Here is a 57671-nt window from a genome sequence, read left to right as displayed (position 1 = left end):
TCTTAAGCCTGGGGATTGATATACTATGGAGAAAAAAGGCGGTTAAACAGTTAAAGCCCTATCAGCCTGAAGTAATTCTGGATATTGCTACAGGAACCGGCGACTTTGCAATTGAGGCAGCAAAGGGTCTACCTGCTAAAGAAATAATCGGAGTAGATATATCTGAGGGTATGCTGGAAGTAGGTAAAGATAAGATGAAAGAAAAAGGTCTTAATGATCTTATCACAATGGAGCTTGGCGATAGTGAGAACCTTCGATTTGAAGACAATAAATTTGATGCTGTTATCGTTGCATTTGGAGTAAGGAACTTCGAAAATCTCGAAGCAGGCTTGAGCGAGATGTATCGTGTTTTAAAACCAGGAGGACGATTATCTATTATTGAATTTTCTCAACCGGAGAAATTTCCTTTCAAGCAGTCTTATAATTTTTATTTTAAATATATTTTACCTTCAATTGGAAAAATAGTATCAAAAGACAATGCTGCATACACATATTTACCAGAATCTGTTGAAGTTTTTCCATATGGTAAAAAATTTGTTAATATATTAGAGCAGTTAAACTATAAACAAGCTAAATGTCAACCGCTTACTTTCGGAATAAGTTCAATATATACAGCAACAAAATAGTAATTATTTTTTTCCTGGTACTGATATCAGGAATGACATCTGTAAAAGGACAAAACCGGTCTGATATAAATCTACCAAATTATGATGACCGGTGGTTACATTATGGTTTTCAACTTGGTGTACATTCCTCTATGTACAAATTGAAATACAGTAATGCTTTTACATCACCCGATCTGGCTTCACTCCAGGCTATCTATACAAAACCTAGTATCGGCTTTTCGGTAGGGTTTATCGCCAATTTCCGTATTAGTGAATTCTGGAATTTCAGGGTTCAACCAAAGATCGGTTTTTACGATTTCAGGTTAGAGTATGTTTATAATGATCCTCAGCAACCCGTTCTTGATGAATTAGTTGAGTCTACTTTTATTGAGATACCTTTATTGTTAAAGGTGAAGTCATCCCGAATGAAAAATTCCAGGGTATATCTTATAGGGGGTATTACACCTATGTTTGAGGCAAATGGGAAGAAAAAAAGACAAAATGATGACAGACTTCATACTGAAAGTTTTAATCTGGCAGTAGAATTCGGCCTGGGCCTTGATAAATACAATGAGTTTTATAAATTCTCACCAGAATTAAGGTATTCATTAGGCCTGTTAAATATGCTTGGCAATGTTGATAATGAGTTTAGCGAAGGTATTAAATATATAAACACCCATACTATCACTTTATATTTCTTATTTGAAGGTGGAAAATAAAATTGTATTAATAACCGGTGCGACATCTGGAATAGGCCTTGCTACAGCTAGGCTTTTAGGATCTAAGGGATTTAACATTATAGCTTGTGGAAGAAGAGAAGAAAGGCTTGAAGATCTTAAAAAAGAGCTCGAAAAAAATACAGGTATCCATACTTTGAATTTTGATGTCCGTGATAAAAATGCTGTCAAAGAAGTTATAAATTCTTTGCCTGAGGAGTGGAAGCATATTGATGTACTTATAAATAATGCCGGAAATGCTCATGGCCTGGATACAATCGATCAGGCTAATCTGGATGACTGGGACTTAATGATTGATATAAATGTTAAAGGTCTATTGTATGTCAGTCGGGCTATAATTCCTGGAATGGTTTCCAGGAAAGCTGGGCATATTATTAATATTGGATCTCTGGCTGGAAAAGAAACCTATGCTAAAGGAAATGTCTATTGCGGTACAAAACATGCTGTTGATGCCATATCATCCGGAATGAGGAAAGACCTTCTTGAACACGGTATTAAGGTGAGTCAGGTATGTCCTGGTTTGGTTAATACAGAATTCAGCGAAGTGAGATTTAAGGGCGATGAGAAAAAGGCAGAAAGCGTCTACAAAGGAATGGAACCTTTATATGCCGAAGATATTGCAGAAATCATTGAATTTGTAATAACACGACCTAAGCATGTGAATATAGCAGATTCATTAATTCTCCCACTAGATCAGGCCTCTTCGACCGAAGTAAAAAGAACGTAAAGAGAATTCGGATTTAATAAAAATAAGAAAGGGTAGGACCAGTGGTCTTACCCTTTATATTTTTTATGCTTTATTGGATGGCTTATCTCTTAAATCCAAGTACTGCTCCTCCGCAATTGTTATTGGAATTATTAAAAGTAAAAGTAATGTAATAGATTCCAGTTGCATTGCAAGGGTAGGCTATTGTGCTGTATAACTTACCGTTGGCGTTATTAGTACTTACAAGCTGCCTGTTTGAGTCGTATAAAGAAACCACAATGCCATCAGCATCATTTGTTCCTGTGCACATATTAATCATGTACTGAGTCCCTTTAGCAAATACGTAAGAGTATTCTATCTTTTTCTTGCTGCCACCTTCTCCATCGATCTTATAGCTTTTTACAAAGTTGAAGCCTTGCTTAAGCTTAGGTATGCAAGCTTCTGCATAAGATCCTGCCTCACATTGAGCAACAGCATCTGAAGGGTTTAGCACAAATAGAAGGCCAAAAAATAAAGCTAGGTGAAGTATCCTTTTCATATATTTTAAAGGTTAATTAGCTAATAATATTTTTTCTGATTTCTGAAGTTATATCAATTATCTTTTTAAGCTGTTCGTCAGACATCAAGATTTCTGATGTTGTTTCCTGAACAATGGTCAATACACCGTCAACTTCTTTAAACGATGATTCACCATGAGTATATTTTATCTCAACTTCTGCATAAATATCTGCCAGTTTTTTCATCTCAGTTTCAAGCTTGGCAATATCCGGATCGTCATTATAAAATGACAGCAGAAGCATTATATTTTCCAGAATGATTTTTTGCTCACCGATCTTCTCTCTTAAAGCTTCACTTTCGGGGTTCTCCTGATAAACCTGTTCAGCTATATGCAATGCCTCAAGCCATCCGCCAGTCAATAATAATATGCTAAGATTTGCTCTTTTTTGCTCTTGAAGATAGCTATTGATATCATTGAAGTTTTTTGTTGTTATCAACAGCAAAGAATCAAGGTTGCTCGAATTAGTAGCAAGTCTTTTTATCGTATTAAAATCAAAAAATTGTCCAATATTAAGTTCATCTGCCAATTCTTTTATTGACGATAAATAAACAACTCCATCCTGGTTTTGCTCATATATATTGGTGTATCCAAGATCCGTGCCATAAATCCCCAGGTTTAATGCTTTTTCGAAATTAGTATTGTATTTCGAAACATTGTCTGAAGAATTTAGATAGGACTTATTGTATTTATGCCCCGATTCTTTTAAAAGAACTGAGATTTCCAGAGGGGAAGGAATCTGCTGAATAATGGCAGATAATGTCTCCTGAGAAATTTCAGGTTTTAATGAATCACCTTCGTTAATATCTTCTAGAAGGTTGTCGTCTTGCGCTGTTTCCTTACTGTCTCCGCAAGAAGCCAGAAAAAATACAGTCAGGAAGAGAACTAAAAATTTCTGTGTCAATGAGATTTGGTTTAGTTTCATTTTTCTAATATAAAAAATGGAGTTCAAATATAAAACTTTACTGATCTACCTGTGTTTAAATAAGCATATAATTATAAATATATGTAATATTTAGAAGCTATTTGTCTGAATCCTTACTAAAAGAAATATTACTCAACTTATCAATTAGCTTTTTTAATAATTCAAAATATAAAATAATATATAGCACGAAAGTCATAAACCAAATGACCAGCGTATTGAAAACAAAGGTAGGAAATTTAATTCCCAAAAAGTGTTTCTCAGGAGCGTAAAAATGTGCCCTGTAATCAAGTTTATTCTTTGGATATGTTTCGGTATTATAAACTGGGTTTATTTGTTGTAAAAGGCCTCCTTTATATTCCAAAATTCTATCCTCTGTCGAAATATTTCTAACAAGATCACTCAGGCTTTCATTAAAATATTCATTTTTTAATTCAGCAAGGTACTCTTCACCATATTTATCTTCAGCTTCATGAACAGTCTTTGCCAGCTTTTTATTCATAAAGTTGAATATTTCGTAGTATCCTTCTTCAATCTGATCAAGGTACTGATTAACCTTTTCAGCTTTTTCTTCATCAAATTGTTTATAGTCATCTGCTTTTAATTCAGGCTCATTGGCATTCTTGAATTGCTCAATGTTGGATTCATGTACGGAATAGCCTGCCTTTAGCTTTTCGAGTTCTTTCAGAATGAGTGCGTAATCTTTTTTAGCAATTTCTAAGGTGGAATCTGTCCCTGCATTAACATTCTTAACTACTGCATCAATTTTCTCTTTTAATTTAGGAATATGATAAGCAGTAGCATAATCAGCCTTCATTTGTAATTGCTCGAAAGGATATATTTCACTTTCGTATTTATTATCCTTAAACTGTTTTACAGCCATTGCTTCAAATGCCCATCTTGATGCCATCATATCAGCAACTATCGGAACTTCCCCTTTACTGCTAATAGTCGTATTCAGTTTATCAAAAGGGAATAATAGACCGCTAAGGATCATTTGAGGTATTAATAATATAGGAATTAAAATATATACGGTTACAGCTGAATTGAATGCTGAACTGATATTGAGTCCTAATATATTGGCAAAGCAGCTAAGACTGAATAAAATGATCCAGTAGGGCAGGGTCATTCCCTGGATTTCAAGAATAAAATTACCTATCAATACAAACAATAATGTCTGAATTGCTGAAATCAAAAACAGGTTAGTGATCTTGGAGAGCAAATAAGAATTCCAGCTCAGATTCAAAAATGCTTCCCTCTTTAAAATTTTTCTATCTTTAATTATCTCCTCAGCACTAACTGACAGTCCCATGAACAGTGCTACCACAATTGCCATCATCATAAATGCAGGAATGTTCTCATTGAATCTAAAGAAGTAACTACCTGCATCAGGAGAATTTTTATACCTGATAATAAATGCCAGAATAATAGCAAGCAAAGGTGCTTCAAGAAGATTAATTGTCAGGTATTGCTTATTACTGATCTTTGATAAAAAGTCCCTCTTCACAAATACCATCATCTGTTTGAGTTTGGAAGGTATGTTTAGTGATTTAGGAGGTTCTTCTTTAACAGGTTCAACCTTTTTAAGGGAGAATTTTTCTTTAAATAAACTATACCAATCTTTCGGATTCATTTTCCGTTTATTGGTAAATTCTCCATATTCATCAACAACCTTGGCCTCGATGATATTAAATATCTGTTCCGGATTAACGTTGCCACAGGATGCACATTGTCCTCGCTCGCTATCCACCTGGTTTGATGCACTTTTAAAATAAGTTACTGCTCCAACCGGGTTTCCATAATAAGCAGGATATCCTCCTGTATCGAGGATGTACATTTTATCAAACATTTTATATATGTCTGATGATGGTTGATGGATTACTACAAAGATTAACTTCCCTTTAAGAGAAAGTTCTTTTAAAAGGTCAATTACATTTTCAGAGTCTCGGGATGAAAGTCCTGAAGTTGGCTCATCCACAAACATTACCGAAGGTTCCCTTATTAGTTCCAGTGCGATATTAAGTCTCTTTCGCTGCCCTCCGGAAATTGTTTTATCCAATACCGATCCAACTCGAAGATCCTTACGTTGTTCTAACCCCAGACTCTGGAGAACGTCCATTACCCTCTCGTCAATTTCTTTATCAGATAAGTCAGCAAAGCATAACTTAGCGTTGTAGTAGAGGTTTTCATAAACTGTCAGTTCTTCGATCAAAAGGTCATCCTGAGCAACATATCCTATCACACCATGTATATTTTCTTTTTCTTCGAAAATATCAAAGCCGTTAATCGTGATTTTTCCTGAGGATGGTTTGTTAATCCCTGCGAGGACATTAAGCAAGGTAGTTTTACCTGCACCGCTGGCACCCATGATCCCTATGAGTTTCCCTGGTCCTTCGGAAATATTGATATCTCTCAGACCCACATCACCGTTAGGGAACTTATATTCAACATCGATGGCGTTGAAACTAAGTTTAACGTCTTCTGCATCGGACCTGAAGTTTCTTATTAGCTCCGAGTAATATAATGCAGCTCCTGCAGGGGTTTTGATCGTTGACCCATGACCAAATAGATAGACACGCCCTGGTTTCATAATAAAACCATTAAGGACGATCTCATCGTTACCAATGTACTTCACAAAGTAAAGATCAACGCTTGAAACAACGAGGAAAATAATCTCCCCGTTTATATCTGTTTGGACATGTTTGAATGGAACATCCTCTTCTGGTATTTGATCGCTCAAACAGAGGATGTTTTCAAAGTTGATCTTGTCACAGCTTTCTTCAGATACAAAACTTCTGATCAATTCGTATTCTTCGTTAGAGAATTTAAACACCTCGGAAACAGTGTTTATAATCTCCATACGCTGTGGGGTGAACTTTTTATCTGAAGCTACAAGTTCAAATAGCTTTATTAAAACAACAACCTTCTGTTTTTGAGTAAGAGTTTTGTTAATCTTTTTGCATATAGCAAGCGTCTTAACAGAATCTCTAACAGAGGTTAATTTTCGTTCTTTTTTAGGCTTGTCGTCAGAAGATTTTCTCTTTCTTTCCTTTTTCTCTTCCTGAGAATATTTATCGTAAAGATCGAGATACTCGTTTACCGAGTCCTGATCAAGTTCTTGTTTGAAATAATCTATTACAAACTTCCGCTCATTATCAGTTACCCCTCCATCCTGTTTAGTAATAATGGCAAACAGTTGAGTTAAGGCTTTTAATATTTCTTCACTCATATCCTGATCTAAAAAATCTTACCTAAAAGAAAAAAATGTATTTAAATATTAATAGGTTTTGAATTCGAACGGTAATTCAACCAATTCAGAAAATTCTTCTCCAGCTTCTTCCATATCTTCATCATCTTCGTGGAAGTACCAGTGAATTGTCGTATTGTCGATATCTTCCAAAGCAGACAACACATCAAGGATCAATTTTGATGACGCTGTATTAAAATACTCTAATTTGAATACAAAGTCAGTTTTCTCATTTGGATCCTCGCTATAAGACTCAAGCCACTCTAGAACCGGACTATAAAATTCAGCTGAATCTTCAGGTAATGACCTACCTGATATCTCAAATATCCCGTTTGATTTATCAAGGATAATTTTAGGAGTATCTTCTGTACCTTCGAGGTTTATAATTTCCATTTTCTTAATCGTTTTTTATTTTTTTAAACTCTTGAAATTAAAGTTTGAAGAGAGAAAAATGAATGACTATTGTCTATCTCTATAAAGTCAAAGTTAAGCGGTTTTCCTGATTTTCTTGCCATATCAACGAAACCTAATCCTGCGCCACCTTTATCTGAAAGGCTTCCACTCTTTATAGTTTCTTTATACAGCTGTTTCAGGCCATCTTTATCTAAAGAATTAATCTTTTCCAGCTTTACTTTGATTTCACTTACATCAGCACTTTTACATGCATTTCCTGATGTGATCAAATACTCGCTGTCGCTTTTTCCAAGCATAAAAATGGCATTTTGCCTTCCTTTGCCACTGTTTTCAGTGTTTTCACTGTGCTTAACGATGTTTTGAAGTGCTTCCACCATCACATTAAAAACTTTTCTTTTAATGCTGGAATCTTCCCCAATCGCGTCCATGTTTCTTTCTGCCATGGATAAAACCGATTTTGTGATTTCCTGAGTGAACTCACCTTCGTAAACTAGGATCAAATGATGATCCAGCATCGTTTTATGCAGGTCATATACATATTTCATTGGAACAGATTTATTAAAAATTGTGTTTAAAAAATTACTTTTTCGTTATTATTTATACTTTTCAGTTTAAAAAGACAAATATGAAGATTCCAAGATAACTATTTTATTTTGGAATCTTTCTTTGTTAGAATCAAAACTTGATTCCGATCATCAGAACATCATCAGTTTGCTTTTCGTCACTTTTCCAATCTTCCCAAGTATTCTTAAATATACCGTAAACATCTTTCATAGACTTAGTATGATTGTCCATAATTAATTTCCGTGTACGTTTTGGACCAAATTTACGGTTTTGTGGACCACCAAACTGGTCAGGGAATCCGTCAGAACAGAAATAGGCTGAATCTCCGGCCTTAAATTCTATTACTGTATTGGTAAATTCTGTCTGGTTTTTAAATAATCCACCACCTATTGGGAATTTGTTACCTTTCACTTCCAGCATTTCACCATCTTTAACCATATAAAGAGGTCTGTGAGCTCCGGCGTACTCAAGTTTTTGCTCTTTCAGATTGATCTTGCAAAGCGCAATGTCCATACCATCTTTGGTCTTTGAATCATCACTATCCTGACGTAGAGTAGATGTTACACCCTCATCCAGGAGATCAAGAATTTTACCAGGTTCAGTAATCTTTCTTGATCTTACAATATCATTTAATAAGAAGTATCCTATCAATGAAAGAAGAGCTCCTGGTACTCCATGGCCTGTACAATCTACTGCAGCGATAAAGATATCATCACCTGATTGCAAATACCATGGAAAGTCTCCACTTACAACATCTTTTGGTCTGTAAAAGATGAAAGATTCCGGAAGTGTTTTGTTGATTACTTTATTATTTGGAAGAATCGCTCCCTGGATACGTTTAGCATAATTTATTGAGTCATTGATCTTTTTGTTTTTATTCTGGATCTCCAACTCAATAGCTTTTCGTGCTGTAATATCATGAGATACAACAAGAACTGATTCTATATTTTCTGCTTCGTTATATTCAGGAATAGCATTCACCTGCATCACTAATTGCCCATTATCAGTAGGGAAATCAATCTCATTTGTGATTTTTTGCTTGTGTTCTTTTACCTGATTAAGTACTTCCAACCAATAATCTGTAATACCTGAATTAAGATCGAGGTCTGCTACTTGTTTATGCAGATAGTTTTCAGGGCGTTGTCCCGTGAATGTTTCAATTGTCGGGTTGATGTAACTTACTTCGCCATCAGATTCGATCCTTGTAATAAGGTCAGGTGAGTTCTCAGAAAGTGACTGCATCTTACTTCGCATTCTTTGCTCTTGTTCTGCACGTCTTCTTTCTGTTATATCCCTTGAATTAACGATGATTCCCTGGATTGCCTTGTCATGGAGAAGGTTGTTTCCTGTCGATTCGATCCAGATAAGGTTACCTTCAGATGTTTGATATTCGTACTGAATGGTAACTTGTTCATCAGGATTTTCAAGGAGCTTCTGGAACATGTCGTTGAAGTGATTTTTGTATTCATCGTCAACGAACTTAATGTCCTTAATACCAATCATCTCTTCAGTTTTATGTCCGAAAATTCGTTCAACTGAAGGAGAAATATACCTGATCGTTTGATCGTCTTCGTAAATTGTAATAACCTCTGATGCATTTTCCAGAAGAAGCTGCATTCTTTTTTGAGTTCTGTTTACTTCTTCTATTTGCTCTTCGAGCTGGTTGTTAGTTCTTTTTAATTCTTCCTGAGTAGCCTCCATTTCTTCAGCATTTTGTCGCAAGACTTCCTGCTTCTCCTGGAGTTCGTTACTCATTGCCTGAGATTCTTCTAAAAGCTTTCTGGTTCGGTCGTTTACCTGAATATTAAAAATCGTCTGCGCAATAATAGTAGACAATTCTTCAACGAATTTAACGTGAGTAGGGCTGAATTTTTTAAATCCGGCAATTTCAACAACACCATAAACAATTTCATTAGCGATCAGAGGAACAATTAACAATGATGTAGGCCTCTGTTCACCAAGCAGACCGCTGGTCAGTGTTACATAGTCATAAGGGATTTCCGTTCTGAAAATCGTATCTCGTTCTGCCCATGCCTGTCCTACAAGTCCTTCAGCAAATTTGAATCTAGCTTTTAGTTGCTTTTGTTTATTGTAGGCGTAAACTGCTCTGGCTTCAGCAAAATCTTCTTCTTCTTTCTGATTCTGTACAACATAAAAAGCACCCTGAATAGCTTCGGTCTTTTTAGTTATATATTTTATCAGTTCATACCCTAGTGTATCAAGATCATTGTGTGCACGCAGAATTTCTCCAATCTCAGCCACACCTACAACGATCCAGTTTCTTTCCTGGTCACGTTTTTCAGCTTCCTGGATACTATCACGCATGTTGATCAGAGAAGTACCGATGGTATCTTCTGTAGAAAGAGGCTCGAATTCTGCATCGTAATCTCCCTCTCCAATTTTTTTCGCAAAGTTGGCTGTTCTTTTCAGGCCTGAAACAAGGTTTCGGGTTGCTGAAGCTATCTGACCAATTTCATCTTTTCCTTTTATACGGATTTTTTCAGGAAGAACTCCCTTGGATAATTTCTTAACAATCTCTTGAAGTTCTTTTAAAGGTCTGGTCAGAGATCTGGTAACTAAAAGGCTAATTACAACAGTAAATAGAAGTGCAGCAATTCCACCTATGATCAATTTTCTTAGTAGATCATAGGAAGTAGAATATATTTCCTGCTGATCTATTTTTGAAATTATACCCCAGTTGGTTCCTTCAACTGGCCTCCATACTGAAAGCACAGGTGTTCCGGAATAATCAATGTCTTGCATGCTTCCAAGAGTATCTGTCTTGATGACTCTTCTTATGGCATTTTGTTGATTATTCTGTTCTTCAATATCAACACTTCTTTTTACCAGGTTATTACCAATTTCTCTGGAAGGGCTTACATAAATTCCCCGATCAAGGATATTGGTAACCAAAAGATTTTCTCCGGTTTTCCCCATAAAAGAAGTATCGGAAAGAATAGAATAGATTTCTTCGATGCCATGCCCAGAGACAACATACCCAACATTAGTACCATTAAATTTAACTGGAGCTGCAGTATAATATTTAAAGCCACCTTCAGTTTCCTGAAGATTTCCTACAGCAGGACCATCCGTTGCTTTAATTAGAATATTTTCGGCTTTATCCTCAATATTTGTCCCTGATATTCCTTCTGTAGAAGAAAGGATTGTTCCGGTGATATCTGTGAAATACAGATCCTGTTCAGTAAAAGAGTATATTTTTGAATTAAGTACAGGAGTTATTAGACTGTCAACACTATCGGCATTGATGTAACTATAATTGTTGTACAAAGCCATAGCCTCACTTAAAGCAAGGTCTTCAGTAATGATCTCGACTTTGTTTTTATTTAAGTTAAGTCTGTTAATAACGTCTTTTTCGATCGACCTGTTTACAACAGAAAGCTGGGTTAGATATTCTGATTCTAATTTATCTCTATTAAGGTTGTATGCTACCGTGATAGACATAGCTACACCGATCAGAACAATTAACGCCGTTAAAGTCGTTATTTTTCCCCCGATATTGATGTTTTTAAACATAGGTGAAAAAATTAAATTTGTTAATCATTATTTTCTTTTGATTGTTTCTCCGTCCTTGCTGCTTTAGCTTCGTTTTTTAGCTTTTTCGCAATATAATTCGAGCACTCAGCGATATATTTTTTCTGAGCTTCAGAAAACTGCTTGAAAGACGCTATTTCCACAACCCCGTACAGCATTGATGAATCCACTAAAGGAGCAACAAGCAATGTAGAAGGAGTTGATTTGCCCAATCCAGAAACAATATTTATATAGCCTTCCGGAACATCGTTGATTTCGATAAGTTTCTTTTCTTTTCCAACTGTACCAACAATACCTTCACCTACTTCGAAAGAAATTTTTCTACTTTCGCCAATGCTTAATGCATACCCAGATATCAAATTAAGAGTTGATTTGCCATTAACCCTTTCTTTGACATACACAGCTGCCTGCCCGGCTTCAACCACGTTGCTTATTTTATTAACCGCTTTTTCAAGAACATTTTTAAGTTCTCCTTCCGAGTTAATAATCCTGGCAACTTCTTTGAGGTCAGAATCTTCTATCTCATCATCATTGACGATTCTTTCATCTGCATCTTCTAAATTTTCTTTGGTCTTATCAGCTGCAGACTTTTTACCTGAAGCACTGTCGGATTTTTTGTCTTTGCCATCATAAATAAAAAGAAAAACGATAGTAATGAGAGCAATTGAGTAAACCCCAATAACTGTATAAAACAATTCATTGAATTGCTTCTGGGCCATCTGGATGTTAGTCAGATTTAATTCAGGTATATTTTGGATCAATGCACCTTTAAAATTCTGCATCAAATAAGCCAACAACAAACCACCGACTAAAAAAATAACGAATAGCAGGCCAGCAATTTTTTTTAGGCTATTTTTCATTTAATTATAAGTTTATATCTAAAAATACAGTAGTTAAATAATCAGATTATTTATACTGACTGTCCAATTGTTTCAAAAAATTAATGATCTCATCAACATCTAATGAGTAATCAATTTCCGTCAGATTTTTTGCCGCTGTAGGCATTGTATCTATCATACATGTTGACGGATCTTGTATGATTGTCATGCCACCTCTGTCTTTGATTCGTTTCATTCCCTTTGCTCCGTCTCTGTTTGCTCCGGAGAGCAGGATACCAATCAACTTTTCTTTATAGACATAAGCAGCTGTTTCTAAAGTGATATCTATAGCCGGTCTGGAATTGTTTTCCAGTCTGTCTGTAGATAAAGCAAATGTATGGCCGAGCTCTATGTGAAGATGATAATTGGCCGGAGCCAGGTAAACCCTTCCTCTCTTTATACTTTCTTTATCAAACGGTTCATGTACCGGTTTTACACTTTTAATACTCAATGCTTCCACAAAACCATTTCTCACATGTTTGAGTCTATGCAAACACATGATAATCGGCAACTTAAAATTTTCCGGGATGTTAGATAAAATCTTTACTACTCCCTGAAAACTTCCGGCAGATCCTCCGATAACTATGGCTTTATATTTATCGCTTAAATCGTACTTTTTCATCGTATTTGATTCAAGATCTGCCGATTATTCTTTTATCTTTTTATAGATTTTCTCTTCATTGTTAACAACAATAAATTTGTTAGCTATCTCGCACCAGATCAGTGATTCTTTACTGCCTATAGCCAGGTAACCATACTTGAACATTGATTCATGTATTTTTTTAAGTACCTCGTTTTGTAAATTCTGATTAAAATAAATCATAACATTTCGACACAAAACAAGATCAAATTTATTGAAGACTGGTCCGTTGACCAGGTCATGTTCTCTCCAGCTAACATTTCTAACCAGTTCAGGATTCATTTGAATCTCATCACCTTTGATTGTATAGTAATCTTTGATAGAATGAGTTCCCTGAAACCTTATGTAGTTCTTTTCGTGAAGCTCCATGTTTTTGAGCTTGTATCTGCCAGAACGAGCTTTCTCTAGAATTCCTTTATCAAGGTCAGTAGCAATGATCTTTGATTTATCAAGAATACCCATCTCATTAAGTAGCATGCACATCGAATATACTTCTTCTCCTGAAGAACATCCTGCATGCCATATATTAATGCTTGAGTGATTTAGAAGTAAATTAGGTACAATATCTTCCCGTAGTAACCTCCAGAAAGAAGGGTCTCTAAACATCTCAGTAACATTAACTGTGATTTCCTGAACGAAAGTCTCAAAAAACTTAGGGTCTGATTCCACTTTAGCTATTAATGCATCAACAGATTGAAAATTGAATAAATCCAATACCCTGCTGATTCTTCTTTTAAAGGAAGACATTGCATAATTCGTGAAATCATAATTATAGGTAGCTTTAACAACTTCCGTTAGCTTTCTTAAATTAGCTATTTCTATTTCTTGCATTCCAATCACTTAACAGACTTCAGGTGTTTATATCAGAATTACCTAAAAAGTAAACACTCATTCCTTGAATAACCGTAAAAATTTTACTGAAAACTAGGAATAAAATTGGAATTAACCGTTTCGATGTAAGTTATTTTTTGAAAAAGACAGCTATGATAAATACAATCCATCCAATTATAAGTGAAACGCCACCTATTGGAGTAATCATAGCAAAAGTTTTGATACCGTTGAGGGAGTAAATATACAGGGAACCTGAAAAAATTATCATTCCTATTAAGGTAAATAGAAAAGTGGTTTTAATGTATTTTTTTGGGATTCGCCTGCTTAAGAGTCCTATTACTAATAATAAAAAAGTATGATAAAAATGATAGTCTGACGCAGTCTGGTATGTGTCAAGGGTTTCATTAGCAATCAGGATAGGTTCAAGTTTGTGAGCTCCAAACGCTCCCAGTCCTACGGCCAACATTCCTGAAAGGCCAGCGATGGATAATATTATTTTTTGCATATCAGGTATTTCTTTCTCCGAAAATTTTACTTCCTACCCTGATCATGTTAGATCCCTCTTCGATAGCAATGTTAAAATCATTGCTCATTCCCATAGAAAGATATTTCATTTCAATATTATCATTAGAATCAATTGAAGAGATTCTATCAAATATTTCCTTAAGAGATTTAAATTCTTTTCTAATCTGATCAGAATCATCAGTGAAAGTAGCCATTCCCATTAATCCAACGATTCTAATATTATTATACTCATCAAATTCGCCGCTATTAATAATCTCTACTATTTCGTTTTCGTCGAAACCAAATTTTGATTCTTCTTCTGCTATGTGAACCTGGAGAAGGCAATCTATTATTCTCTCATTTTTTCTGCCTTGCTTATTGATCTCTTTAGCTAGTCTTTTACTGTCAACTGAATGGATAAGATTAACAAAAGGGGCTATATATTTTACTTTGTTCCTTTGCAAATGGCCGATCATGTGCCATTGAATATCTTTTGGAAGTTCTTCGTGCTTTTCTTTTAATTCCTGAGCTTTATTTTCTCCAAAAACCCGGTGTCCGTCGTCATATAAAGATTTGATATCTTCTTTCGGCTTTGTTTTACTCACAGCAACCAGAATGGTTTCTTTGCCTATTTCCTCTTTTATTTTTTTGTAATTATCTAAAAGTACTGCCATAAAATATCAATCCACTAAGATGTTTGAAAAGATAGTTATTTTAGTTAATAACCAACAAAGGAACAAAGCTAAGGCCCAATAAAGATATACGAAATAATAGTCGAAGGTATTTTTGTATCGATTTTCGTAGATTTTGGCTTTTTCCAGTTCATCAATAGTATTAAACACCTCCTGGAGAGCCTGATTGTTTTCAACACGGAAAAATTTGCCATTTCCAATTTCTGCAATCATTCTTAATGTGGTCTCGTCAATACTGTTTTCCACATAATACGGTTGTCCAAAATTATCTGTACCATATCTGACCCTCCCTTCACGACCAATTGCTATGGTATACATTTTTATATCATAACCCGCAGCAAATTGAGCAGCCGTTTTAGGGTCGATATTTCCTGCAGTATTATCTCCGTCACTTAACAGAATAAACACCTTGGATTTGGCTTCAGATTCTTTCATTCTGTTAATTCCCATTCCAAGAGCCAGCCCAATAGCTGTGCCACTTTTTCTGATTTTGCTAAAAGTTATATCCTTTATTTCAGATCTTAACAGATCGTAGTCTGATGTCATGGGAGCAAGAGTAAATGCCTCACCCGCAAAAATAACAATTCCAATTCTGTCCTGATTTCTTCCATCGATAAAATCCAGTGCCGTTTGCTTGGCAGCTTCCAGCCTGTTAGGTTTCAGGTCTTGAATTTTCATTGATTCAGAAATATCCAGAAGAAGCATAATGTCAATTCCTTCTGACCATTGCTCCACTCTTTCGTTAGTTTTTTGGGGCCTTGCCAGAGCGATAACCATACATAGAAATGACAGGATAAGCAGAATAGTTGGTATAAACCTCAAATAAGAAGTGAAATCAGTTCCAACATCTTTTTTTGGCAATGCAACTTCCAGAGTTTGGATTTTTTTTCTGATTAGTGGAATAACAGCAAGAATGACAGGTATCAGAAGTAAAAAATAGAATACCCATTCATTTTTCCAGTCAAAATATTCACCAGACCCTATTAGAGGGAATTTTTGTGGATCAAACCACTCAAGCGAATACCATGGTATATCTGTTAATTTATCTCCTTCTTTCATTACCTAATCGCTGTAACTTTTGTTCTAAAATTTGATCTGACAGTTCAGCCAGAGTCAGAAAATCATTATTTAGATTAGAATCCTGCTTTTTATTGCTGTAAATGTATCTGTCAATAGATCTCAGTTCGTTTTCCACTTTTGACGTTTCAGAAAACTTAATTATTTCATCAGTGGTGAAAGCAGGAACAGGCAGATCAGTAGATACACCAAGCATACTTTTCCAAACAGCAAGCTTTTTAGAAGCTTCATGTTTATCACTGAATTCTGTTTTGAGAAATTTACTTTTTAGTTTATTATATTTTCTTTTTAGCAACCATCTCTTTATAGCAATTCTTATCGGTCTAGCTAATACGATGATTAAAGTAATGATAATAACAACAACCAGAACTGCAATAAGTGTTATGATGGGGTAGTTGACAAGTTCTTTTAACGGTTGAAAAGCCGTATTTTCTTTAACCTTTAACGTATCGGAAACCACGGGGATATATTCTACAAAATAAAGTGTGTCATTTTCTGTTTTGATCACACCACTATCTCTTTCCGCAAAATATTTTATGGGAACACTTAAGGTTTGAATGTTTTCTATACTAAAACTAGTAAGTTCATAGACAACACTATCATAACTATAGATTGAGTCAGACACTGTTGGGTTAAAGTCCCTGCCCGTTAAAATGAAGTCCCCAAAATTATGTGTCGTATCAGGTAAAAGGACATCATAATTTTTAGGATACTTGATGTTTAAAACATATTCCAGGGGCATGCCAGCTTTTACGCTATCACTACGAAAATATCCTTCGTAAGTAATATCCTGAGCCATGGCATTAGAGCCTAGTATAAGAAATAATAAGATGTACCTAAAAAAATTAGCCACGCTTAAAAGTTTGATTTCTGATATTAAACAATTGAATAAGTTTGGGTACGTAGTTTTCTTTTGTATCTATATGCACGTAATTAATCTGATGCTTATTAGAGAAATCCTGTAATTCTTCAGATTGTCTTTCAAATCTTTTTGCAATATGAGTTCTGAAAAATGAAGAAGAAGAATTTATCCATTTAGTTTTGCCTGTTTCTTTATCATGAACTGGAACTATGCCTAGTTTAGGCATTTTTCGTTCTCTTTTATCAGAAACATGAACCGCAATTACATCGTGTTTTCTTGCCAGACCCTTTAAAGTGTGTTGATAGTTTTCATCGATAAAATCTGAAATTAAAAATACCACACTTTTCTTTTTCAAATGATTTAAAGTGTATTTAAATGCACCATCAAGATCTGTTTGAGAGGATTTTGGTTGTAAAGAAAATAAGCTTTTAATGAGTTGGTAAATATGATTTTGACCTCTTAAAGGCTTAAAATATAATTCTTTTCTATCTGAAAATGCTATAAGACCTACCTTACTTGCTTCCCTCGAAGCTGCCATTGCCAGAACACCAGTGATTTCTTTACAGATCTCTAGTTTTGTCTGGTCTCTTGATCCGATGTCTTGAGAACCACTGACATCGATAATAAAGTAAACTATCTGTTCTTTGTCTTCAACATAAGTTTTTACAAACGTACCATGACCTTTGGCACTGACTCTCCAGTCGATAGTACGAACATCATCGCCGTACTGATATTGTCTGACGTCATCGTATTCCAATCCGGAACCTTTAAACACAGACTTAAAGTCACCCTGAAGCTGGGTGTTTATAGCCTTTCTTATTTGTATCTCGTATTTACGTAGCTTTTTTATTAATTCACGCATACGTTATTTGATTTTCCAGATGATCGACAATACGAATGTATTCATTATAAATGGATAATTGGGGTTAAAGTTACTATTTTATTGATTTTAGCAACGTTAAAAAATGTAAAATGAAAATAGAAATATGGGGATTTGCAATATAAAAAAAGGAAATTTGAAGCATATGAAGTTACAATATTTAATTCTGACATTAATTTTCCTTTCATTAGGCTCTTGTTCTGAAGATAAATCAAAAGACAAGCCCGATAATTTTATTGATAAGGAAAAAATGATCTCGATTCAAAAAGAGTTATACATTCTTGATAGCGAGGTCAATTACGTTACTGGTTCGGTAGATTCACAAAGGACTGTATTCAAAATATATGAGGACTCTATTTTTGAACGTTTTGGAGTTGATTCAACTACTTATTTTGAATCCTATCAGTGGTATCTGAATAACCCAGAAGAATTTAAAGACGTAACTAATGCGGTAATAGATAGTTTGACTCTTGAAGAACAAAAATTAGAATAATATTTAATGCTATATCCCCAAAATCTAGAAGAGAAATTAGGATTTCAATATATCCGTACAACATTATCAGAAGGGTGTAAAACCAAAGCAGGGAAGGAGTTTGTAGATAAGATCAGATTTTCCCATCACAAAAATGATGTTTCTAAAATGCTAGCTCAGACTAATGAGTTTAAGATGCTTTTAGAAGAAGGAGTAGTAATTGATCTTGCAGATGGGATAGAAATTTCTCCATTTATAAATAAGATAAAATTGTCCGGGGCATGGCTCGAAGCAACTGAATTATTGCAACTTGTCCAATATTTATCCAAGTCTTTATCATTACTTACTTTCTTTGAATCACAAAGTGAAGAATATCCACTGTTAAAAAGAATAGGGGAAAACTTAAATATCCCTGGTCACCTTTTTAAAGATGTTGAAAGAGCTATCGATGAAAAAGGAACGGTAAGAAATACTGCCAGCAAAGAATTAAATCTGATAAGAAAAGACCTTATTGATGCTGAGGTAAAAGCAAGAAAGGTGTTGAATAGAGTAATGTCCGATGCTGATAAACAGGGTTTCATACCTGAAGGAATGACCCTGACAGTAAGAGGTGGAAGAATGGTAATACCAGTTCAGGCAGAGTATAAAAGAGTTTTGAAGGGTTTTGTCCATGATGAATCATCCACAGGACAAACCGTTTTCATGGAGCCGACAGAAGTACTTGAGATCAATAATGACATCAGAGATCTGCAGTTGCGAGAAAGAAGAGAGGTTATAAGGATATTAACTTCTTTAACGGAGCAATTCAGTCCTTTTTTCGAAGATCTGGGCGAAACTATAAAGTATATTGGGTTATTGGATTTTATACGATCTAAAGCCAAGTTGGCTCAAACACTGGAAGCAGTCTATCCCGGAATAAATAAGGATGGGAAACTGGAGATCGTAGATGGATTTAACCCAGTTTTGTTATTAACTCACCAGAGGTCAGAAAAGCCTGTTCGTCAATTGACAGTTCATCTTGAAAGAGAACAGAGAATTTTAATTATCAGTGGACCCAACGCCGGAGGTAAATCAGTTGCTCTTAAAACCATGGGTATTATCCAATACATGTTGCAATGTGGTTTGTTAGTTCCAGTAGGAGAAGGTAGTACATTCCCCTTATTCAGAGATATATTCGCAGATATTGGCGATGAGCAATCGATTGAAAATGATTTGAGTACTTATAGTTCTCATCTTAAAAATATGTCTCATTTCATTAAGTTTTGTGGAAAGAGAACTTTATTTCTAATTGATGAATTTGGTACAGGTACTGAGCCAAAATTTGGGGGGACAATTGCTGAATCCATCCTGGAAGAGTTGTTGAAATCGCTGGCGTATGGAGTGATAACTACTCACTATGGAAACCTTAAAGCGAGAGCTGAATCCACAGATGGGTTGATCAATGGAAGTATGTTGTTTGATCAGCAAAAGCTCGAACCTCTTTATATGCTCGAGCAAGGAAAGCCCGGAAGTTCTTTTGCTTTCGAAATCGCGTCTAAAACAGGAATTCCTGAATCAGTTATAGAAAAAGCAAAGTCACTGCTGGGAGAAGAAACTGTAAATATGGAGGAATTACTTCATCAGCTTGAGAAGGAAAGACTTTCTTATTCACAATTAGTTACAGAAAATAAAAAACTTAAAAAAGACCTTTCCAGTCAGCTGCAAAGTTTTCGTGATAAGGAATCAAATCTTGAGGCCAACCGAAAAAAGTATATAAACGAAGCAAAAGAGGAAGCAAAAAGACTGATAAAAGAAGCGAATAAAGAAATTGAAAATACAATCCGGAAGATTAAAGAAGCCAATGCTGAGAAGGAGGCTACAAAAGAGGCCAGGCAAAAATTATCAGAAAAGGAGAGTAAACTAAAAGTGAAAGAGCAGCCCAAAGAAACTGAGGATGAGGGATATGACGTTGAGGAAGGGCCTATTAATGTAGGAGATTCCGTGAGAATTAAAGGACAGGAGGCAACTGGAGAGGTGATGTCAATTAAAGGGAAGGATGCTACCGTTGCAATAGGTCAGTTGCAGACCATTGTTAAAATGAACCGACTTGAAAAAGTATCGAAGCGAAGTGCCCGAAAGCAGGAAAGAGAAAAGAAGTTTAGTGGAGGAGGTGTGTATCAATCTTTAAATATGAACCAGCGGTTAGCCGAATTTAATTCAGAACTTGATATTCGAGGAAAAAGGGTAGAGGAGGCTTTTAATATCGTAGAGAGTTTTATGGATGATGCTCATATGTTTGGAATTAAGGAGGTGAGAATTCTACATGGAAAAGGTAATGGGGTTCTTAAGGACTTCGTGAGAAATCAACTGGGAAACATGAATTTTGTCAAGTCATTCAGAGATGAACACGCTGACAGGGGCGGGGCAGGAATTACTATTGTGAAATTAAACTAGGCTTATAATTAAATTATATAAAAAAAGGGAGCTATTGATCAATAGCTCCCTTTTACTTATATAAGTATTTTACTGTTATCTCGTAAATTCAAATACAAAGTTTCCTGAAATACCCATCATTCTTGCTCCAGAAGGAGGTTCAGAAATTGTAAATGATACTGTTAGTGTGCTTTCAGTAACATCTGAAAGATTCATTTCAACACCACCACTTACATCAGGATTTCTGATTATAGTATTGATGTCAGGAGTGTTGTTATTACTAGCATATTCCCAGTTACCATTTTTTGGCCAAACCTCAGAAAATGCATCTGGAGTGGTAGCAACGTAGGTTCCGTTTTCATTAAATGTAACAGTCATTCCTGTATAAGAAGAAGTTACATTCTCACTACTGTTTCTTGTAACAGCTTGTACATTCCAGGTGCCATTAGATAATAATTCAGTTCTTACCTCATCTTCTGGTTTGTTGTCTTCGCCTTTATCTTTACAGCCTGAAAAAACTAAAGTGAGAGTTAAAAATAGTCCTAATAAAGTGGTTAAATTCTTTTTCATATAATGCTTAGTTAAAAAATATTTCTTTAAATATAGTGTCTTCGATTTAAAATTCAATAGAGTCTAAACCTAAAATTATTTATAATCCATCACATTTAAAACAAAATCAACAAATTCATATTCAAATTTTTGATTGGACGATACTATGATAAGTCTTTGATTGTGGATTTTCAATATTTCATTTTTGTACCAATTGATACCAGTTTCATCCAGATTAGAACAAGGTTCATCCAAAAACATAACAGGAACGTCACTATAAAATGCTAAACCGAGCTTTAAACGTTGTTTCATTCCTGAGGAGAAATGTTTTATGGCTTTATTCTGGGCTCCGTCAAGAAGCATTTTTTCTGGAAGTTCTTTTAAATTGATATTTTCAACAACTGGTTTAAAAGAAAAGTGAAATTCTAATGCCTCTAAAAGTGTAAATTCCTCAATCAGATCAAAATAAGGTGCAGCATAGACGATTTGTTCGTAGACTTTATCTTCGTGAATTGAATCCCCATCCTCTTTCAGGTAGCTAATCTTACCATTTGTTGGAAGGATTGCTCCGGATAATATCTTTATGAGGGTACTTTTTCCCGAACCATTATTACCAGTAATAGCATATGATTTTCCCGACTCAAATGTATAGCTGAGGTCACGAAAGATCCATTGTCTCAAATATTTTTTGCTAATATTTTCGCAGGAAATTCTTGGAGTCGTCATAGGAATTAGACGCCATATCCTTTCATTATTCCTCGGTCAGAACCGGATATGAAATTAATGATGTAATCTCTTTCTTTACTTGCTGGAATCTCCAGCCTTATTTGATCAATTGATCTTGATCTATTAAGCCCTTTTTGATATATGATTCTATAGATTTCCTGAATCTCATTGATTTTTTCATTATCAAAACCTCGTCTTCTCAGGCCTACCGAATTCACACCACAATAGCTAATTGGTTCTCTTCCGGCAGTAACGTAAGGGGGGATATCTTTTCTTACCAAAGAACCACCAGATACCATAACGTGAGCTCCGACTTTGGCAAATTGATGAATGGCGCTTGCGCCACCGATAATTGCAAAGTCATCTACTTCTACATGGCCTGCTACCTGAACAGCATTAGCTATAATGCAATTGTCTCCGACAAGGCAGTCATGAGCCAGATGGACATAAGCCATTAGCAGGCAATTAGAGCCTACTTTTGTTTCTCCTCTGTCGACTGTACCTCTGTTGATAGTTACGCATTCTCTAACTACAGTATTGTCACCTACAATTGCCAGAGTATTCTCGCCTTTAAACTTTAAATCCTGGGGGACAGCACCAATAACTGCTCCCGGAAAAATCTTACAGTTTTTTCCTATTCTTGAACCGGACATTATAGTTGCGTTGGAACCAATCCAGGTTCCATCGCCAATTTCTACGTCGTCTTCAATTGTTACAAAAGGGGAAATAGTTACATTATCTCCAACTTTTGCATTAGGATGAATATAGGCTAGGTTTTTACTCATGAATCTTTTTTAACAATACTTGCGGTCATTGTAGCTTCACAAACCAGGTTATTTCCTACGTAGGCTTTACCTGACATTTTTGCGATACCTCTTCTTATTTGACCAATTAATTTACACTCAATAATAATAGTATCCCCTGGAAGAACCATTTTTCTAAATTTGCAATTTTCAACTCCAAGGAAATAAGTCCAGTAGTTCTCCGGATCAGGAACAGTATTGAGTACGAGAATTCCTCCCACTTGTGCCATAGCTTCAATTTGTAATACCCCAGGAAAGACAGGGTTATTAGGGAAGTGGCCCTGGAAAAACGGTTCGTTTATAGTAACATTCTTAATACCGGCTACACTTGATTCGTCCAAATGATAGATTTTATCCACCAGTAAGAACGGGAATCTGTGAGGTAAAGTATTAGATATTTGATTTATATCAAGAACAGGAGGTAATTTCGGATTGTATTTTGGAATATTATTATTTGTAGTTGACTCCATCAGTCGCTTCAATTTTTTTGCAAAAGCAACATTTGAAGCATGACCTGGTCTTGCTGCAAGTATCTGAGCTTTGATCGGTTTGCCTACCAGGGCAAGATCACCAACTACATCAAGTAATTTATGTCTTGCTGGTTCATTTTTATATCTCAGGTCGACATTGTTGAGAATACCTTCTTCTTTAACAGCAACTTTATCCTTATTAAACAGTCCTGCTAAATGATCCAGTTCATTGTCGTCAACAACTTTATCGACAATAACTATTGCATTACTAAGATCGCCGCCTCTTATCAGGTTCTGGCTGTGCAACATTTCAAGCTCATGCAAGAAGCAAAATGTTCTGCAAGAAGCGATTTCTTCAGCAAATTGACTTATATCATTTAAAGAAGCATGCTGACTTCCGAGCACCGGAGAATTATAATCGACCATTACAGTTACTCTGTAATCATCGAGCGGAAGGGCAGCCATTTCGACATTTTTTTCGTGGTCTCTGTAGAAAATTCCTTCAGGGACCTCGAAAAAATCTCTTAAAGCACTCTGCTCTTCGAGTTCAGCATTTCTGAGAATTTCGATAAATGGCTGGGCTGATCCGTCCATTATAGGAATTTCAGGTCCATCTAATTGAATAAGGATATTATCTATCTGCTCACCGACCAGAGCGGAAAGTACATGTTCGATAGTATGAACTCTTGCGCCATCCTTTTCAAGAGTAGTTCCTCTGGATACATCCACTACGAGGTCACAATCTGCCTCAATAATAGTTTGTTCTTCCAGGTCTACACGTTGAAACTTAATGCCATGATCCGGCGGGGCCGGGCAAAAAGTCATGTTAGTCATAGCACCGGTATGTAAACCGACGCCTTTAACTGTTACTTTGTTTTTAATTGTATGTTGTCTCGTGTACATGCTCCCAATTTTCTACGAGGGCGTAAAGTTAATCTTTTTTTTCAAGTTTCGTAATTCTCTCTGCTAATTCAGGTAATTTCTTAAAATATATGAATGATTGCCTGAAATTACGAATGTCTATTGCCGGGCTCCCCAGCATGGTAGTACCTTTTTCTTTAATTGATTTTGTAATACCTGACTGAGCAGCAATTGTTGTTTTGTCAGCGATCTTTAAATGGCCGATGATGCCTGCCTGGCCTGCTATAACACAGTTTTCTCCAACTTTTGTTGACCCACTAATTCCGGCCTGAGATGCGACAACAGTATTTTTACCAACAACAACATTATGGGCTATCTGTATTAGATTATCAAGTTTTACTCCGGATTTAACAATTGTTGAATCAAATGTAGCTCGATCGATAACCGTGTTAGCTCCTATATCAACATTGTCTTCAATAATAACATTACCCAGTTGAGGAATAGTTTTATAAGTGCCATCCTCCTGTGGTGCAAATCCAAATCCGTCACTTCCTATTACTGCTCCCGAGTGAATAGTGCATTGGCTCCCTATCTGACATCTTGAATAAACTTTAACTCCACTGTAAACTATAGTGTTGTCGCCGATTACACAGTCGTCACCTATATAACTGTTGGGGTAAATTTTAACATTGTTCCCAATTTTACATCGTTCACCAATGTAACTAAAAGCGCCACGGTATATGTTTTCACCAACTTGTGATGAATCGCATTTATATGAGGGAGACTCCACCCCGCTTTTAACCGGATGGATCATTTTTTGTATTTGCTCTAATAATGTTGTAAACCTTGTATATGGGTCATCAACAAATATAAGTGTTGTTTTAACCTCTTTTTTTGGTTTGAAATCGTCTTTTACAATTACTGCAGACGAATCTGTATCGTAAATAAACGGCTCATATTTTGGGTTGGAGAGAAAAGAAATACTTCCTTTAGTTCCCTCTTCAATACCCTTTATTGTATAGACTTTTTCTTCACCATTCCCCTCAACTCTACCCTCAAGTAATTCTGCGACCTGATTTATAGTGAATTCCATTTAATTTTACTTTTTAATCCTTACAAAGATAAAGATTTGGGCCAGCATAGGTAATATTTTTTCACGATTTTGGACATAGCCTTAATATTCGGCAAATCTGACGCCTGAGCGACATCTTTTATATCTCCATTTTTTAATTGAATATAAATCGGTTGATTTGTCGGCATGTAAGCTGAATTAGTCATGCTTCCATTATCAATAAGGTATTCTGCTTCATGTTGAGCAATATCAAAGTGTTTTTGAATCTTATCAGTAATCTCTTTTATCTTGCTCTCCTGAATTGGTTCCGGGCTTAACTGAATCTTAAAGAGTTTTCTGTCAATAATCATTCGGCATAATGAAGAAAGTACTTTGTCTTCGTGTCTGGACCATGATTTTACTGCATTCCAAATATCAGCATCGTCCAGTTCACAGTAATTATTTAGTATTTCCGGGTTATTTTTAATTTGATCTATTGTATAATTATTTTCTAAAAAAGGCTTAAGAAAAGGGGAACAATGAACTTCCACACCCGTTCTGGCAAGAAATTTTGCTCTTTTGATAGTTTGAATCAGCATTTTTTCTGCTGCCACAGCAGTTTTGTGCAGGTATACCTGCCAGTACATTAGTCTTCGACTATTAAGGAAGTTTTCGATTGAATAGATACCTTTTTCTTCTACAACCAGTCTGTCGTTTTCTATTTCCAGCATTTTAATAATACGTGAAGAACCAACAGTTCCTTCACTAACCCCGGTAAAAAAGCTATCCCTCATTAAATAGTCCAGGCGGTCAATATCAAGCTGGCTACTTACTAATTCATGGAAAAAGTGCCTTTCATATTGGTTATTGAAAATCCGAAGAGTAAGGTCCAGGGCTCCTTCAAATTGTTCATTAAGTCGTTTCATAATCTGAATAGACATTTCTTCATGTCTTATTCCCGGCATTAATGAATATTCCAGTGCATGACTAAAAGGACCATGGCCTATATCGTGAAGTAAAATAGCCATTTGACTTGCCTCAAATTCTTCATCTGAAATATCGTGACCTTTATATCTGAGTTGCTGGAGAGCAAGCCCCATAAGATGGTAAGCCCCTAATGCATGATGGAATCTGGTATGTAGTGCTCCAGGATAAACCAATTCTGCCAGGCCAAGCTGCTTAATTCTTCTTAATCGCTGAAAATAAGGGTGGTCAACGGTGTTCAGAGGTAAGCCATAGGGAACGGAAATAAATCCGTAAACAGGGTCATTGAATATTTTGGTTTTATGCTTCAATCTTCTTTCGGTTCCTTAATTAAATTATTTAGCGCAAAAATGTTAAATTATGCTTAGTATTATGTTCTGTTGAAACAAAATCTTTATTTAAATAAAGTCTTTTCCAATGCAAAAGTATAATATTTTATGGGCGGATGATGAAATTGACCTTTTAAAGCCGCATGTGCTATTTTTAGAAAGTAAGGGGTACGATGTCACAGGTGTGAATAGTGGATTTGACGCATTGGACGAAGTAGGTAAAAGTATTTTTGATATTGTCTTTCTCGATGAAAACATGCCTGGGATGAGCGGACTTGAAACGCTTCAGAAAATAAAGATTAAACATCCCTCTCTTCCGGTTATAATGATTACAAAGTCTGAGGAAGAACACATAATGGAAGAGGCAATAGGTTCAAAAATTGCTGATTACCTGATCAAGCCTTTAAATCCTAATCAGATATTGCTCTCTGTAAAAAAGATACTCGACAATAAAAGACTGGTAACAGAAAAGACCAATATGGGGTATCAGCAGGATTTCAGGAACATAAGTATGGCTTTTGGCGATAATCTTGATTTTGAAGAATGGTCGGATATTTACAAGAAGCTTGTTTATTGGGAGATGCAAATTGACGAGACTGAAAGCAGGAGCATGGCCGAGGTGTTGGAATCTCAAAAGACTGATGCCAACCATAATTTTGCAGCATTTATAGAAGATAATTATGAAGACTGGTTAAATAATCCCGCAGTTGAACGCCCAGTTCTTAGCCATCGGTTGATGGAGAATTTTGTATTTCCTGAATTGAAAAATGATAGTCCCTTATTCTTTATTATTATTGATAATTTAAGGTATGATCAATGGAAGACTATTGAGCCCATGGTCAATGAAAATTTTTCAATCGTATCCGAGGATACATACTATAGCATTTTACCAACTACAACTCAATATTCAAGGAATTCCATTTTTAGTGGTTTATTACCTCTTGAAATGTCAAAAAGATATCCTGATCTATGGGTAGGTGAGGATGAACCGGAAGGGAAGAATAATAATGAAGATAAATTCCTTGAAGAACACCTTAAAAGAAAAAGGATAGATGCGAAATTCTCATATCATAAAATTAAAAATATCCTTGAGGGAAAAAGTCTGATCAAAGACCTCCCTAATTTAATGAATAACCAGTTGAATGTATTGGTGTATAATTTCGTTGACCTATTATCACACTCCAGAACTGAGTCGCACATGATCAAGGAATTAGCGCCTGATGAATCAGCATACAGATCACTTACTCAATCCTGGTTTTCTCATTCTCCTTTATTAGAAGCGCTGGAGAGAATTGCTGCAGCTGGAGGGAGAGTCATTTTAAGTACTGATCATGGGACAATCAGGGTGAAAAGGCCGTTTAAAATAATCGGAGACAGAAATACTAATACTAACCTCAGGTATAAAACAGGTAAAAATCTTAACTATGAGCAAAAAAATGTTTTCAGTGTAAAACATCCTGAGAAGTTTTATTTGCCAAAAGTAAATGTTACATCTACCTTTGCTTTCGCAATTGAGGATTACTTTTTTGCTTATCCTAATAATTTCAATTACTACGTTAATTATTATGATGATACCTTTCAACATGGAGGTGTATCTTTGGAAGAGATGATAATTCCGATTATTAAATTAAAACCTAAGTAAGAATACCTGATGACAAAAGAATTGTCCGGATTAGAATTTAAAATAACAGATATAAAAAAAGTTTCTGCTGATCTGCTGCAGGAATATGGTGATTTTAAAATATGGCTTTTTGAGGGTGACCTTGGGGCAGGGAAAACCACATTGATTAAAGCAATATGTGAGGAGCTGGAGGTCGAGGATCAGGTAAGTAGTCCGACGTTTGCTCTGGTGAATGAATATGCTTCAAAAAAAGAGGACACTGTTTACCATTTTGACTTTTATCGGATCGAACATGAAAGTGAAGCATTTGACATTGGGTTAGAAGAATACTTATATTCAGGCTACAGGTGTTTGATCGAATGGCCGGAGCAAGTGTCATCTTTCTGGCCTGAAAAATATTTACACATCAAAATTATTACTAATTTAGATGATAGCAGAACTATAGAAATAGCTAAGCATGACGAAACAGCTTAAAACGGGACTCGAAGCACTTTCGAGGGAGCATGGTCTGATGACTCAGGAAAAACCAGAACCAACCAAAAAGGAGCATAAATCTTTATTTATTGGTATTCCAAAAGAAACTGCCTATCAGGAAAACAGAGTTTCTCTAACTCCTGAAGCAGTGGGCTTACTGGTTAATAATGGTCATGAAATAATGATAGAGGCCGGTGCTGGTGAAAGGTCTAATTTTGGCGATAATGAATACAGCGAAGCAGGAGCTAGGATTTGCTATGATCCAAAACAGATATTTAAAGCGGATATTATTTTAAAAGTTGAGCCATTGACAAATGAGGAAATGGAATGGCTTGAGCCTGGGAAAACGTTGTTTTCTGCAATGCAAGTAGGTAATCAGACACCTGAATACCTGAAGGCATTGATAAATAAAAAGATCACTGCAATCGGCTTTGAATACATTGAAGACAAAGTTGGCGGAATGCCTGTAGTGAGAGCTATGTCTGAAATTGCTGGTAGCACAGTTATGCTTATCGCTGCAGAATATTTAAGTAGTGTAAACCGGGGAATGGGAATCATCTTAGGTGGTATTACCGGTGTTCCTCCAACTAAAGTAGTTATCATAGGAGCAGGAACAGTAGGTGAATATGCCGCCAGAACCGCAATTGGACTCGGGGCTGAAATTGAAGTTTATGATAATCAAATTTATAAATTAAGAAGGATCAAGCATGCTTTGGGTCAACAAGTATTTACATCAGCAATTGATACAGTAAGACTTGGGCGTTCATTAGAATCTGCGGATGTGGTAATCGGTGCTGTTAGAGCTGAAAAAGGTAGAAATAAGATTGTTGTGACTGATGATATGGTAAGCAGAATGAAACAGGATTCAGTAATTGTAGATGTTAGTATTGATCAGGGAGGTTGTTTTGAGACAAGCAGAATAACTACCCACGACGATCCGATATATAGAAAACATGGTGTTTTGCATTACTGCGTACCCAATATTGCTTCACGAGTTGCCAGAACCGCTACCGAGGCATTTTCGAATATTTTTACTCCAATTTTACTCAGAATGGGCGATCTCGGAGGAGTAGATGATATGATTTTTACTAACCCATGGTTTATGAAAGGTGTTTATGCGTATCGGGGTAGCCTGACAAATAAACATCTTGCCCAGCGTTTTAACTTACGATACAGGGATCTGGAGTTGCTTATCACTGCCAGATTTTAAATGTTAATTATTTTGATAATTGTAAGAATAGCTCTTTAAAATTGGTGAAATTCTGATCTGCAAATGCTACCGGTGCTAATTCTTCCTTTGAATGAGTTGTTGTGATTCCAGCTGTGGGCATGCCTGCTCTTCTTCCTGCTTCAACACCTGCAAGAGAATCTTCGATCACCAGACATTCAGCTGATGAATACCCAAGCATTTCTGCTGCTTTCAGAAAAATTTCCGGATTAGGCTTACCACTTTTAACCATATTCCCGTCTACAATAACCTTAAATGCTGATCTGATATTAAAACTGTCCAGGATAAAGTCTATGTTGCTTCTGGGGGCCGAACTCGCAACAGCCATTTTTATGTCCTTTTCTTTAAGGAATTTTATGAAATCGATCAGGCCGTCAACAGGTTTTAAATCGGCTTTAATTAAGTCTCGATAAATAGCTTCTTTTTCTTCTCCTAATTTATTTGTAAGCGTTTTATCAAGCTTTTTATTAAACAGGTTTTCAAGAGCATCGTGATTAGTATGACCATAAACATGTTTTTCCATGAGTTCTTCATTAATCTCCAAACCAATTTTTTTACCATAGATCGGCCATGCTCTTCTATGATAAGGATTGGAGTCAACCATGACTCCATCCATATCAAATAATACCGCTTTAATATCGTACATTTATTTCTGTAATAGTGTTTTCCAGGCTTCTTGCACTTCGTTAGATCCCAGATATTTTTGGGCTAGTAAATGAAGAAATTTCCTATATTCGTCGGGCTGGTCAGCGTGCTGTTCCCTTAATGATATAATTTCAGTATCATATTTACCAAACTCTTCCACAATTTCCCGGGCAGGTAATTTTTCTACATTACCAAGCTTTCCAAGATCGTTTCCAGTAAGGATTGTTGAGTTTTTTACATGGTCAGGAAGGCTGTCCACCCCGATACCTTTTTTAGCGAGAGGTTTTGCAATCTCAAATAATGCATCGCCATTGGCACGGCAATACCAGTTACCTCCCATTCTAGCAACTAGATCAATTTTGAAGGGGTCGATTGTTTCATTTTCATCAAGTACAGATTTTTTGATGTGCATTTTTAGTACTTCGCAGATAATTAAGTTACCTGCACCACCTTCAGAACCTGTTTCTACAATTTCATTCACTTTACATTCAAAAGCAACGGGTGATTCTCCAACTCGTGGAGGCTTAACAACATCAGATTTGACAGGAGTCAATCCAGATTTGATGAATTCATTAATTCCTTTATCATATTCCGTACTAGAAAGAGACATTTGCTCTGCAATAGCGTAATTGACAATGTTTATTACGACTTCCTTTACTTCCTTAACATTTTCAAAAGTGTGTTTGGTCGTGTTATCTCGTCCTCTTCTGGCAGGAGAAAATATCATGATCGGAGGATTAGCTCCAAAGACATTAAAGAAACTGAAAGGACTTAAATTAACATCATCATTTTTGTCAATCGTCGAAGCAAACGCAATTGGTCTGGGTGCTACAGATCCTAATAAGTAATGGTGAAATTTAGGAACCGGTATATCACCTGGTTTAATTGTCAGATATTCTTCCTGGGTCATTTTGATTATTTTTAGTTAAAAAGTAAAACGGGAAGTAAACCTTCCCGCTAAACATTTGTTTTTAATCTTCTTCTCTTGCAGGCAAGATCTTTGAAGTAACTTCTCCAAATCCTATTCTTACCCCGTCTTTTTCAGACCACCCTCTCATTGTTACGGTATCTCCATCTAACAGGAACACTCTTTCTGAACCATCATCAAGTTTTACAGGTTTTGTTCCTTTCCATGCAAGTTCCAACATAGATCCGTAAGAATCTTCAGTAGGTCCGGAGATCGTACCTGAGGCATACATGTCACCGACATTGATGCTACAGCCATTTACAGTTTGGTGTGCTAACTGCTGATTGACACTCCAGTACATGTACTTGAAATTAGAATTACATACGGTTTTAGGGTTTCCGTTTTCAGGAGTGATATCAACTTCCAGATTAATATCAAAGTTGTGATTGCCGTTATATTTTAGATAAGGAAGAACTTCAGGTTCTTGCTTAGGTTGAGCTACTCTGAATGGTTCTAACGCTTCTATCGTAACTACCCATGGGCTTATTGAAGAAGCGAAGCTTTTAGCAAGGAATGGTCCCAATGGCTGGTATTCCCATACCTGAATGTCTCTTGCTGACCAGTCATTAAAAACGACCATACCGAAAATATAATCATTGGCTTCATTGACGTTCACAGAATCTCCCATTTTCGTAGGTTTTCCTGTAATAAATGCCATTTCAAGCTCAAAATCCATTCTTTTACTAGGGCCAAAAGAAGGTTTGTCAGCATCAGGAGCTTTTGTCTGACCTAAAGGCCTTTGAACAGGGATGCCTGATGGAATAATCGTTGAAGCTCTGCCATGATACCCGACAGGTAAATGACGCCAGTTAGGTAATAAAGCATTGTTAGGATCTCTGAACATGGTGCCAACGTTGGTAGCGTGTTCAATACTACTGTAGAAGTCAGTGTAATCACCAACTTTAACAGGCATATGCATAGTAGCATCTTCCATAGGAATCAATGCTCTTTCCCTCATTTCCTCGCTGTCTCTTAAGACCTCGTTATCCTCTTGCAGAATTTCAGAAAGTCTTTCTCTTACGGCATTTGTGGTGGATTTGCCAAGGGCTATAAAGTCGTTGAGATATGAATTAGTGAAAACATCGTTTGGAAGCTCGATATCCTTAAAGAAGTCATTTACCAAAAGGTAATCCAGATCTATGATATATTCACCAATTGCAACACCCACTCTTTTATTAAGGTAAGAAGTTTCGAAAATTCCGAAAGGAAGATTTTGAATCGGAAAGTCTGAGTCTTTAGAAACAGAAACCCACGATTTGAGTTTCGGATCGTTTGCTTTGCTCATGGTTTTTTATTTAATGTTGTTTATTTTTTTAATCTCGTAAAATTAAGAGATATCCATCAAACAAAAAACCGGATATTAATACGCGCTTTTCCCGATCGAAAATTACTCAAACGACCTAAATTTGCTATTTTTGCCAATCAAAATGAAATTAAACTAATACAATGAGTATATCGGCTAAATATAACCCCGCTGAAATCGAAGATAAATGGTATCAGTACTGGATGGATAAAAAATTTTTTCATTCAACTCCAAACCCGGCTAAAGAACCATATACAGTGGTAATACCACCACCAAATGTTACCGGTGTCTTGCATATGGGCCATATGCTCAACAATACTATTCAGGATGTTCTTGTAAGAAAAGCAAGGATGGAGGGTAAGGAAGCCTGCTGGGTGCCTGGTACGGACCATGCCTCAATTGCAACTGAAGCCAAAGTTGTTGCGATGCTCAAGGAAAGGGGTATTGATAAAAAAAGTATTTCGCGTGATGAGTTTCTGAAATATGCATGGGAGTGGAAAGAGAAATATGGCGGAATAATTCTTGAACAGTTAAAGAAATTAGGTGCTAGTTGTGACTGGGATCGAACCAGGTTTACCATGGAGGAAGATCTTTCGGATGCCGTAATCAAGGTTTTCGTAGATCTCTATAAAAAAGGTAAGATTTATCGTGGAGTCAGAATGGTTAACTGGGATCCTCAGGGTAAAACAGCTCTTAGTGATGATGAGGTTATCCATAAAGAAGTAAATTCAAAACTTTATTATGTAAACTATCAGATAGAGGGTAGTGACGAATATGTTACTATTGCAACTACACGTCCGGAAACAATTTTAGGTGATACCGCAGTATGTGTTAACCCGAATGATGAGAGATATGCTCATTTAAAAGGTAAAAAAGTGATCGTTCCAGTTGTGAACCGATCAGTACCAATTATTCAGGATGAATATGTTTCAATGGAATTTGGTACTGGAGCCTTGAAGATCACCCCTGCTCACGATGTGAATGACTATGAATTGGGTATTAAACACAATCTTGAAAGCATCGACGTGATCGCAGATGACGGAACGATGTCAGAAGCTGCGGAACACTTCGTTGGTGAGGATAGATTTATAGTAAGAAAGAAGATTGCCAAAAAAATCGAAGAGCTTGGTCAGTTAGATAAGGTAGAAGATTATAAAAACAGTATTGGTTTTTCTGAGCGAACAGATGCAGTGATCGAACCAAAACTTTCTATGCAGTGGTTTCTTAAAATGGAAGAAATCACAAAACCTGCTCTCGAAAATGTAATGAACGATGAGATCCAGTTACATCCGCCAAAATTCAAAAATATGTACAGGAGCTGGATGGAGAATGTTCGTGACTGGTGTGTCAGCCGTCAATTATGGTGGGGACACCGTATTCCTGCTTATTATTTACCAAACGGGGAATTTGTGGTTGCTGAGACAGAGGAAGAAGCTTTAAAGTTAGCTCAGGAAAAGGATAGTTCATTAACGGCTTCTGATCTAAGACAGGATGAAGACGTTTTAGATACCTGGTTCAGTAGCTGGTTATGGCCGATTTCAGTTTTTGATGGGTTTAAAGATCCTGAAAATGAAGATATAAAGTATTATTATCCAACCAATGACCTGGTGACTGCTCCTGAGATCTTATTTTTCTGGGTTGCAAGAATGATCATTGCAGGATATGAATACATGGATGAAAAACCATTCAAAAATGTTTATTTAACAGGTATTGTAAGAGACAAGCAAAGACGAAAAATGTCCAAGTCTCTTGGTAATAGTCCGGATCCATTAGATCTGATCAAGCAATATGGAGCTGATGGTGTTCGTACAGGAATGTTATTCAGTTCACCTGCAGGAAATGACTTGCTATTTGATGAAAAACTTGTCGAGCAGGGACGTAATTTCAGTAATAAAATCTGGAATGCTTTCAGACTTGTGAAAGGGTGGGAGATTGATGAGAATCTTGAGAATCTTTCAAATCAAGTGGCGATAGACTGGTTTGAATCCCGATATAACAAAGCGTTGGCAGAGCTTACTGATCATTTTGAAAAATTCAGAATCTCTGATGCTCTGATGGTTGTTTATAAATTAACATGGGATGATTTCTGCAGCTGGTATCTTGAGATGATCAAACCAGAATTTGGTAAGCCAATAGACAAAGCTACATTAGAAGCTACAATTGGTTTCTTCGAGAAAGTGATCAAGTTGCTTCATCCATTCATGCCTTTCATAACAGAAGAGATCTGGCATCAGATCAAAGAAAGAGGTGAGGATGAGAGTTTGATCGTTGCTGACTGGCCTAAACCTGGGAAAACAGATGAAGATCTTCTCGAGATCACTGAAAGGGTTTTTGAAATTGTTACTCAGATTAGAAATTTCAGAAATAATAAGCAAATCTCTCCAAAGGAAGGGTTGACCTTATCAATTAAGACATCGGATTATGGTGTTTATACGCCATTTGAAGAAATTCTTAAGAAAATGGCAAATCTTAATGCGATAGAAAATGTTGAAGAACAACCTGAAAATGCTACCGGATTTGTAGTTAAGGGAGATGAATTCTTTATTCCACTTGAAGGATTAATCGACACTGAAAAAGAGATCGAGGAAATCAAAAAGGAATTGGAATATACCAAAGGCTTTCTAAATACAGTGATGAAGAAATTGAGCAATGATCGATTTGTAAACAATGCTCCAGAAAAGGTAGTTTCGATGGAAAAGCAAAAGCAAGCTGATGCGGAAGCAAAGATCAAAGCCCTTGAAGATCAGTTAGCCTCACTAAAATAAAATGTATAAACAAACTTAAGTAAAAGCGCCCTTATTCAGGGGCGCTTTTTTGTTGATTGATAAACGACTGTGTGATTGATATTCTTTGGGAATAAAATATGGTGGGATTGAATATTATCAATCCCACCAACTGAATGAACTATTCAACAGACCATTCCTTTAATAGTTCACCATTACTGTTGTATTTTAATGCTTTTATTCCTTCCTCAAGCTCAACATGAATTTCATAAGTTTGATCATCATGCTTTATTACTTTGGCTACACTTTCTTTAGAATAGGTATCAGTGAAAGCGTCTTGAACGGCAGCAGGCAACTCCTGGAATGTGATTTCATCAACTAAAGTGTTTAGTTCAGAAATAACATTTTCTTTCTCGATTGTGTTGGCTTCTATAGATACAAAACCAAATGTACCTATTAAGGCAACCATTAAAATTAACTTTTTCATAATGTTGGTATTTGTTGGTCTTGTTTAAATATCTCTGGTTTATATAATTAAATAACCATGCCAAAAGGGAAAATGGCGTTATTGGCATTGCTAAGCCCTTTTTTTGGATAAGAAGTGTGGATTTTTTTTTGAATTTTTATACAAACCGTGGATTAATTGCACAATTAATAGTAATCTATGGTTTGGAATTTTTTAGATTTATCTAAATGAAGCAACATAAAAATAAAACTGTATTAATTACAGGAAGCAGTTCCGGAATCGGAAAAGCCGCTGTGAATTTTTTTGCCACAAAGGAATGGTGTGTTGCAGCTACTATGCGCAATCCTGAAAAGGAACCTGATTTTAAAAAAAGTGATAATGTCAAAATTTTCAAACTGGATGTTACTAATCGAGATGAAGTAAAAAACTGTATAAAAGATGTTATAAATGAATTTGGCAAAATCGATGTGTTGGTAAACAATGCTGGCTACGGATTGATAGGCCCTCTTGAATTAGGAGCTCCAAAACAAGTTAAAAAACAGATTGAAACCAATATTATTGGAGTTATTAATGTCACCCAGGTCATTATTCCGTATTTCCGAAAACAGAAAAGCGGAAGGATAATCAATGTTTCGAGTGTAGCCGGAAAGGTAGCTTTGCCTTTTCACAGTTTTTATAATGCTACCAAATTTGCAGTAGAAGGACTATCCGAAAGCTTAATGTACGAGCTAAAGCCATTTAATATAAAAGTAAAATTAATAGAGCCTGGAGCGATCAAGACAAGATTTTATGATGAGTCTATGGATTCCGTAGAAGCAGGTGATTTGAAAGATTATGATCAGCACATGGCAGATTCTTTAACAAAGATCAATGAATTTGGTCGTAATGGGTCAGATCCCGAAGAAGTAGCTAAAGCTATTTTTACTGCAGCAGTAGATCAGGGAGACAAACTACGCTACCCTGTAGGAGGAGGGGCTCCCTTTCTGTTATTTTTAAAAAGAATATTACCAGCGCCATTATTCAGATCACTGATCAGGAAGTTTCTCTGAGGTATTTGGCTTGAGACATTATAATTCCCAGGTGAAGTGCTTCGTGGGTATTGTTAAAGTTTATTGCTTCTATAATAGAATTTAATTTCACCCCGTAACTGGTTTGATATTCATTAAAACCTTTAACAAATAACGTTGGATAATCTTTGGCTAATTGTTCAGCCTGAGAAAGAATGTTGTCGTTAATGATTTTCACATCTTCATCATTTATTTCATTATCTGTTGGAGTTGTACCTTTTCTGTATTTCTCAATAAATTCTAATGGGAGATTCATTTTTAAATTACTCAACCCATAGATCAAAAGTTGATGAGTAACTAAACAATGCGCTACATTCCATAAAATATTGTTTTTATAACCCTTTGGTATAGTAGCCAATTGATGAGGGCTTAATGAGTTCCATAATTTATGTATGTGGTTTCTGGTGGATTTATGGATTACTATTGTGTGATTAATCGAATTATCTTGCATATACTTGACGGTTTGGGAAATATAATTAAAAATTGCAGTTAAAATTTTTTGGTATGAATTTCTTCAATACACTTTTTGATCTTGGAGTATCCGATGATATGGATAACTCATTGAAATATAAAGTTAAGTTAACCAATATTGTTGCTGTAACATTATTAGTTTTAATTGTTGTTTATACAATTATTTCAGCAATTATTTATACTCCTTTAGTCCCATATTGTATTGGAGGTCTTATAGGATATGCTTCTGTTTTAATTTTTAATCAGTATGGATTTCAAAGCATTTCCAGGTTTTTTGTTTCCATTCTACCTACAATAGTAGTAGCACTTCTTCATGCAGTTATAGTAAGTGAAGGCGAGCAGGTTAATATCCAGGTTTATCTATTTAATTTTGCCGTTTTAGTATTACCCTGGGCTGTTTTTTCTCTTAAAGAATATAAAAGTATAATTCTGACTTTCGGATTTAACCTTTTAATATTCTTCAGTATGGATGAAATCAATTCATTTATTGAACCCGAGGAAACAACTGATGTATTTAATGAGGGGTGGGTAAAATTGTCAGTTCTAATCGGAGCAATTTCTTTTTCATCATTTATCGTGATATTTCTTCAGTACTTAAACTCTCAATTTAGTAATGAGATGAGATCATTATTAAAAAAGTATGATGAAGAATCTAGATTGGCGAAGGAAAAGGAAAAAGAAACTACAAAGTATTTAAAAGAACTTGAGAGGTCACAAGAAGAAGAAAAGAAAAGAAACTGGGCTACACAGGGACTTGCTGAAATAGGAGCATTATTAAGAAAGAGTGATGATTTACAAGAGCTTTGCGATGAAATAATTTCTTTTACTGTGAATTATTTAAAAGCAAATCAGGGTGCTCTTTTCTTAGTTAACAGTGAAGATAATGATGTGAAGCTGGAGCTTAAAGCTACTTATGCATATAGCCGAAAAAAGTTTGAGGAAAAAACTATTAGACCTGGTCAAGGACTAGTAGGACAGGTTTATTTAGAGAAATCCTCTTTATTACTGAAAGAGATTCCAGGAAATTATGTGAGAATTACCTCCGGGCTAGGCGATGCAACACCTGGTAGTCTTATCATTGTTCCGATGATTGTTAATGAGGAGGTACATGGAATTTTCGAAATAGCTTCTTTTAAGGAATTTGAAGAGTACCAAATCTCATTTTTAGAAGGTATAGGTGAAAATATAGCAACCTCGCTTAATAGTATTCAGGTTAATGATAAAACAAAGAGGTTACTTGAAGAATCACAGGAATACACCGAACAACTTCAGGCTTCTGAAGAAGAAATGAGGCAGAACCTCGAAGAAATGCAGGCTATTCAGGAAAACCAAACCAGGTTGCAGAACGAAGTGGCTGAAAAACAAGCCCAATTATCTGAGAAAATCGAGAAGATCGACAAATTTAATTTTGTTTTAGATAGCTTGAGAACAACGGCAGAGGTTTCAAATGGTGACCCTGATGGTTTAAAATTGATTCTTGAGGAGATCGCTAAAGTTATGAAGGTAAGTATGGCTTCGTATTGGTCTTATTCACCTTCAGCTTCGAATATAGTTTGCGAGAATAACTACGAATTATTTGCGGATGAACATCAGTCTGGCCAAAAATGGTCAAGACAGGAAATTCCTAATTTTTTCAAAGGACTTGATGCTGATAAGGTGATCAAGGCAGGCGATATCTCTAATCACGAAAATACATTTGAATTAAAGGAAAAGTATTTATCAGAGACTGATGTTGTTTCTATGTTAAGCGTTCCTGTGTATATCGGGGGAAAAAATTCCGGGATTTTGAAGGTTGATCATGAAGATAGCTACAGAGAATGGAGTCAGGAAGAGCTTACGTTTATGAAATCAGCTGCCGATCTTATAACTATCCTGTATCAGAATAGTAAGGAAGTCTCATAAAAAGATCTATTTTTTTTCATTTAAGAAAAGGAAGGCTTAATTTAAGGCTTCCTTTTTTTATAGGCTTTCAACTATGAAACACTTTTTTTTATTATTGATCATTTCATCTGTAGCCGGGTATTCGCAGAATTCTGATAAACAATTTGATAAAGATGAGTTGATCCGTCAGGATAGTTTATTTTGGGTCGCATTTAATCGGTGTGATGTTGATGAAATGATGACTTTTTTTACTGATGATATGGAGTTTTACCATGACAATGGTGGATTTACAAAAGGATTAAGGAAGTTTGAAGAAGAAACAAGAGCAGGAATGTGTAAAGATCCGGCAAATTGGAGCCTGAGGAGGGTAGAAATAAAAGAGAGCACAGAAATTTATGAAATAAACCAATATGGAGCCATCATATCTGGAGAACATTTATTCTATATTAATGAAACGGATAAAGATGAATATCTCGATGGTTATGGCAAATACCAAAATATCTGGAAATACGATGATGGAGAGTGGAAAATGTCCCGAATATTGAGCTACGACCATAAAGCTCCTCCGGAAAAATATAAAGCTGAATAATTGCCTGGGTTTATGAAATTTAGAATATTTTTTTTATTACTGAACGTTCAATTTTTTATTGGTAGTGCTCAGGTTGTAACTGATGGTTTAATCGCATATTATCCTTTTTCGGGTCAGGCCAATGATATTGTAGGGTCAAATCATGGTAATGCTAACAACGTATTGCTTGTAAAGGACCGTTTTGGCAGACAGGAAAATGCATACTTTTTTAATGGAACCGAGAGTTGGATTGAAATCGAAAACAATGAAATATTCAATTTTAATAATTCCGGAGATTTTTCAATTAGTTTCTGGATAAATGTTGAATATAGACAGAAGGATCAATCAACGCATTATAATGATTTAATAAGTAAATGGGATGGAAGTAATAATGAGGCATATCCTTATTTAATTTCATATTTAAATAGTTCATATATGAATATTGATGAGCCTTACCGGGTAACCCAATCTAGATTTAATTCTTCAAACTGTGGTGAAAAATCAGAAAGCATAGCCGGATGTGACATTTCTCCAACAAGGTGGCATCACATTGTTTATTTAAAAAAACAGGATAGCTTGATAATTTTTCAAGATGGGGTTAGAATTAGTTCTAGCTTTGAATTGGATCAATACAGTTGTAATACATCTAATAACCATAACATTTACATCGGAAAACGTGGTGATCATACTCATTATTATCATGGAAAGATCGATGATATAGGTTTTTATAACCGAGCAATAACAAGGTCTGAAATTAAGCAAATACTATATGATGGTGGATGGGCACCTCCTTTTGGTGAATTAAATCTGACATCGTTTAATACTGATGTACAACTTTCTCCGACGAGACATGATACAATCAATAATGTGTCAGAAATAGATGTTTACTGTGATCAAAATATGTCAGAAATAGTAGCGGATTTTGAGGTTTCTGAAAACGCCAGAGTGTTCGTCAGAGGGGTAGAGCAAATCAGTGGTGAAAGTGTGAATAATTTTGAAAATAACTTTTACTATTGGATTGAAAATTATGATAAAATCCACGGATGTATAGGTGATTACTGGGATATCAATCTTAATAGGATACCTCTAACTCAAGAGCAAGTAGATAATAAGACTGATTTTTTTAATTTTTCAGTTAATAATCAAATTGGAGAGACGAACATCGATAGAATAAATAAAACAATAAATATTGAAGTAAGTTGCTATACAGATATTACTAACATGTCTGTTACCTTTAGCCTTCCCACAGAGGCAGTTGCAAGAGTGAATGGCAGAATACAAGCTAGTTCTATTACCAAAAATGATTTTAGTTCACCAGTCATTTATACAGTAAAAGACAGAAGTGGCTGTGCTGTTACTGAATGGACCGTAAATATTAAAAAGGATGATTTTGATATTAGTAAGTCATCCTTCTTTATTCCAAATGTGATAACACCAAATGGAGATAATTGTAATGATACCTTTATTATCAGCGAAAAATTAATTGGTTCTGAATTAAAGATCTTTAACTCAAACGGAAAAGTTATTTATTATAATCCTAATTATAAGAACGACTTTTCCGGAAGCGGATTATCTAATGGGGTTTATTATTATAATCTTCAAAATTCCTGTTGGCAGGTTAATATAAAAGGACCTATTACTATTTTATATTGAATTATTATTTCAGATTGTATTTAGTTAAATTAATATAAAACTGAATTTATATGAAAAATTTGACTACATACCTGATGTTTGATGGACAATGTGAAGAGGCCTTTAATTTTTATAAATCTGTTTTTGGCGGGGATTTTATTAGCTTAGAACGGTATAAGCACATGCCTCCCTCAGAAAAAGAAAGTCCGGAAATACCCGATGAGCATGCTGACCGGATAATGCATATTTCTCTAAAGATTTCTGATGAGATAATTATTATGGGTAGTGATACTGCTGGTAAATGGGTAGAAAATTATAGGCAGGGGAATAATTTTTCGATATCTATTGATACTGAGAATAAAGAAGAAGCTGATAAGCTTTTCAAGGCGCTTTCTGAAGATGGAAATGTAACTATGCCCCAGGTAAATACATTTTGGGGAGCTTACTTTGGTTCGGTTGAAGATAAATATGGAGTAAACTGGATGGTAAATCTTGATACATAATCCTTATCATGAATCTAATTTTGATTTAAACTCATTCACTTTATCTCTGGCAACAATAATATCCTCGTCAGGTTGATTTTCAGTAAGAATTTTTAACCGGCTATTTGAATAGGCAATAATATCTCTTATAGCAGAAAACCCAATTATATATTTTCTATTCACTCTGTAGAATGATTCCGGATCTAATAGTGATTCAAGTTTATCCAATGAATGGTCTATTAGTAAGTTCTTGCCGTCAACCGTATTACAAAATGTTGCTTTTTGTCTGGAAAAAAAATAATTGATCTGATTTACCGGAACAGATTTATAATGTTCACCTGTTTTAATTAAAAACCTGTTTTTAAAGTTTTTGGTAAGAGATTTCATTGTGTCTGTTAACTGTTGAATTTGATCTCCAGGTGCGAAAGAATTCTTTAAGTCATCAAATTTATTTAGAGCTTTATCAACATCTTCATCATCGATGGGCTTTAACAAATAGTCGACTGAGTTTAAATCAAAGGCTTTTAAAGCGTATTCATTATAAGCAGTTGTAAAAATAATTGGAACTTTAACTTCAACGTGATCAAAGATTTCAAAACTAATCCCATCAGATATCTGGATATCCAGGAAAATAATGTCAGGACTGGGATTATTTTTTAGGTACTCGACGGCATCTTTCACTGATTCGATCTTAGCTAATATTTTAAAATCAGGCCTTAGTTGATTTATAATTGATTCCAGTCTTTTAGCAGCTGGTTTTTCATCCTCAATAATTAGTACATTCATTTTTTAATCAGTGGTAAACTAACAGAAAAAATATTTTGGTCTTTGTTTATTTTAATGGCGTCCGGTGAAAGATACTTATATCGTGATCTGATATTTTCTAATCCCACACCAGTACTATTTTCATCAATGATATTCTTTATTTGAAGATTGTTTTCTACAAAAATTCTCTCTTCTTTAATATAAATATCAATGTTCAAAGGACTTTCAGAAGAAAGAACGTTATGTTTGATTGCATTTTCTATTAATAATTGCAAAGTCAAAGGAGGAACCATTATGTTATGGGATTCCTTCAAACCATTAAGGTTTTCATTAATATAAAGAGCATTTTCATGTCTTATTTTTTGAAGGAAGACATAGGATCTGACAAAATTCATCTCCTCTTCCAGTTTGACAAGCTCCTTGTCTTTAACTTCGAGAACATATCTGTATACCTCAGAAAGCTTTTTTATGAATTTTGCAGCAGTATTCTGATTTTCAAATACAAGGTTGGTAAGGGTATTTAAACTATTAAAAAGAAAATGTGGGTTTACCTGATTTTTAAGGGTTTCAAATTTAGCAGTTATAATTTCTTTTTGCATTCTCTCGCTGTCAATAGCCGCCTGCCTCCAGGAAAGCAAGAATTTTCTTGCATAAAGAATTAAAGTCATAACGAGCGTTATGCCTATTGAAATTAAAACAGTTAGTTTATAATTGGAAATCGTAATACCGAAGAGTTCAACGACCTTGAAAATCCCAGTTACGAGTATAAAAGTAATAAATGAGTGACCTAAAACTCCAGTTAATGCTCTTAGAAGCGGTGCTTTAACCCATGAAACTTTTAAGTCTAATATGGCAGACAAAAACTGGTTGCCTTTCCATAGAGTTACCCAGAAAACACCACTAATTAGTATAGGGTAGATCATATTTTCACAGGTTGAACACATGAGATATCCCCACGGAATGCCAATTAGGAAAATCAGGAATGATTCAAATAATTCCTTTTTGAGATTAAAGTGCAGTGCCGGGTTTTTTGACATAGTTTGCAAATAAACAGATTTTCCAATTAAAGATGAAATCGAAATTATATTATAATGAATCAGGATGTTGGGATCTCTTCAAAATGACTACCGGATTAGTAGTTGCTGCTACTGATCCGATAGAAATATAAATAAAGAAAAGTGTAAGGTTCAGATAACTCATCTTAAATTAATTGTTATTACACTATCTTCCTGGAAATTCATTTTAGCAGATTCGAAAGGAGCAGGTCCATATGGGTTCGATGCATTATTTGAGTATCCGAGAGGCTCTTCAGGTCCCATCATGCCTATTTCCAATTCCTCACTCATATTCTTATCTTGATAAACTATGATTGCATACTCACCAGGGGCAATATCCTCAATTATAAATGGTCCTGCAGTATCAGGTTCGAGTTCAATCTTGACTGTTTTAAATGCGTTTCCAGGATAATTGACATTAGCATTATACAGACGAATTATCAACTGACCTTTTCCATTATGGATTCCCTGGATATCAAGGGCAATTTTGATTTTTTCATTTTCCTGGCTGAAAGAATTGATGAAAGTAAAAGTAAAGACGATTAATAATAGTGCTAATTTTTTCATTGTTTTTAGTGATTGTGTTATTGATATGTTTCAAATGTCACATTTTATTCGGCTACATTAAATTTTATATTACCGAATCGTAGAATTTGACTGATGAATCGTCAATATCTTAAGAAGTAATTATTTCCAGATGGTTGAAAAATTAATGAGCGCTTGTTATTAGTAGTTTATAATAAGAGGTGATTTTTGGATAACTATGATATTAATCAGTTAAAATAATGAGAAAATCACAGGCTTTTTCTGAGTTAAAATTTTAATTTATGTAAAAGGGTTTTTTCGCTGATATTCATGCGGTTAACCTATGAAAATAACTCAAAATACAAAGCCATGAAAGAACCAGTTGACGAGTCACGCGACGAAGTTGTTATCCATTTCGCAGGCGATTCAGGTGATGGTATTCAGCTTACAGGTGGTCAATTCACTGAAACTGTCGAATTATTTGGTAATGACATCAGTACTTTTCCCAATTTCCCTGCTGAGATAAGAGCCCCTATTGGTACCCTTGCCGGTGTATCGGGATTTCAATTGAAGTTTGGATCTGTTGAAGTATTTACCCCGGGAGATCGGTTTGATGTGCTGGTTGTAATGAATGCAGCAGCATTGAAGATCAACCTCAAAAATTTAAAGCCTGGTGGAATAATTATAGCTAATACAGCAGGTTTTGACAATAAAAATTTAAAACTGGCAAAATATATTGATGGAGCTAATCCATTAATCGATCATTCCCTGGATAATTACCAGCTTCATGCTATAGATATAACAAAGATGACCCGTGAGGCCCTCAAAGAGTTTGGGTTATCCGTAAAAGAGGTGGACAGATGTAAAAATATGTTTGTCCTTGGGTATGTCTACTGGATGTTTAGTCAGACTCCGGATAATACAATCAAGTTTATCCGAAATAAATTTAAGAAGAATACCGAAATAGCAGAGGCTAATATAAAGGCCTTAAAAACCGGGTATAATTTCGGGGATACCAATGAAACATTTAAAACCCGGTTTCGAATAAAGGCAGCTTCATTGCCGAAAGGTAAATACAGAAATATAAATGGTAATAGCGCTTTGGCCTTAGCGCTTGTAGCAGCTTCTCACAAGAATGATTTAGATCTTTTTTACGCAAGCTATCCCATAACACCTGCTTCGGACATACTTCATGAATTAAGCAGGCATAAAAATTTCGGCGTAAAAACATACCAGGCTGAGGATGAAATTGCTGCTGCTTGTGCGGCCATCGGAGCTTCATTTGGAGGGTCGTTAGCTGTAACAGGATCATCCGGACCAGGTATTGCTTTAAAAGGAGAGGCAATTGGTTTGGCCGTTATGCTGGAAACACCAATGGTAATTATAAATGTTCAACGAGGAGGTCCTTCTACAGGATTGCCTACCAAAACGGAACAAGCAGATCTTTTGCAGGCAGTATATGGAAGAAATGGAGAAGCGCCGATGCCGGTATTAGCAGCCTCTTCTCCAAAAGATTGCTTCGATGTGGCCTATGAAGCCTGTAGAATTGCAGTTGAACATATGACACCTGTTCTTGTCCTTTCGGATGGATATGTTGCAAATGGATCAGAACCATGGCAATTCCCTGAATCAAAAGATTTAAAAGAATTTAATATCCATCGTCCAAAAGGAGACGAGTTTGTTGATGAGCAATATTTACCTTATTACCGAGACGAAAATCATGTTCGACCGTGGGTGGTTCCCGGAATGAAAGGTTATACTCACAGGGTAGGAGGTTTGGAGAAAGAAGAAAAAACAGGAAATGTTTCCTATGATGGAAATAACCATGAGCTCATGGTTAAAATCAGGGCCGAAAAAATCGAAAAAATTGCTGATTTTATTCCTCAACAGGAAATCAACAGGGGTGAAACCGGCGCAGATATATTAATACTGGGTTGGGGATCAACTTTTGGGGCGATCGAGACGGCAACTAAAGAGTTAATTGAGGAAGGGTTGTCAGTAGCTCACATACACTTGAAATATCTTTTCCCTTTTCCTTCAAATCTGGGTGAATTATTGAAATCATTTGATAAGGTAGTGGTGCCGGAGATGAACCGTGGCCAGCTTACAAAATTGATCAGAGATAAATTTCTTATCGATGCCCAGTCCATAAGTAAAGTTAAGGGTTTACCATTTACAGTTGATGAGATCAAGGAACAAGTATTAAAATTCAGAGAATATGCAAACCAAAAATAAAAGTAACGGACACGGTGAAACTCTTACTGCCAAGGATTTTGCTACCGATCAGGACGTAAGATGGTGTCCTGGTTGTGGTGATTATTCTATTCTTAAACAGATTCAGACAATTTTACCTTCAATCAAGGTGCCCAGGGAGAATATCGTTTTCATTTCAGGAATAGGATGCTCCTCAAGGTTTCCCTATTATATGAACACTTATGGAATGCATAGTATTCACGGTAGGGCGGGGGCAATAGTCAGTGGCCTGAAAGCTGTAAATCCTGAATTAGATATATGGATGATCACTGGAGACGGAGATAGTTTGTCAATCGGTGGTAACCATCTTATCCATCTCCTGAGACGTAATTTTAATTTAAATATCGTTTTGTTTAATAATCAAATTTACGGCTTGACTAAAGGTCAGTATTCTCCTACATCTCCCAAAGGTCAGATAAGTAAATCAACTCCTTTTGGTTCTGTAGACAGACCATTTAATCCAATCACTCTTGCTTTAGGTAGCGAGGGCACATTTGTGGCGAGGGCAATTGATCGAAACCCTGTACATATGAGAGAGATTTTAAGCGCTGCTCATGATCATAAGGGAGCTTCCTTTATAGAAATATACCAAAACTGTAATGTTTTCAATGATGGGGCATTTGAAGAGTTTACCGATAAATCACTTAAAGATCAAAACACATTATATCTCGAAAACGGTAAACCCTTATTATTTGATAATGATTCAAAAGGTATAATTCTGGAGGGATTTAAACCTGTAATCGTGGATATGGATTCATATTCTCCTGATGATTGCTGGATACATGATGAAGAAGATAAAATAAAAGCCTCAATATTGGCTGAATTCTTCGACTACACAGAGGAGAGAGGTAAATTACCTCGTCCTTTTGGGGTATTTTATAAAAACCAACGAAATACTTATGAGCAAGTATTCCAGGATCAGATTGATCTTTATAGGTCTAAACGAGAAGCTGATCTGGATTCATTGTTAAGTGGCAATAACTTCTGGGAAGTTAAATAAGAAAATGCTATCTCAATATTGAATAAAACCGAAGAGAGATCTTCGGTTTTTTGTTTGTATATTAACAAAATCAGTATTTATTCTTTTTCAACAATATCAAATCACAATGACTAAATATTTCTTATTGCCAGTTTTTGTAATTCTTAGTATCACATCTTGTCAACCCACCGAAAAGAAGGAATTAAGTGACACTTTGGAAATGGATACAGTACGACAGGCACTTTATCCATATGATGTAGAAAAAAAAGTCGCAGAGTTAGGAATAAACTTGACAGAACCTGGTGCACCAGTTGCTAATTATGTGAATGCAGTAAGATCAGGAAACCTTGTGTTTCTGGCTGGGAAAGGTCCAAAGAAAGAGGATGGAACATACATAACAGGGAAAGTTGGATCAGACCTTACTGTAGAACAAGGATATGAAGCAGCCAGGTACACTGCTATACAACAGTTAAGTTCTTTAAAAGCAGAGATAGGAGATCTTAATAATGTAGTAAGAATTGTAAAGGTACATGGTATGGTAAATGCTGATCCGGATTTTGCTGATCATCCATCCGTTATCAATGGGTTTAGTGATCTTATCGTCGAAGTATTTGGGGAAAGGGGTAAACATGCCAGAGCAGCAGTAGGTATGGGATCGCTTCCATCTAATATTGCAGTTGAAATTGAAGTGGTCGTGGAGGTTAGAGATTAATTTTAAAAGAAAGTTCCCTTGGGAAAAAGCATTTTTGACTATTACATGGTTGATATTTTATTGTTCCGAAAATTGAATTTTGGTTTAATTTTCCGGAATGTATTAGTGGAACTTTTACGATCAGTTCGTTACTGAAAACTTGAGTTTTGAAATTTCCTACATAAAAATATTCAGGCTCTGGAAAGATGGGGCGACCAAAGGATAAGGTATTAGTTTCCTGCAAATATAATTCTGTAGGGATCATCAAGTCATCTTCAGGTTGATCAGACTGAATATGAAAACCCTGGTCTATTGTAAAGTATAGCACCAGGGTATCCGGGTTTTCAGTAGGGGTCAATATGAATTTTTGAAAATGAACCCAATCATTATCCTGAAAATTACTACAAGTAATCACTAATAGAATTACCAGTAAGCTAGTTTTCCTGAAGAAGCTCATTTAATCTTTTTTGTAGAGAAATCAGTTTAGCGTCAAAGTTTTTAGAGTCTAATAATGACATAAACTGAATATTTCCTTCCGGATCCACAATCAAATTTGATGCTAGCATTACTTCATCTCTTGCAAGGTCAGGTAATACATTTTCAGGAGCAAAAGAAGCAGCAACATTACCATCGGAATCAAGTAAAACCGGGAACGTGAAGTTATATTTATTCTGTAATTTTGATTTTACTAGGCTCTCTGGTTCTTTTACATCAATTATAAGGACTTCAACATTTTCAGACTGATATTTTTCATATAAAGCCTGAAGGTATGGGGCTTCTGCATTACAGAAAGGGCACCAGGTAGTGGCAATATGAATAACTAAGAATTTTTCTTTGTATTCATTCATAGAAACTTCTTTTCCACTAAGATCTTTTAAAGTGAAATCAGGAGCCTTTTGCAAGGGGGCATCGTTGGCATTTTTCTGAGAATACGAGGTGAATGAGAGATTAAAAAACAGAAATATTGTCAACAAAACCCAGTTTGAATTTAAATGGGTCATTGTTTAAACTGTTTTGTGGTTTATAAATTTACTTAAAATAACATTTGAAAAGTTCAAAAAGGATTATTTTTTTCCAAAAGGGACTGTAATTCCAAATACTGGAATACCAACTATAAAACTAGGATAAGCAAAGTCAAAAGCCAGAATTGCACCATAGTTAAAACTAATGTTTTTCGACCCGGATTTCCCTCCGATAGTTAAAAGCATGCCCTCGCCTAAATCCTGGTTTTCAATAAAATTAATTCCGGCAATAAATCCTTCAAGAGTAAGATAGGTTGATTTTGAGACCCGAATAGCTCCACTGATCTTCCCCAGTGGGTATTTAACGAGACCGTAACCATGTTGATAGGGAACTCCTAATCCCAGCGTGAGGTTTCGATTTTTATCACCAAAAGTTGTAGCACCATAGATTGCACCCAGAACAGGCATGTCTACATTAAAGACTTTGAGGCCCATTGCTCCAATTGAAAAATACATGTTTTGCCCAATCTTGTTAAAGCTGTATTTAGCAGAAACCCAAAACGGAAGTCCGATACCAGATGAACCATCAAAAACTGTAAAAACACCAGTGCTTACAGAGAAGTTATTTGTAATTCCATAATTTAAATTATTTGAAAATATCCATAGATTATTATAATATCCCTGTCCTTTTTCCAGAGGGATAGCATTGCCAGATAAGATGTAACGGGTAGCATAAATATGGTCATGCCAGACTTTTCCTTTTTTTATAAGTTGCCCATCGACAATTTCAATTTCTCTGATATCTTCTTTATAGATGTGTAGTAATCCGAATTTTTCGGTTTGGAGAAAAACTTTATTATCAGATTGATCGGTTATTTTACCTCTATATACTGCTTTATCTTTTGTAGTTAAATAAACTGTCTTGGTAGAGTCATATTCTATTTTTTCCTGGCCAGATAACTGGAATGAGAAAAATGATAAGGCAATTACCAGAATATGGAGGTATGGTTTCATTTTAAAAAAGTATAGTTGATAAAATAAGTTCCAAAGGAAAAGGTTATTCGTTAAAAATCATAATCTTAACTGATGATTGTTTTATATATATATAATATCAGATGTTAGATTATGTAAAGATAAAATAATCTTTTACTTATGGGAGAACACTCAGTAAAATCTATTTCTGATGGTCAGTTAAGGGCAAAATATATTAAAAGGTTGCTGGAAGATATTCAGATCCTGGACGAACTTATACAAAATAAAAGTTTTGAAGATGATGTGGTTAGGATTGGAGCGGAGCAGGAATTTTGTCTAATCAATAAAAACTGGAAACCTGCGGATAACTCTCTTGAAGTTCTTAATGAAATTAATGACAGACATTTTACTACCGAACTGGCAAAATATAATCTAGAAATCAACCTGGACCCCTTGCTATTTGAAAAAGATTGTTTTTCCGAACTAGAGAATACCTTAACCAAATTTCTTGAGAAGGCAAAAAAGGCAGCTAAGAAACACGATAGCAGGGTTTTGTTAACGGGTATATTACCTACCATTAGCAGAAAAGAACTACAATTAGATTATATGACGCCCATCCCTCGATATTTTCTACTAAATGAGGTAGTAAAGGCTATCAGAGGTACCGATTTTAGTTTTCATATGATGGGTGTTGATGAGCTCACCTTTATCCATGATTCAGTTTTATTTGAAGCGTGTAATACTAGTTTTCAAATGCATTTGCAGGTGTCCTCAGATGACTTTGTATCTTCTTATAACTGGTCACAGGCTATATCCGGACCTGTGTTAGGTATATGTGCTAATTCACCATTACTGCTTGGTAGAGAATTGTGGTTTGAAACAAGGATCGCTTTATTTATGCAAAGTGTTGATACCAGGATCAGCTCCTATGCCTTGAAAGATCAGGAGCCACGAGTTTCATTTGGAGATAATTGGGCTACGGGAACTGTCACAGATATTTTTAAGAAGAATATATCTAAGTACAAGGTGCTTCTTACCAAAGAACTTGAAGAGAATATTTATGATAAAATGAAAAGAAATATTTCAGAGATTCCCAAGCTAGAAGCCCTGAGTTTACACAATGGGACAATCTATCCATGGAATAGGCCTTGTTATGGAGTTGGAGGAGGTAAACCTCATTTAAGAATAGAAAACAGATATATTCCTTCCGGTCCAACTATAGTTGATGAGGTAGCAAATTTTGCTTTTTGGGCCGGGTTGATGAAAGGGCGTCCTGCAAAATATGATGAGATGGAGGGAGAGATGGACTTCAGAGATGCCAAGAGTAATTTTATTCGAGCTGCTCGGACAGGAAAAGAGTCAGTTATGAGATGGGAAGGGGACTATAGATCAGTAAGGCAATTGATTGCGAATGAATTTTTGCCTTTAGCTTATGAAGGACTAAAAAAAATGGAGGTGGACAAGAGAGATATTGAAAAGTATCTCGGAATCATTGAAAAAAGGACAGCAGGCAGATCATCTGCTCAGTGGATTATTAAAAATTTTCGAGAATTAAAAAAGGACTTAAAAAGGGATGATGCCCTGATGGCTTTGACTAAGTCTATATATAAGCATCAGCAAAAGGGAAAACCAGTTCATGAATGGAAGACTTCTAAGCCAATTCCTGAAATCCACGAATCTGCAAAGTTTGCAGGTCATATAATGTCTACACATTTATTTACAGTAAATGTTGAGGATCCAGCAGAATTTGCCATTAAAATAATGGAATGGAATGATATTCATCATTTGCCTGTTGAGGATATAAAAGGTGATTTGGTTGGAATTTTAGGCGAAAGGTTGCTCAAAAAAGTTAGGAAAAACCAGCTCGATATATCGAAATATAATGTTGGCGATATAATGGAAAAAGATTTTCAAACCGTGGATATTCATCAACCCATTAAAGAAGTGGTAGAAATACTTAGAAACCATCATTTAACATGTTTGCCAGTTGTTGAGAAAAATCAGATGGTTGGAATTATCACTGTAAATGACATAAAGTCGATGAAATATGGTGGAATTAATTGATCAATTTAGCGGTCATAAGATCAAAGTAGGAAGATTGATCGGAAAAATCGAGGGCAGTAAGCATGGTCCGAGCATGATCTTTACTGGAGGAATACATGGTAATGAACCTTCGGGTGTTTTTGCCATTAAAGAAGTTTTTGATGAGATATCAAACAGTAAAATAAAAGTCAGAGGAAATATTTACGGAATTAGTGGTAATCTTCGAGCACTCGGTAAAGGACTGCGATATGAAAAGTATGATTTGAACAGGCTTTGGACCAGAGAAAAAATTAACAATTTGCTTAATGAAGCAGGAAATAATCCAGCTCAGGACATTATTGAGCAAAAGGAAATTCTTGTTGAAATAAGAAAAATTTTGAATGAAGATGAGGGGCCTTTTTATTTTTTCGACCTCCATACCACTTCTAGTGAAACTAATCCTTTTTTAACTGTAAATGATTGTCTTGCAAATAGAAAATTTGCCGAATTATTTCCTGTTCCTATGATTCTGGGAATTGAAGAATATCTTGAAGGCCCATTGTTGAGCTATATCAATGAATTAGGCTATGTCGCCTTTGGATTTGAAGGAGGAAGCCATGGGGATAAATCATCGGTAGATAATCATAAAGCTTTTATTTTGCTGGCTCTTGTGCATGCCGGTATGCTCAAAAAAAAGTCTTTTGATTACTATAAATATTACGATCAACTGGCGAAAACTTCCTTTGACTCGCATGAAATATTTGAGATCTTTTACAGGTATCAGGTTTTTGATAATTCAAAATTTAAAATGAAGCCAGGCTTTGTGAATTTTCAGAAAGTAAAGCAAGGGTTAGTTTTAGCAAAATATAATGGAGAACGAATAAAGGCAGAAGAAAATGCACGCATATTTATGCCTCTATATCAAAATCAGGGCGATGATGGTTTTTTTCTTATCAGAAGGGTTTCTCCTTTCTTCCTTAAATTATCTGAAAAATTAAGGAATCTTAAAATCGATAAGATTCTACCTGTATTGCCTGGTGTGAAGTGGCATAATAGTGAAAAGGACACTTTAGAAGTAGATACTTCAATAGCGAAATTTTTTGCGAAGCGATTTTTCCATCTTCTGGGTTTCAGGGCGATAATTTTAGATAAAAATAAATACCTGATGAAAAACCGTGAAAAAGCCGTAAGAAGTAAAGATTATAAGAATGAAAAGTTTTTTCAATAAATGGAAAAGGTTATTATAAATATCAATTGTTTAAAAATGATTCAATTTTTATTATTGTATTTTTTAAAGAAAATCAATTTTGATATGTATGAACAGATGATGTAACCATTTATGGTCATTTCATATGGAAAGAATGATCTAATAGTATCAAAAATTTAAATATATACCCAGGATAAAATTTGATTTTCATTTTTGATTTTGTAGTAAATCAATAATCAAAAATAACCATTTTTTTTATTCTGTTTTAAGTGCTATTTTAGATAGTAGTGAAAATTAGATGGACTCAAATTAACATGAAATCCGTCGCTTTAATATTATCAGTTTAGGACCAGTAAATTGATATTTTCTATAAGCGCCTAACTATCAGAGAGTCAAAAAAGAGTCCCAAAAATTAATAATTAATAAGTAAGCATAAGGTGGATAAATAGGCTGCCACTATTTATAATTGCAGCCATTTAAAACCAATGCGGAATTAGATTTATTGAGGGAGCATGAAACAAAGTCTTATTTGGAAACATTACCACAAGCCACTCCACAACTTTATATTATATAAGGTTAAAGATAAAGATCTAGCTGAAGATATCATTCAGGAAGTCTGGTTGGCATTACTCAGATCGATGCTTGAAAATCAAGACATTTCCAATCTGGTTGTCTGGTTATTTGATAAGGCTGCTAAAGAAGTTGAATTATTAAAAAAGGATAATGGATATAATAAGTGCTCTTTAAAAATGTTTCAGGATGTTAAGCCTAAACAAGCTATTATATCTTATTTGCTCAATATTCAGGAAATGTCTGTTTCAGAAATTTCCCGGATAATTGAAGAACCTTCTGAGGAAGTCGAATCTATAATAGAAGAAAAAATCGTTGGTTTAACAAATGATACTGATGATTACCTGGTTATTAATTAATATCTTATAAGTACGATTGTTAATTGGTAATCACCAATAAGTTATGATTGCCAGATACATTCTGATATAAACACATAATCTCCCTGTTTTTATTGTCCTCATATTTTGATCTGTTATTTAATCCAATTCCCACAATCTCATTAATTAATTTATTGTTAACACAACCTGAATTGAAGGTTGAAAATTTATATATAATTAACTTCCGATAAATAATAAGGAAATTTTCAATAGATAACTTTATTAATAAACATAAGGGTATCAGATGAAAAACAAGTATTATTTTTTGGTGGCCTCCTTAATTATGATCTCCTGTTTGGAGGAAGAAGAACCAAAATATGTAAATCAAAATCGAAGGATCATTTCAGGGGAATTTGTATCGGGAGAACTCTACCTGGATCCTCAAAGTTTTAATGTAATTTCCGGAAGTAAATTTGGATTTCATGAAATAGATATTGAAACCGGCTTTTACAATGAATTTTCATTTCTTCATAGTAGAAATTACAAGATTTCTAAAGATGGAGAATTAATTTATCTGGTCTCACATCGGGATGAATTATTGTTATTTAACAAAATTACAGGCAAAATATCCTCACTTAACCCACCTGGAGAAAAAGTCAGAACATTTGATTTATCAGAAAATGAAGATAAAGTAGTAATAGAAAATATCCATGGTGAGTTAAAGCAAATAGATTTGAAAACCGGATCTTTATTAGCTCTTGGGCCTGGTAGAAATCCATTATTTGATCCGTCAGGCAGCCAGATTTATATTAATGAGCCGTCTTCCATACTGAATACCTTAACCAGATCCTTAGCTCCAATTGATATTAAAGGAAAAATCATAGGCAAGAATTGGGATTCTGATGAACTTCATATTTTAGTTCAGGAGAATGTTTTATCAGACGGTCTTGTTGTAGTAAGAATATTTGATCTTAATGTTACTGAAAATATTAAAACCAAAGTTTGGGAAAAGCAATTTATCAACAATGGAAACCCGGATTATTTCATCAAATTTCACCCAAATAGTGAACTGGATAAGATAGTTGTATCGTTTAAAGGAAATAATTGGAATTTTGTTTCAACTACTGACTGGACTTTAAATGTATATTTAATTGATTTGAGTTCTAATAAAGAAAGAAAATTAGTTGTATCATCTAATAAAGAAATCAGATCTTACCTTTTTGATGACATTAATGGTAAAGTATATTTTTCTCTTGGTGATCCAAATATAGATTCAGCTACTTTATATTGTGCTGATATACAATGAATTTCAAGGATTTTGGTTTCTTTTTTTAAAGGAATTTAGCGATATTAAAAAGGGTCACCAAAATAGGTTACCCTTTTTTATTGAATTAATTCGTCAAACCGTTATACCATGAAAAATCATTTAAGAATATTACCTTTCCTTATAGGTGTTTTATGTTATTTAAATGCTTATAGTCAGGTAGATGCCCGACTTTTTTATTTCCCTGATGTATCTTCCAGTCATATTACTTTCACTTATGCAAATGATATATGGATAGTACCTAAAGATGGAGGAACAGCAAACAGACTAACAACAGTCCAGGGAACAGAAATTTTTCCTAAGTTTTCTCCTGATGGCAAGCATATAGCTTTCAGCGGCAATTATGAAGGAAGCTCAGATATATATGTTATACCCGCAATGGGTGGTGTACCTAAACGAGTTACCTATCACGGTTCCACCGACAGAATGCTGGATTGGCACCCCGATGGAGACAAAGTTCTTTTTGCTTCAGCCAGAGAAAGTGGAAGACAAAGGTATAACCAATTTTATCTGATAAATAAGAGTGGAGGTGAGGCTCAAAAGTTACCTGTTCCTTATGGAGAAATGGCCTCCTTTTCTCCTGATGGCAAAAGGTTAGCTTATACAGACAAATCAAGGTTGAACAGGACCTGGAAACGTTATCGAGGAGGAATGGCTCCGGATATTACAATTTTCGATCTGGAAGATATGTCTCATAAGAATATAGCTCAAAGTGATGCAAATGAAGAATTGCCAATGTGGGTGGGAAGTAAGGTGTATTTTTTATCAGATCGCGGACCGGAAAAAAGAAATAATCTCTGGTGTATGATATAGAAACTGATCAATCTACTCAACTGACTGAATTCAAAGGTTTTGATATCCATACTCCATCGATAGGTCCGGAGGAAATAGTATTTGAGGCAGATGGGAAATTACACTTATATAATTTATCTGATGGATCAGTCAAAGCTGTAAATATCAATGTCATATCAGATCGCTCCAACCTTTTACCCAAAACTGTAAAGACTCATAAACAGATGCAAAATGCTTGGCTTTCGCATGATGGGAAACGGGCTGTCATTGAAGCCAGGGGTGATCTTTTTTCAGTACCAGCCAGTAATGGGCCGGTAATAAATCTTACTAATACCTCTGGTTCGGCAGAGCGATTTCCAGCCTGGTCTCCGGATGGTAAAAAGATAGCCTATTGGAGTGATGAAAATGGTGAATATAATCTTCATATAATGAATGTTGAGTCCGGGAATAAAACACGCTTAACAAACTTTGACGATGGATTCAGATACCATTTATATTGGTCTCCGGATAGCAAAAAACTTGCTTTCATAGACCAGACAATGGCTATTAATATATTTAATACTAATACCAATAAAACGACAAAAATTGATGAGGGCTTATGGATGTTCCAGTGGGGGTTGGATAATTTTTCAGTATCATGGTCTCCGGATAGTCGATGGATGACTTATTCGAGGGGAGAACAAAATAGAAACAATTCCATATTTATTTATGATACGAAGAATGAGGAAAGAAAAAGAGTGACCAGTCAGTTTTATAATGATTATTCTCCATCATTTGACGCTGATGGGAAATACTTGTACTTCTTTACAAACAGGGCAATGAACCCTACTTATAGTAATTTTGATAATAGTTTTATTTATTCTAAATCTTCTCAATTGGCAGTGCTGCCTCTTGACGAAAGTGTTAAAATTCCATTGTTGTTGAAAAATGATGAAGTGGAAATAAAGGAAGATGAAGAAAAAGAAGAGAGTGATAAAAAGAAGGAAAAGAAAAATGATGAACCTGAAGATGAAGAAGAAAAAGATCCTGAGGTGAGAATAAATTTTTCGAATATAGAGAGCAGAATTGCCTTGATGCCACTAGATCCCGGAAACTATGCCAATCTATATGCTATAAAAGATAAACTTATTTACCATGATAGAACTAATATACAAGGTCCCGCCCCAATAATGATATACGATCCAAAGGAAAACGAATCAAAAGAGGTCTTTGGCAAGGCGAATGGCTTTAGAATGTCTGCTGATGGTAAAAAAATCCTTGTGCTTCAGGGAAACGAACTGGCTGTTATTAATGCGGAGCCAGGTCAGAATATAGAAGATAAATTGCCTCTTAATGAAATGGAGTCTAGAGTAGATCCGATGAAAGAATGGAAACAGATCTTCATG

54 protein-coding genes (2 of these 54 only partly in view) are annotated in these 57671 nt (G+C 35.4%); 23 read left to right on the top strand and 31 right to left on the bottom strand.

Annotated elements, in window-relative coordinates:
* The 3 genes in view from ubiE to OO013_RS03110 are tightly spaced (each overlapping or abutting the next) and all read left to right on the top strand, a layout consistent with a single transcriptional unit that may run on beyond the window.
* On the top strand, window positions 1–626 hold the 3' portion of the coding sequence (gene ubiE, locus OO013_RS03120) for a bifunctional demethylmenaquinone methyltransferase/2-methoxy-6-polyprenyl-1,4-benzoquinol methylase UbiE (protein WP_266055183.1). 100 nt of this gene lie to the left of the window's left edge; 626 of the gene's 726 nt are visible here — the last part of the coding sequence; its start codon lies off the left edge, out of view; it ends in the stop codon at window positions 624–626.
* Window positions 575–1324, top strand: a complete 750-nt coding sequence (gene porT, locus OO013_RS03115) for a type IX secretion/gliding motility protein PorT/SprT (protein ID WP_266055182.1) — start codon at window positions 575–577, stop codon at window positions 1322–1324. Before ubiE ends, porT begins: the two co-directional genes overlap by 52 nt.
* Window positions 1314–2069 (top strand): SDR family NAD(P)-dependent oxidoreductase, encoded by a 756-nt coding sequence (locus OO013_RS03110; protein ID WP_266055179.1) that lies wholly within the window; start codon window positions 1314–1316, stop codon window positions 2067–2069. The genes porT and OO013_RS03110 overlap by 11 nt, the downstream gene beginning before the upstream one ends.
* A gap of 82 nt (window positions 2070–2151) precedes the next feature.
* Here the strand turns inward: OO013_RS03110 and OO013_RS03105 are convergent, their stop codons facing one another.
* The 14 genes from OO013_RS03105 to OO013_RS03040 all read right to left on the bottom strand — a co-directional run bounded on the left by OO013_RS03105 (window position 2152) and on the right by OO013_RS03040 (window position 17649).
* On the bottom strand, window positions 2152–2586 hold the full coding sequence (locus OO013_RS03105) for a hypothetical protein (protein ID WP_137089980.1): 435 nt from the start codon (window positions 2584–2586) through the stop codon (window positions 2152–2154).
* Window positions 2587–2602: 16 nt separating this feature from the next.
* Window positions 2603–3508 carry a hypothetical protein gene (locus OO013_RS03100; RefSeq protein WP_266055177.1) on the bottom strand — a complete coding sequence of 302 codons (906 nt, stop codon included), beginning with the start codon at window positions 3506–3508 and terminating at the stop codon, window positions 2603–2605.
* 118 nt (window positions 3509–3626) lie between these two features.
* Window positions 3627–6755 carry an ATP-binding cassette domain-containing protein gene (locus OO013_RS03095; RefSeq protein ID WP_266055176.1) on the bottom strand — a complete coding sequence of 1043 codons (3129 nt, stop codon included), beginning with the start codon at window positions 6753–6755 and terminating at the stop codon, window positions 3627–3629.
* Between the two features lie 48 nt (window positions 6756–6803).
* Window positions 6804–7166 carry a DUF1987 domain-containing protein gene (locus tag OO013_RS03090; RefSeq protein WP_266055175.1) on the bottom strand — a complete coding sequence of 121 codons (363 nt, stop codon included), beginning with the start codon at window positions 7164–7166 and terminating at the stop codon, window positions 6804–6806.
* A gap of 23 nt (window positions 7167–7189) precedes the next feature.
* Entirely contained in the window at window positions 7190–7732 is a 543-nt protein-coding gene (locus OO013_RS03085; protein ID WP_266055174.1) for a SiaB family protein kinase, read from the bottom strand.
* Between the two features lie 130 nt (window positions 7733–7862).
* Entirely contained in the window at window positions 7863–11285 is a 3423-nt protein-coding gene (locus OO013_RS03080; protein WP_266055173.1) for a PAS domain S-box protein, read from the bottom strand.
* Between the two features lie 20 nt (window positions 11286–11305).
* Window positions 11306–12163 (bottom strand): GAF domain-containing protein, encoded by an 858-nt coding sequence (locus OO013_RS03075; RefSeq protein ID WP_266055171.1) that lies wholly within the window; start codon window positions 12161–12163, stop codon window positions 11306–11308.
* A gap of 46 nt (window positions 12164–12209) precedes the next feature.
* Window positions 12210–12803 carry a chemotaxis protein CheB gene (locus OO013_RS03070; RefSeq protein WP_266055170.1) on the bottom strand — a complete coding sequence of 198 codons (594 nt, stop codon included), beginning with the start codon at window positions 12801–12803 and terminating at the stop codon, window positions 12210–12212.
* A gap of 24 nt (window positions 12804–12827) precedes the next feature.
* Window positions 12828–13652: a CheR family methyltransferase gene (locus OO013_RS03065; RefSeq protein ID WP_266055168.1), complete on the bottom strand. Its 825-nt coding sequence runs from the start codon at window positions 13650–13652 to the stop codon at window positions 12828–12830.
* Between the two features lie 130 nt (window positions 13653–13782).
* Entirely contained in the window at window positions 13783–14157 is a 375-nt protein-coding gene (locus tag OO013_RS03060) for a DUF423 domain-containing protein (protein ID WP_266055167.1), read from the bottom strand.
* 1 nt (window position 14158) lies between these two features.
* Window positions 14159–14830 (bottom strand): YggS family pyridoxal phosphate-dependent enzyme, encoded by a 672-nt coding sequence (locus OO013_RS03055; protein WP_266055164.1) that lies wholly within the window; start codon window positions 14828–14830, stop codon window positions 14159–14161.
* Between the two features lie 6 nt (window positions 14831–14836).
* Window positions 14837–15907, bottom strand: coding sequence for a vWA domain-containing protein (locus OO013_RS03050; RefSeq protein WP_266055163.1), 1071 nt, complete (start codon window positions 15905–15907; stop codon window positions 14837–14839).
* Window positions 15891–16778: a hypothetical protein gene (locus tag OO013_RS03045; RefSeq protein ID WP_266055162.1), complete on the bottom strand. Its 888-nt coding sequence runs from the start codon at window positions 16776–16778 to the stop codon at window positions 15891–15893. Before OO013_RS03045 ends, OO013_RS03050 begins: the two co-directional genes overlap by 17 nt.
* Window positions 16771–17649, bottom strand: coding sequence for a DUF58 domain-containing protein (locus OO013_RS03040; protein WP_266055161.1), 879 nt, complete (start codon window positions 17647–17649; stop codon window positions 16771–16773). The genes OO013_RS03045 and OO013_RS03040 overlap by 8 nt, the downstream gene beginning before the upstream one ends.
* A gap of 163 nt (window positions 17650–17812) precedes the next feature.
* Between OO013_RS03040 and OO013_RS03035 the strand changes: the two genes are divergently transcribed.
* The gene (locus OO013_RS03035; protein ID WP_266055160.1) at window positions 17813–18160 is read left to right on the top strand and encodes a DUF4296 domain-containing protein; all 348 of its coding nucleotides are present in this window, start codon (window positions 17813–17815) and stop codon (window positions 18158–18160) included.
* A 6-nt stretch (window positions 18161–18166) separates the two neighbouring features.
* Window positions 18167–20572: an endonuclease MutS2 gene (locus OO013_RS03030; protein ID WP_266055159.1), complete on the top strand. Its 2406-nt coding sequence runs from the start codon at window positions 18167–18169 to the stop codon at window positions 20570–20572.
* A 75-nt stretch (window positions 20573–20647) separates the two neighbouring features.
* Here the strand turns inward: OO013_RS03030 and OO013_RS03025 are convergent, their stop codons facing one another.
* From OO013_RS03025 to OO013_RS03000, 6 genes are all read right to left on the bottom strand, one after another.
* The gene (locus OO013_RS03025; RefSeq protein WP_266055158.1) at window positions 20648–21121 is read right to left on the bottom strand and encodes a hypothetical protein; all 474 of its coding nucleotides are present in this window, start codon (window positions 21119–21121) and stop codon (window positions 20648–20650) included.
* Window positions 21122–21196: 75 nt separating this feature from the next.
* Window positions 21197–21826, bottom strand: coding sequence for an ABC transporter ATP-binding protein (locus tag OO013_RS03020; protein WP_266055157.1), 630 nt, complete (start codon window positions 21824–21826; stop codon window positions 21197–21199).
* 5 nt (window positions 21827–21831) lie between these two features.
* Complete coding sequence (gene lpxA, locus OO013_RS03015) at window positions 21832–22611, bottom strand: acyl-ACP--UDP-N-acetylglucosamine O-acyltransferase (protein WP_266055156.1); 780 nt, start codon at window positions 22609–22611, stop codon at window positions 21832–21834.
* Complete coding sequence (locus OO013_RS03010) at window positions 22608–24002, bottom strand: bifunctional UDP-3-O-[3-hydroxymyristoyl] N-acetylglucosamine deacetylase/3-hydroxyacyl-ACP dehydratase (protein WP_266055155.1); 1395 nt, start codon at window positions 24000–24002, stop codon at window positions 22608–22610. The genes lpxA and OO013_RS03010 overlap by 4 nt, the downstream gene beginning before the upstream one ends.
* A 28-nt stretch (window positions 24003–24030) precedes the next feature.
* Window positions 24031–25053 carry a UDP-3-O-(3-hydroxymyristoyl)glucosamine N-acyltransferase gene (gene lpxD, locus OO013_RS03005; protein WP_266055154.1) on the bottom strand — a complete coding sequence of 341 codons (1023 nt, stop codon included), beginning with the start codon at window positions 25051–25053 and terminating at the stop codon, window positions 24031–24033.
* A gap of 20 nt (window positions 25054–25073) precedes the next feature.
* Complete coding sequence (locus tag OO013_RS03000) at window positions 25074–26306, bottom strand: HD domain-containing protein (RefSeq protein WP_266055152.1); 1233 nt, start codon at window positions 26304–26306, stop codon at window positions 25074–25076.
* A gap of 106 nt (window positions 26307–26412) precedes the next feature.
* On the opposite strand from OO013_RS03000, the gene porX reads away from it, so the two are divergent.
* From porX to OO013_RS02985, 3 genes are read left to right on the top strand one after another with little or no spacing between them, the layout of a single operon-like run.
* Window positions 26413–27966 (top strand): T9SS response regulator signal transducer PorX, encoded by a 1554-nt coding sequence (gene porX, locus OO013_RS02995; RefSeq protein ID WP_266055150.1) that lies wholly within the window; start codon window positions 26413–26415, stop codon window positions 27964–27966.
* Between the two features lie 9 nt (window positions 27967–27975).
* Window positions 27976–28419, top strand: a complete 444-nt coding sequence (tsaE, locus tag OO013_RS02990) for a tRNA (adenosine(37)-N6)-threonylcarbamoyltransferase complex ATPase subunit type 1 TsaE (protein ID WP_266055149.1) — start codon at window positions 27976–27978, stop codon at window positions 28417–28419.
* Window positions 28403–29629, top strand: coding sequence for an alanine dehydrogenase (locus tag OO013_RS02985; protein WP_439651816.1), 1227 nt, complete (start codon window positions 28403–28405; stop codon window positions 29627–29629). The genes tsaE and OO013_RS02985 overlap by 17 nt, the downstream gene beginning before the upstream one ends.
* 7 nt (window positions 29630–29636) lie before the next feature.
* On the opposite strand, the gene OO013_RS02980 is transcribed toward OO013_RS02985, so the two are convergent.
* The 3 genes from OO013_RS02980 to fahA form a co-directional block, all read right to left on the bottom strand.
* Window positions 29637–30293 carry an HAD family hydrolase gene (locus tag OO013_RS02980; RefSeq protein WP_266055147.1) on the bottom strand — a complete coding sequence of 219 codons (657 nt, stop codon included), beginning with the start codon at window positions 30291–30293 and terminating at the stop codon, window positions 29637–29639.
* A complete protein-coding gene (locus OO013_RS02975; RefSeq protein WP_266055146.1) occupies window positions 30294–31202 on the bottom strand; it encodes a flavin reductase family protein in 909 nt (302 codons plus the stop codon).
* Window positions 31203–31263: 61 nt separating this feature from the next.
* Window positions 31264–32544, bottom strand: coding sequence for a fumarylacetoacetase (gene fahA / locus OO013_RS02970; RefSeq protein WP_266055145.1), 1281 nt, complete (start codon window positions 32542–32544; stop codon window positions 31264–31266).
* Between the two features lie 161 nt (window positions 32545–32705).
* Between fahA and OO013_RS02965 the strand changes: the two genes are divergently transcribed.
* Window positions 32706–35327, top strand: a complete 2622-nt coding sequence (locus OO013_RS02965) for a valine--tRNA ligase (RefSeq protein ID WP_266055144.1) — start codon at window positions 32706–32708, stop codon at window positions 35325–35327.
* Window positions 35328–35466: 139 nt separating this feature from the next.
* Here the strand turns inward: OO013_RS02965 and OO013_RS02960 are convergent, their stop codons facing one another.
* On the bottom strand, window positions 35467–35772 hold the full coding sequence (locus tag OO013_RS02960) for a PepSY-like domain-containing protein (RefSeq protein WP_266055142.1): 306 nt from the start codon (window positions 35770–35772) through the stop codon (window positions 35467–35469).
* A 206-nt stretch (window positions 35773–35978) separates the two neighbouring features.
* On the opposite strand from OO013_RS02960, the gene OO013_RS02955 reads away from it, so the two are divergent.
* Window positions 35979–36800, top strand: a complete 822-nt coding sequence (locus tag OO013_RS02955) for an SDR family oxidoreductase (RefSeq protein ID WP_266055140.1) — start codon at window positions 35979–35981, stop codon at window positions 36798–36800.
* On the opposite strand, the gene OO013_RS02950 is transcribed toward OO013_RS02955, so the two are convergent.
* Complete coding sequence (locus OO013_RS02950) at window positions 36784–37269, bottom strand: DinB family protein (RefSeq protein ID WP_266055138.1); 486 nt, start codon at window positions 37267–37269, stop codon at window positions 36784–36786. The two genes, OO013_RS02955 and OO013_RS02950, sit on opposite strands and share 17 nt — an antisense overlap.
* Window positions 37270–37322: 53 nt before the next feature.
* Between OO013_RS02950 and OO013_RS02945 the strand changes: the two genes are divergently transcribed.
* From OO013_RS02945 to OO013_RS02930, 4 genes are all read left to right on the top strand, one after another.
* Complete coding sequence (locus OO013_RS02945) at window positions 37323–39191, top strand: GAF domain-containing protein (RefSeq protein WP_266055136.1); 1869 nt, start codon at window positions 37323–37325, stop codon at window positions 39189–39191.
* Window positions 39192–39264: 73 nt separating this feature from the next.
* The gene (locus OO013_RS02940; RefSeq protein WP_266055134.1) at window positions 39265–39759 is read left to right on the top strand and encodes a nuclear transport factor 2 family protein; all 495 of its coding nucleotides are present in this window, start codon (window positions 39265–39267) and stop codon (window positions 39757–39759) included.
* Window positions 39760–39771: 12 nt separating this feature from the next.
* The gene (locus OO013_RS02935) at window positions 39772–41391 is read left to right on the top strand and encodes a LamG-like jellyroll fold domain-containing protein (protein WP_266055132.1); all 1620 of its coding nucleotides are present in this window, start codon (window positions 39772–39774) and stop codon (window positions 41389–41391) included.
* Between the two features lie 50 nt (window positions 41392–41441).
* Window positions 41442–41873: a VOC family protein gene (locus OO013_RS02930; RefSeq protein ID WP_266055130.1), complete on the top strand. Its 432-nt coding sequence runs from the start codon at window positions 41442–41444 to the stop codon at window positions 41871–41873.
* 6 nt (window positions 41874–41879) lie between these two features.
* Here OO013_RS02930 and OO013_RS02925 read toward each other — a convergent pair whose 3' ends face one another.
* The 3 genes from OO013_RS02925 to OO013_RS02915 form a co-directional block, all read right to left on the bottom strand.
* Complete coding sequence (locus OO013_RS02925) at window positions 41880–42638, bottom strand: LytR/AlgR family response regulator transcription factor (RefSeq protein WP_266055128.1); 759 nt, start codon at window positions 42636–42638, stop codon at window positions 41880–41882.
* Window positions 42635–43654: a sensor histidine kinase gene (locus OO013_RS02920; protein WP_266055126.1), complete on the bottom strand. Its 1020-nt coding sequence runs from the start codon at window positions 43652–43654 to the stop codon at window positions 42635–42637. Before OO013_RS02920 ends, OO013_RS02925 begins: the two co-directional genes overlap by 4 nt.
* Window positions 43655–43813: 159 nt before the next feature.
* A complete protein-coding gene (locus tag OO013_RS02915) occupies window positions 43814–44239 on the bottom strand; it encodes a DUF2141 domain-containing protein (protein WP_266055124.1) in 426 nt (141 codons plus the stop codon).
* 327 nt (window positions 44240–44566) lie between these two features.
* On the opposite strand from OO013_RS02915, the gene OO013_RS02910 reads away from it, so the two are divergent.
* From OO013_RS02910 to OO013_RS02900, 3 genes are all read left to right on the top strand, one after another.
* A complete protein-coding gene (locus OO013_RS02910) occupies window positions 44567–46432 on the top strand; it encodes a 2-oxoacid:acceptor oxidoreductase subunit alpha (RefSeq protein WP_266055122.1) in 1866 nt (621 codons plus the stop codon).
* Window positions 46416–47450, top strand: a complete 1035-nt coding sequence (locus OO013_RS02905) for a 2-oxoacid:ferredoxin oxidoreductase subunit beta (protein ID WP_266055120.1) — start codon at window positions 46416–46418, stop codon at window positions 47448–47450. The genes OO013_RS02910 and OO013_RS02905 overlap by 17 nt, the downstream gene beginning before the upstream one ends.
* Window positions 47451–47556: 106 nt before the next feature.
* On the top strand, window positions 47557–48141 hold the full coding sequence (locus OO013_RS02900; RefSeq protein ID WP_439651815.1) for a RidA family protein: 585 nt from the start codon (window positions 47557–47559) through the stop codon (window positions 48139–48141).
* Here OO013_RS02900 and OO013_RS02895 read toward each other — a convergent pair.
* The 3 genes from OO013_RS02895 to OO013_RS02885 form a co-directional block, all read right to left on the bottom strand.
* On the bottom strand, window positions 48131–48577 hold the full coding sequence (locus OO013_RS02895) for a protein-disulfide reductase DsbD domain-containing protein (RefSeq protein ID WP_266055118.1): 447 nt from the start codon (window positions 48575–48577) through the stop codon (window positions 48131–48133). The two genes, OO013_RS02900 and OO013_RS02895, sit on opposite strands and share 11 nt — an antisense overlap.
* On the bottom strand, window positions 48555–49121 hold the full coding sequence (locus OO013_RS02890) for a peroxiredoxin family protein (RefSeq protein ID WP_266055116.1): 567 nt from the start codon (window positions 49119–49121) through the stop codon (window positions 48555–48557). Before OO013_RS02890 ends, OO013_RS02895 begins: the two co-directional genes overlap by 23 nt.
* Window positions 49122–49184: 63 nt before the next feature.
* Window positions 49185–50096 carry a hypothetical protein gene (locus OO013_RS02885; RefSeq protein WP_266055114.1) on the bottom strand — a complete coding sequence of 304 codons (912 nt, stop codon included), beginning with the start codon at window positions 50094–50096 and terminating at the stop codon, window positions 49185–49187.
* Between the two features lie 138 nt (window positions 50097–50234).
* Between OO013_RS02885 and OO013_RS02880 the strand changes: the two genes are divergently transcribed.
* From OO013_RS02880 to OO013_RS20245, 6 genes are all read left to right on the top strand, one after another.
* Window positions 50235–52118 (top strand): glutamate-cysteine ligase family protein, encoded by a 1884-nt coding sequence (locus tag OO013_RS02880; protein WP_266055113.1) that lies wholly within the window; start codon window positions 50235–50237, stop codon window positions 52116–52118.
* Window positions 52102–53304, top strand: coding sequence for a succinylglutamate desuccinylase/aspartoacylase family protein (locus OO013_RS02875; RefSeq protein ID WP_266055112.1), 1203 nt, complete (start codon window positions 52102–52104; stop codon window positions 53302–53304). The genes OO013_RS02880 and OO013_RS02875 overlap by 17 nt, the downstream gene beginning before the upstream one ends.
* Before the next feature lie 491 nt (window positions 53305–53795).
* Window positions 53796–54212, top strand: coding sequence for a sigma factor (locus OO013_RS02870; RefSeq protein ID WP_266055111.1), 417 nt, complete (start codon window positions 53796–53798; stop codon window positions 54210–54212).
* A gap of 262 nt (window positions 54213–54474) precedes the next feature.
* Window positions 54475–55476: a hypothetical protein gene (locus OO013_RS02865; protein WP_266055110.1), complete on the top strand. Its 1002-nt coding sequence runs from the start codon at window positions 54475–54477 to the stop codon at window positions 55474–55476.
* A gap of 108 nt (window positions 55477–55584) precedes the next feature.
* On the top strand, window positions 55585–56307 hold the full coding sequence (locus OO013_RS02860) for a hypothetical protein (protein WP_266055108.1): 723 nt from the start codon (window positions 55585–55587) through the stop codon (window positions 56305–56307).
* Window positions 56295–57671, top strand: the 5' portion of a protein-coding gene (locus tag OO013_RS20245; RefSeq protein ID WP_266055107.1) for a S41 family peptidase. 1170 nt of this gene lie beyond the right edge of the window; 1377 of the gene's 2547 nt are visible here — the first part of the coding sequence; its start codon is at window positions 56295–56297; its stop codon lies off the right edge, out of view. The genes OO013_RS02860 and OO013_RS20245 overlap by 13 nt, the downstream gene beginning before the upstream one ends.

The sequence above is a fragment of the Mangrovivirga halotolerans genome (assembly GCF_026241165.1).
Lineage (GTDB): Bacteria > Bacteroidota > Bacteroidia > Cytophagales > Cyclobacteriaceae > Mangrovivirga > Mangrovivirga halotolerans.
This window is presented reverse-complemented; position numbering and strand designations above follow the sequence as displayed.

What these genes read in the sequence shown, in the direction of transcription:
- porT (WP_266055182.1), top strand. Translation starts at nt 575, where the DNA reads ATGTCAACCGCTTACTTTCGGAATAAGTTCAATATATACAGCAACAAA.
- OO013_RS03105 (WP_137089980.1), bottom strand. Translation starts at nt 2,586, where the DNA reads ATGAAAAGGATACTTCACCTAGCTTTATTTTTTGGCCTTCTATTTGTG.
- OO013_RS03095 (WP_266055176.1), bottom strand. Translation starts at nt 6,755, where the DNA reads ATGAGTGAAGAAATATTAAAAGCCTTAACTCAACTGTTTGCCATTATT.
- OO013_RS03090 (WP_266055175.1), bottom strand. Translation starts at nt 7,166, where the DNA reads ATGGAAATTATAAACCTCGAAGGTACAGAAGATACTCCTAAAATTATC.
- OO013_RS03085 (WP_266055174.1), bottom strand. Translation starts at nt 7,732, where the DNA reads ATGAAATATGTATATGACCTGCATAAAACGATGCTGGATCATCATTTG.
- OO013_RS03080 (WP_266055173.1), bottom strand. Translation starts at nt 11,285, where the DNA reads ATGTTTAAAAACATCAATATCGGGGGAAAAATAACGACTTTAACGGCG.
- OO013_RS03075 (WP_266055171.1), bottom strand. Translation starts at nt 12,163, where the DNA reads ATGAAAAATAGCCTAAAAAAAATTGCTGGCCTGCTATTCGTTATTTTT.
- OO013_RS03070 (WP_266055170.1), bottom strand. Translation starts at nt 12,803, where the DNA reads ATGAAAAAGTACGATTTAAGCGATAAATATAAAGCCATAGTTATCGGA.
- OO013_RS03065 (WP_266055168.1), bottom strand. Translation starts at nt 13,652, where the DNA reads ATGCAAGAAATAGAAATAGCTAATTTAAGAAAGCTAACGGAAGTTGTT.
- OO013_RS03060 (WP_266055167.1), bottom strand. Translation starts at nt 14,157, where the DNA reads ATGCAAAAAATAATATTATCCATCGCTGGCCTTTCAGGAATGTTGGCC.
- OO013_RS03055 (WP_266055164.1), bottom strand. Translation starts at nt 14,830, where the DNA reads ATGGCAGTACTTTTAGATAATTACAAAAAAATAAAAGAGGAAATAGGC.
- OO013_RS03050 (WP_266055163.1), bottom strand. Translation starts at nt 15,907, where the DNA reads ATGAAAGAAGGAGATAAATTAACAGATATACCATGGTATTCGCTTGAG.
- OO013_RS03040 (WP_266055161.1), bottom strand. Translation starts at nt 17,649, where the DNA reads ATGCGTGAATTAATAAAAAAGCTACGTAAATACGAGATACAAATAAGA.
- OO013_RS03035 (WP_266055160.1), top strand. Translation starts at nt 17,813, where the DNA reads ATGAAGTTACAATATTTAATTCTGACATTAATTTTCCTTTCATTAGGC.
- OO013_RS03030 (WP_266055159.1), top strand. Translation starts at nt 18,167, where the DNA reads ATGCTATATCCCCAAAATCTAGAAGAGAAATTAGGATTTCAATATATC.
- OO013_RS03025 (WP_266055158.1), bottom strand. Translation starts at nt 21,121, where the DNA reads ATGAAAAAGAATTTAACCACTTTATTAGGACTATTTTTAACTCTCACT.
- OO013_RS03020 (WP_266055157.1), bottom strand. Translation starts at nt 21,826, where the DNA reads ATGACGACTCCAAGAATTTCCTGCGAAAATATTAGCAAAAAATATTTG.
- lpxA (WP_266055156.1), bottom strand. Translation starts at nt 22,611, where the DNA reads ATGAGTAAAAACCTAGCCTATATTCATCCTAATGCAAAAGTTGGAGAT.
- OO013_RS03010 (WP_266055155.1), bottom strand. Translation starts at nt 24,002, where the DNA reads ATGTACACGAGACAACATACAATTAAAAACAAAGTAACAGTTAAAGGC.
- lpxD (WP_266055154.1), bottom strand. Translation starts at nt 25,053, where the DNA reads ATGGAATTCACTATAAATCAGGTCGCAGAATTACTTGAGGGTAGAGTT.
- porX (WP_266055150.1), top strand. Translation starts at nt 26,413, where the DNA reads ATGCAAAAGTATAATATTTTATGGGCGGATGATGAAATTGACCTTTTA.
- tsaE (WP_266055149.1), top strand. Translation starts at nt 27,976, where the DNA reads ATGACAAAAGAATTGTCCGGATTAGAATTTAAAATAACAGATATAAAA.
- OO013_RS02985 (WP_439651816.1), top strand. Translation starts at nt 28,403, where the DNA reads ATGACGAAACAGCTTAAAACGGGACTCGAAGCACTTTCGAGGGAGCAT.
- OO013_RS02980 (WP_266055147.1), bottom strand. Translation starts at nt 30,293, where the DNA reads ATGTACGATATTAAAGCGGTATTATTTGATATGGATGGAGTCATGGTT.
- OO013_RS02975 (WP_266055146.1), bottom strand. Translation starts at nt 31,202, where the DNA reads ATGACCCAGGAAGAATATCTGACAATTAAACCAGGTGATATACCGGTT.
- fahA (WP_266055145.1), bottom strand. Translation starts at nt 32,544, where the DNA reads ATGAGCAAAGCAAACGATCCGAAACTCAAATCGTGGGTTTCTGTTTCT.
- OO013_RS02965 (WP_266055144.1), top strand. Translation starts at nt 32,706, where the DNA reads ATGAGTATATCGGCTAAATATAACCCCGCTGAAATCGAAGATAAATGG.
- OO013_RS02960 (WP_266055142.1), bottom strand. Translation starts at nt 35,772, where the DNA reads ATGAAAAAGTTAATTTTAATGGTTGCCTTAATAGGTACATTTGGTTTT.
- OO013_RS02955 (WP_266055140.1), top strand. Translation starts at nt 35,979, where the DNA reads ATGAAGCAACATAAAAATAAAACTGTATTAATTACAGGAAGCAGTTCC.
- OO013_RS02950 (WP_266055138.1), bottom strand. Translation starts at nt 37,269, where the DNA reads ATGCAAGATAATTCGATTAATCACACAATAGTAATCCATAAATCCACC.
- OO013_RS02945 (WP_266055136.1), top strand. Translation starts at nt 37,323, where the DNA reads ATGAATTTCTTCAATACACTTTTTGATCTTGGAGTATCCGATGATATG.
- OO013_RS02940 (WP_266055134.1), top strand. Translation starts at nt 39,265, where the DNA reads ATGAAACACTTTTTTTTATTATTGATCATTTCATCTGTAGCCGGGTAT.
- OO013_RS02935 (WP_266055132.1), top strand. Translation starts at nt 39,772, where the DNA reads ATGAAATTTAGAATATTTTTTTTATTACTGAACGTTCAATTTTTTATT.
- OO013_RS02930 (WP_266055130.1), top strand. Translation starts at nt 41,442, where the DNA reads ATGAAAAATTTGACTACATACCTGATGTTTGATGGACAATGTGAAGAG.
- OO013_RS02925 (WP_266055128.1), bottom strand. Translation starts at nt 42,638, where the DNA reads ATGAATGTACTAATTATTGAGGATGAAAAACCAGCTGCTAAAAGACTG.
- OO013_RS02920 (WP_266055126.1), bottom strand. Translation starts at nt 43,654, where the DNA reads ATGTCAAAAAACCCGGCACTGCACTTTAATCTCAAAAAGGAATTATTT.
- OO013_RS02915 (WP_266055124.1), bottom strand. Translation starts at nt 44,239, where the DNA reads ATGAAAAAATTAGCACTATTATTAATCGTCTTTACTTTTACTTTCATC.
- OO013_RS02910 (WP_266055122.1), top strand. Translation starts at nt 44,567, where the DNA reads ATGAAAGAACCAGTTGACGAGTCACGCGACGAAGTTGTTATCCATTTC.
- OO013_RS02905 (WP_266055120.1), top strand. Translation starts at nt 46,416, where the DNA reads ATGCAAACCAAAAATAAAAGTAACGGACACGGTGAAACTCTTACTGCC.
- OO013_RS02900 (WP_439651815.1), top strand. Translation starts at nt 47,557, where the DNA reads ATGACTAAATATTTCTTATTGCCAGTTTTTGTAATTCTTAGTATCACA.
- OO013_RS02895 (WP_266055118.1), bottom strand. Translation starts at nt 48,577, where the DNA reads ATGAGCTTCTTCAGGAAAACTAGCTTACTGGTAATTCTATTAGTGATT.
- OO013_RS02890 (WP_266055116.1), bottom strand. Translation starts at nt 49,121, where the DNA reads ATGACCCATTTAAATTCAAACTGGGTTTTGTTGACAATATTTCTGTTT.
- OO013_RS02885 (WP_266055114.1), bottom strand. Translation starts at nt 50,096, where the DNA reads ATGAAACCATACCTCCATATTCTGGTAATTGCCTTATCATTTTTCTCA.
- OO013_RS02880 (WP_266055113.1), top strand. Translation starts at nt 50,235, where the DNA reads ATGGGAGAACACTCAGTAAAATCTATTTCTGATGGTCAGTTAAGGGCA.
- OO013_RS02875 (WP_266055112.1), top strand. Translation starts at nt 52,102, where the DNA reads ATGGTGGAATTAATTGATCAATTTAGCGGTCATAAGATCAAAGTAGGA.
- OO013_RS02870 (WP_266055111.1), top strand. Translation starts at nt 53,796, where the DNA reads ATGAAACAAAGTCTTATTTGGAAACATTACCACAAGCCACTCCACAAC.
- OO013_RS02865 (WP_266055110.1), top strand. Translation starts at nt 54,475, where the DNA reads ATGAAAAACAAGTATTATTTTTTGGTGGCCTCCTTAATTATGATCTCC.
- OO013_RS02860 (WP_266055108.1), top strand. Translation starts at nt 55,585, where the DNA reads ATGAAAAATCATTTAAGAATATTACCTTTCCTTATAGGTGTTTTATGT.